Below are 57,671 nucleotides of genomic sequence, written 5' to 3'. Positions count from 1 at the left end.
CGGTATCTGGTCCCGTCGCGGCACCGTGCTCGCTGTTCACCCCGCCGGTCGCCGCGCGCCAAGCGACCAGACCGGTTCCGTGCGGGTGGAGGTGTCTCCCGCGGCGGCACCACTGATCTGCGCCCGCGCGACGGTCCTGTGGGACGACGGCAGCGCCGAGGTCCTCGACGAGGCCCAGCTCTGCCTCGTCTACGACCAGGAGGCACCCGTCGGCGTCCGGGTCGTCACGGTGCCGATGGCCGAGCCGGTGGACGTCGTCCAGCACGGCGGTCACGTCGTCCTCGTCCTGCGCGACGGCCTGCTGCCCCCCGTCGCCCTGGATTCGCTGCGCGACAAGCTGCGCCGGGTCCGCGCCGCCCTCACCCCCGCGCCCGCGGTCGGCTCCGGACGGCCGGCCGACGAGGCCACCGCGGCCGCGGCCGCCGCCGAGCGTCGCCGCCGCGACCTCGATCTCCTACGCGCCCTGATCGCCCAGCTCACCGGCGGCCCCGCCGACCGCGGCTGAGCGGGACGCGGCCGGGGACGCCGCGGCGTCAGCGGGACACCGTCAGCGGGACACGGCGTCAGGAGGTCGCGGTGTCTGTCAGGAGGTGGAGTACGGGCCGGGACGCACGCCGGGGCCGTAGGCGTTGCCGTTCATGCCGGCCCGCGGCTGCTCGGTCATCGCCTGGCTGACCTTGGACGCGATCGCCTCGGTGAGCCGGATCGCCTGTGTCAGCGACAGGTTCAGGACGATCTCGCTGTCGTCGGTCATCGCGAAGCGTACCGAGACATCCGCCATGGTCTGTTTCCTCCAGGTTCTTGCCCCCGGCATCCGGCTCCGGTGAGCGGAGGTCGCAGGGAGATCCACGCGCGGGTCCGACCCGCCGTGTGGACGTGGGCATGATGACCGACTCACCATCCCCGATGGTGCCCATGCCGTGTGCGACGGCCCCTCCATCCAGGGCGGCGGTCATGGCCTCGAAACCCGGGGAATATCACGTTCCGAGCTCGAATGATCATCGAGAGTGCGAGGGCGGCGTCGATCTGGCCACCATATCGCCACGCGTGACTGGATAAATGCGTTCGGTGTGCACATTGCGTGCGAGTCGCGACATGTGAGACAAGACACATCCACGATGGATGTGGATGTGCTGTGCGGCGGTCAGATCCAGCCGGGAAACCACATACGCGCTCGCCAGGAGGAGTACGGGATCACCTGGGCCGCGAGGATCGGATAGAAGTACGCGAAAAGCAGCACCACCACGATCGTGTAGAGCCCGACCGACAGCGCGCCGACGAGGCGTCGCGTGTCGGAGGCGCCGCGTGGGCCCAGTGCCAGGCCAGCGAGGCCGGTGAGGCCGAGAACCAGGAACGGCAGGCACGGCAGGGCGTAGAAGAAGAACATCGTCCGGGCGGGGAACAGCAGCCAGGGCAGGAACGCCGAGCCGAACCCGACCAGCACCAGCGCGGCCCGCCAGTCGCGCCGGGTGATCCACCAGGCCAGCACCGCGAGCAGCCCCGCGACCCCGACCCACCAGATGGCCGGGTTGCCCAGCGCCAGCACCTCGCGGGAACAGCCCGACGGGTCGTGGCAGCCGGACTTCCCGTAGGCGGGAGCCGACCAGTAGTACGCCACCGGCCTGCCCATCACCAGCCAGCTCATGGGGTGCGACGCGGAGGCGTGGCCCTGGTGCAGGCCCTCGTGGAAGTGCAGCACCGCCATCTGGTACTTCCACCAGCCACGCCAGGCATCGACGAAACCGTTGCCGTAGAAGTGGCGGTAGTACCCGCCGTCGGTGACGAACCAGCCGGTCCAGGTGGCGAGGAAGACCACGATCGGGACGGCGACGAAGCCGGCGAGCCAGCCGGGCAGGTCCCGCCGCAGCGCCCCGAGGACGGGCCGGCGCGCACCGCCCGTGCGCCGGGCACCGATGTCCCAGGCCAGCGCCAGCGCGGACAGCCCCACGATCGAGTACAGCGCGCTCCACTTGACGCCCATCGACAGGCCCAGCGCCGCCCCGGCCGCCAGCCGCCACGGCCGGAGGCCCAGCCGCGGGCCGTACAGCTCGCCCAGCCGCGCCCGCCGGTCGTCCACCGGCGGCCCGGCCCCGGCGACAGCCACCGGCGCCCCGGCGTCAAGCCCCTGGGACGTGGCCGCCTCGGGCACCGCCGATATCGCGGCCGCATCGGAGCTGGCCGAGGTGGCGGAGGTGGCGGAGGCGGCCGAGGTGGCGGACGCGGGTGCGGTGGCGGTGGCCAGCGCGGCGGCGGTGAGCCGGTCGGCGAGTCTGCCCCGTCCGTGGTCCCGGTCGGCCAGCAGGCAGGCCAGCGCCACCACGATGCCGGTCATCAGGAAGATGTCGAGGATGCCGATGCGGCTCTGCACGAACTCCAGACCGTCCATCGCCAGCAGCAGACCGGCGAAACAGCCCAGCAGGGTGGAGCGGAACATCCGACGGGCCGCGCGGGCCAGCACCAGCACCGCCAGGGTGCCGAACAACGCCGCCGAGAACCGCCAGCCGAGCTCGGGGCTGCCGTGCGGCGTCCCGTCGCAACTGGTGTAGCCGAACAGCCCCTCGGACGCCGCCATCAGCCACTTGCCGAACGGTGGATGGACGACGAACGCCGGGCCGACACACGAGTTCGAGTCGATCTCGTAGCCGGCCTTGAGCAGACCGGCGGCGTCCTTGGTGTAGTAGACCTCGTCGAAGTAGACGCCGCGGGGCTGGGTGAGGTTCCAGAACCGCAGGATGCCGGCGAGCACCGCGACCGAGAGGGTGGCCAGCCAGCCGCCCAGCGGGTTACCCGGCATCGGCGGGCACAGCCGGTCACGCAGGCTTGGTGCGGGTGGCCGGCCGTGGGCACTCGAACCGCCCACGGCGGACGAGGACGTGCCCTTCGCGCGTCCGCTCACACTCCGGGGCACGGGGGCCGTTGTCACCGTCACACCGATCAGGGTAGGTCCTACCGCCTGCGACACTGGTCGGGTGTCCGGGACCCTGGTGCTCTGTGGTGCACCCATCGGTGATGTGCGGGACGCGAGCCCCCGTCTGGGCGAGATCCTGGCCACAGCGGATGTGATCGCAGCCGAGGACACCCGCCGGGTGCTGCGTCTGGCGGCCGGGCTCGGCGTGACCATCACAGGACGCATCGTGTCCTGCTACGACGCGGTGGAAGGCGCCCGTGCGGCCCAGCTGACCGAGCATCTGCGCCGGGGTGACACCGTCGCGCTGGTCACCGACGCCGGGATGCCGGCGGTGTCCGATCCGGGCTTCCGGGTGGTCGCCGCGGCCGCGGCCGCCGGGATGACGGTGACCGTCGTGCCCGGCCCGTCCGCGGTGACGGCGGCGCTCGCGGTCAGCGGCCTGCCATCCGACCGCTGGACGTTCGAGGGCTTCCTGCCGCGCCGCGGCGCCGACCGGCGGACCCGGCTGCGGGAACTGCGGACCGAATCCCGCACGATGGTGTTCCTGGACAGCCCGCACCGGCTCGAGGCCGGGCTGCGCGACCTCGCGGCCGCCTTCGGGCCGCAGCGGGCCGCCGTGCTGTGCCGGGAACTGACCAAGACCCATCAGGAGATCGTCCGCGGCGATCTGGCCCACCTGCTCACCTGGGCCACCGATGGTCGGGTCATCCGCGGCGAGTTCACCCTCGTCCTCGCCGGCGCCCCCCGCCGACCACCCCCCACGATCCTCACCGGTCCCCCCGCCGATGTGACTCTGCCCGCCGATGTGACTCTGCCCGCCGATGTGACTCTGCCCGCCCCCGCCGGCACCGCTGGGACGGACACAGCCACTCCGACGGCGGACTCCGCTGCCAGGACGTACATCGCTGCCGGGGCTGCCATCGCTGCCATGGCTGGCGTCGAGGCGGACCTCGAGGCTGGCGACCTCGAGGGCGAGACGCCGCCGGGGCAGGTGGAGACGGTGCGGGCCGAGGTGCTGGCGGCGGACGTGGAGCGGCGGGCGGCGACCGGGATGTCGCGCAAGGAGGCCCGACGGGCCGTCGCGGCCGACTACGGGCTGTCCCGCAACGACGTCTACGCCGCCGAGATCGCCGCCCGCCCGGCCCGCCCCGCCCGGCCGGGCCGCTGATCGGGACGGGCCGTCCGGTCAGCAGCCGCGCTGCAGCACAAGCGCCTTGCCCATCGCGGCCCACTCGTAGGCGATCATGTAGGGCCACATGCCGCGGGGCGGCGGGACGCTGATCATTCGGGCCTCGCCGTGGTAGCAGCGATCGAGGCGCAGCCGCGCCCGGGTGGTCTGCGTGGTCGCGGTGATCACCAGGACGGAACGCCAGCCCCGCTGGGCCGCGGCGGCGGCCAGCCAGCGTGACTCGCCCCTGGTGGTGAGCGGTACGGGCGCGAAGCAGATCACCTCGACCTCGGTCAGCCCGCGGGGGCACGGGTCGTCCGCCGTCGGCGTGGAGACGACGAGCACCGGTGCGTAGCCCGCCCGGGCCAGGGCGACGGCGCGTTCGAGCCGGCCGGTGCTGCCGGCGAACATGACGATCGCGTCCGCCTTCGCGGGTGCGTCCCGGTGCGGCAGGACGAACAGACGCACCGTCGCCAGCGTGAACCCGATCGCCAGCACACCCGCCACACCCGCCAGCACGAGCCGTCGCCGCCGTCCCCGCACCGCCGGGGGAGCGGCGGGCGGCGCGTCGTCGGATGGTGGGGACACCATGACGCCTCCCGTCCTCGCGTCGGTTGGGCCGAGCCAACCACCATTCACACCCGCCAGGTGCGTCACCCGCCGTAACGCCGCGCCGGACCAGCACCGCGGCGCGCGGTGCCGCCGGTCAGCGGGTCAACGCGGGTCAGCGGGTCAGCGGGCGACGGGACGCGGGGCGATGGCGGGGGAGCGGGTGATCAGGCGGGGGTGGGCGAAGGTCGCCCGGGCGGCGTCGCGCGGCCACACCGTGTGGGAGATGCCGTCCTGCCACTGCACGATCGGGATCTGATGGCCCACCTGAAGGCCGGTCGCCTCGTCCAGGCGGAACCGTCCGAGCAGGGTGGTCGTGTCGATGCCGCGGGCCGCGGCCAGCACGGACGTGTCCTGGATGCCACCGCAGAAGCGGATCGCCCGGCCGAGGATCAGACCGCTGACGTACGCCCAGGCGGCGGTCTCGGTCGGGGCGACGCCGTGGAGTTCGGTGTAGTCGGCGGTGAACTCGCGGGCGGTCGGGCCGGTCGAGGTCGCCCGGGTGCTCTCCGGTAGCCAACTGCCCGGCGCGAGCAGGCGTTCGCGCAGGTCGCCGAGGCTGGCGGTGGCCTGCGCGCTGACCGCGGTGGAGAACGCCGCCGCCCGCCACGGCCGGCGCAGCAGGATGTTCGCCGCGGCCAGTTCGTCGTCGGGGGCCGCGTGCACGATCAGGATGTCGCCGGGGGGCAGCCGGCTGGCCGCCAGTGTGGCGCGTCCGGGTGGGAAGACGTGCGAGGTGACCTCGAAGGCCTGGGCCGCGGCCGCCGCCCGGGTCAACGAGGTGATCTCGACAGCGTTGTCACCCGAGGCGAGCAGCACCACCTTGCGTGCCCGCCGGTCGTTCGCGCGCACCAGCGACAGGACGCCGCGCGGCCAGGTCGAGGTGGCCGCGGCGATGTTGACCACGTTGGGGAACGCCTGCCGGACGAACCGGGTGGACGGCGCGCCCGTGTTGAACACCACCCGGTCGGTCGCCCCGTAGGCGGCCAGGGCCGCACGGTTGCCGTACGGCCCGAGCAGGGCATCGGGATGGGCCGCGGCGGCCGCCCGCATCGCCGCCGCCGGCTCAGGATGGGCGTCGTAGGCGGTGAGACTCACCTCGTCCCAGGGGGCGGGCAGGCGTTCGTCCCGAGCCCAGAGGGTGACACCGCGCAGCCCCGCGAGACCCTGGGCGGCATTCGGGCCGGTCAGGGGAGTCACGAGCGCAACGGTCAGCGGCGTCGTCATCGAAGGGAATCCTTGCAGTGGTTCACCCGATAAGCGTCCCATGCCCGATTGGGCCGGGCCGCGGGACGCCGCAAGCTCCCCGTAGAATTTCCTGACATCGCGTGGACGGCCCGGCGATCGCACGGCCCCGCGTCGTCCGCCAGCACGGCCATGGGCATCAGGGTGCCAGGTCACGACACGTCAGGTGGAAGGTGGTGGGTGAGCTGACCCGAAGCTCCGGTCGTACCGGTGATCCGCCGCCGTCGCCCGACCCGCTGCCCGTCGCGGTGGTCGATAGTCACTGCCATCTCGACCTTATGGACGGCGAGGTCGAGGCCGCGCTCGCCGCCGCCACCGCCGTCGGCGTGACCCGCGCGGTCACCGTCGGGGTGGATCTGGCGACGAGCCGCTGGCAGGTTGAGGTCGCCGAGGCCCACCCGCAGGTCTACGCCGCGGTGGCGATCCATCCCAACGAGGCGTCCCGGGGCGTGAGCGAACAGACGTATCTCGCTGTCACCGAACTAGCCCGCAAGGACAAGGTTCGGGCGGTGGGGGAGACCGGCCTGGACTACTTCCGTACCCCGCCGGAAGGTCACGCCCGCCAGCAGGAGAGCTTTCGCCGGCACATCGCGATCGCCAAGGAGACCGGCCGCGCGCTGATGATCCACGACCGCGAGGCCCATGAGGACACGCTGCGTATCCTCACCGAGGAGGGTGCGCCGGAGACGGTCGTCTTCCACGCCTTCTCCGGCGACGCGGCCATGGCGAAGGTCTGCGCCGACGCCGGCTACGTGATGTCGTTCGCCGGGAACGTGACGTTCAAGAACGCGGCGAACCTGCGGGAGGCCGCTCTGGTCGCCCCGGCCGACCTGCTGCTCGTCGAGACGGACGCCCCCTACCTGACGCCCGTGCCGTGGCGGGGCCGTCCCGGCGGGCCGTACCTCATCCCGCTGACGCTGCGCGTGCTGGCCGCGACCCGCGGAGTCGGCGTCGCCGAACTGGGAGCCGCGATCGCGGCCAACGCCGAGCGGGTGTTCGGGCCCTGGTAGGCAACGTCGCGCCGGGCACCGGTTCGCCACCGCGGTCCGCGTCTTCGGCGTCTTCGGCGGCCTCGTCCTCGGCCGCGCCGCCGCTGCAGGGGTTGCTCGCCCCGGCGGATCTGCGGGCGCTGGCGCAGGCGCTGGACGTGCATCCGACCAAGCGCCGCGGGCAGAACTTCCTGGTCGATCCGAACACCGTGCGTCGGCTGGTCCGGTTGGCCGGGGTCCGCCCCGGCGACTGCGTCCTGGAGATCGGCCCCGGCCTCGGTTCGCTCACGTTGGGCCTGGTCAGCGCCGTCGCCGCCGAGCGTTCCGGTGCCACGCGACCGGCCGGTCCGGCGCTGCTGTCCGGTTCCGCGGAACCGTCCGACGCGGCGGGACGGCCCGACGCGGCCGGACGGGCAGAGCCGGCGGGGCCGCGGGGGGCGGTGGTCGCCATCGAGGTGGATCCGGTGCTGGCGGGTGCGTTGCCGGCGACGGCGGCCGCTCGGCTGCCGGCGGAGGTCTGCGCACAGCTGCGGGTGGTGCTGGCGGACGGGCTGCGGGTCGTCCCGGCGGACCTGCCCGCCGATCTGGCGGCGGGGCCGCCCACGGTGCTGGCGGCCAACCTGCCCTACAACATCGCGGTTCCGCTGCTGCTCGGGCTGCTCGAGCGGTTTCCGTCGCTGCGGCGGGGGCTGGTGATGGTGCAGGCGGAGGTCGCCGACCGGCTCACCGCCACCCCGGGCGGCCGGGTGTACGGCGCGCCGAGTGTGAAACTCGCCTGGTACGCGCACAGCCGCGGGGCGGGTGGGGTGCCGCGGCCGGTGTTCTGGCCGCAGCCGAACGTCGACTCCGGCCTGGTCGCCTTCACCCGCCGGGATGTGCCGCCGGGCCCGCCGGACCTGCGCGCGGAGGTGTTCGCCGCCGTCGACGCGGCCTTCGCCCAGCGTCGCAAGACCCTGCGCACCGCCCTCGCCGGCTGGGCGGGCTCACCGGCGAGGGCCACCGCGCTGGCCGAGGCCGCCGGCGTCGATCCAGGTGCCCGCGGTGAGACCCTCGACGTCCACGCCTACTGCCGGCTGGCCCTGGCCCGCCGCGAGGTCGCCGCGGCGACCTGAGCCGGCCGGGGCCGGCCGCAGGTCAGCCGGTGGTGATGCCGACCGCGTGGCGGACACCGGCGAGCACGGGACGGGCCCGCTCCCGGGCGCGTTCGGCGCCGTCGGCGAGGATGGCGTCGAGTTCGCTGCCGGGGGCCACCAGCGCGTCGTAGCGTTCGCGCAACGGCGACAGCCAGTCGTTGAGCGTTTCGAACAGGGTGTTCTTCAGTTCGCCCCAGCCGGTGCCGCCGGCCTCCAGCCGGGCGCGCATGTCCTTGACCGCCTCGGCGGCGGCGAAGTTCTCGTACAGGGCGAAGGCGGCGGAGGTGTCCGGATCCTTGGGCTCGTCGACGGGGGTGCTGTCACTGACGATCCCGCGCACCAGCTTCCGGAGCTGCTTCTCGGGGGCGAACAGCGCAATGGTGTTCCGGTAGGACTTGCTCATCTTGCGACCATCCGTGCCAGGCAGTGACTTCGCCGACACGCCCGCCGGGTAGATGCCCGTGGGCACCGTCAGGGTGAAGTCCCCGCCGTACAGATGGTTGAAGGTGCCGGCGATGTCGGCGGTGTACTCGACGTGCTGCGACTGGTCCAGGCCGACCGGCACGACATCGGTGTTCATGATGAGAATGTCGACCGCCATCAGCACGGGATAGTTGAACAGCCCCATGTTGATGCCGGCGTCGAGGTCCTTCACGCCGTTCTCGACATTGCGGTCGCGGGCGGCCTTGTAGGCGTGGGCCCGGTTCATCAGGCCCTTCGCGGTGACACAGGACAGCACCCAGGACAGCTCGAAGATCTCCGGGACGTCGGACTGCCGGTAGAAGATCGTCTTCGCCGGGTCCAGGCCGAGTGTGATCCAGGTCGCCGCCACCGAGCGGGTGTACCGAGCCAGCTCCGCGCCATCACGAATCGAGGTCAGGGCGTGGTAGTCGGCGATGAAGTAGATCGACTCGTAGGTCTCGGTGAGTTCCAGCGACGGCCGGATCGCGCCGATGTAGTTCCCGAGATGGGGCTCACCGGTCGGTTTGATACCGGTGAGCGACACCTTCGGCTGTTCCGCTGCCATGGCAGGGAAGTCTACGGAGGGGGCGGCGGAACCTGGCTCAGGCGTCCCCGCCGAACAGGCCGGTGACCGAGCCGTCCTCGAAGACCGCCTTGATCGCCGCGGCGAGCAGCGGTGCGATCGACAGCTCGGTGATCTTGTCGATGCGGGCCTCGCTGCTCAGGGGCAGCGTGTTGGTGAGGACGACCTCGCTGATCTCGGAGTTCTTCAGTCGGTCGGCGGCCGGGCCGGACAGCACCCCGTGCGTGGCGGCGGCGATGACGTTCGACGCGCCGTGCGCCCGCAGCGACTCGGCGGCCTTGGTGATCGTGCCGGCGGTGTCGATCATGTCGTCGACGATGACGCAGGTACGGCCGCGGACCTCACCGACCACGTCGAACATCTTGACCTGGTTCGGGACGTCCGGGTCGCGACGCTTGTGGATGATAGCCAGTGGGCAGCCGAGCCGGTCGGTCCAGCGCTCGGCGACCCGCACCCGCCCCGAGTCGGGCGCGACCACCGTGACCTCGGAGGTGTCGAGCTTGTTCTCGATGTAGTCGGCCAGCAGCGGCAACGCGAAGAGATGGTCGACGGGGCCGTCGAAGAAGCCCTGGATCTGCGCGGTGTGCAGGTCGACGGACATCAGCCGGTGGGCGCCGGCGGTCTTGAACAGGTCGGCCACCAGCCGGGCGGAGATCGGCTCCCGGCCGCGGTGCTTCTTGTCCTGGCGGGCGTACGGGTAGAACGGCGCGACCACGGTGATCCGTTTCGCGCTCGCGCGCTTGAGGGCGTCCACCATGATCAGCTGTTCCATCAGCCAGGTGTTCACCGGTGCCGTGTGGCACTGCAGGACGAACGCGTCGCAGCCGCGGACCGATTCGGAGAACCGGACGAAGATCTCGCCACTGGCGAACTCGTAGGCGTTCGTCGGCACCGGCGTCACATCAAGTTCGGCCGCCACCTCCGCCGCCAGATCCGGGTGCGATCGTCCCGCGAAGAGCATCAGGTTGCGCCGGTTCTCGGTCTGGTAGGCCACCACGTTCTCCTCGGGCGTGCCGGACGACTGGGACGTGCGCAGGCCCCGAACATCCTGGGGACGAATCGGGCGTCAGAACTCCCTCCGCTGGTCGTAGCGTTGGGACGATCGCTTCTACGTTCTGCTTTCAGCCCCCGGAACGCCAGTGATGCCGGCCGTCTCCGACTGGTTGTGCGTCACGTCACCCTGGCCGCCGACGACCGCGCCGCCGTCGCCACCGCCGGTGCCGGTGCTGGCACGGGCCGCGGTGGCGGCCTGGTCGGCGGGTGTGCCGGGGCGGCGGCGGGCCACCCAGTTCTCGATGTTGCGCTGCTGGCCCTCGCGGATGGCCAGGGCGCCGGGGGGGACGTCCTCGCGGATCACCGAACCCGCACCCGTGTAGGCGCCGTCACCAATGGTGACCGGTGCGACGAGCATCGTGTCGCTGCCGATCCGCACGTCCGAGCCGATGACCGTGCGGTGCTTGGTGACGCCGTCGTAGTTGACGAACACGGTGGTGCAGCCGATGTTGCTGCGGTCACCGACGACCGCGTCGCCGACGTAGGCCAGGTGGGGGACCTTCGTGGCGTCCCCGAGGTGGGCGGACTTGGTCTCGACGAACGAGCCGATCTTGCCCTCGCGGCCGAGTCGGGTGCCGCCGCGCAGATGGCTGTAGGGGCCGACGGTGGCGCCGGCGCCGATCTCGGAGCGCTCCGCCGTCGTGCGTACGACCGTGGCACCGGCGCCCACGACCGTGTCGATGAGCGTGCACTCCGGGCCGACGACGGCGCCGCTGGCGATCCGGGTGTGACCGTGCAGGAAGGTGTGCGGGGCGATGGTGGTGTCGGGTTCGAGGGTGACGTCCGCGTCGATCCAGGTGGTCTGCGGGTCGATGACGGTGGTGCCGCCGCGCATCGCCGCGTCGACCAGACGATCGCGCAGCGCCCGTCCGGCGGCCGCCAGCTGCACCCGGTCGTTGACCCCGGCCGCCTCCGCCGGGTCGGCCACCGCCAGCGCCGTGACCACCGCGCCGTCGCCGACGAGCAGGCCGATGACGTCGGTCAGGTACTCCTCGCCCTGGGCGTTCTGCGTGGTCAGGCGGCTGAGCGCGGAACGCAGCGGGCCAGCCTGGAAGACGTAGACCCCGGTGTTGATCTCCCGGATGGCCGCGGTGGCGGCGTCGGCGTCACGCTGCTCGACGATCGCCCGCACGTCGCCGCCGCTGGCACGCACGACCCGGCCGTAACCGGTGGCGTCCTCGAGCACCGCGGTCAGCACGCTCGCCGCGGCCTGGCCGCGGTGGTGCTGGTCGACCAGCGCGCTCAGCGTGGCCGAGGTGAGCAGCGGGGTGTCGCCCGGCAGCACCACGATGGTGTCGTCACCGGTGAGCCCCACCGCCGCCGCGAGCCCCGCCGACGGGCCCTGCGCGGGGGTGCTCAGCGCGTCCAGCGCGACCCGGACGGCGTGCCCGGTGCCGAGCTGGCGCTCCTGTACGGCGGTGACGGCCTTCGGCGCCCGCTCGGCGAGCATCGCCGTGACCTGCTCGCGGCCATGCCCGACCACGATCGCGGTGTGCGTCGGGTCCAGCGCGACCGTGGCGTGCAGGACGTGTTCGAGCAGGGTGCGACCGGCCAGGGGGTGCAGGACCTTGGGCAGCGACGAACGCATCCGCCGACCCTCACCTGCCGCCAGAACGACTACGGCTGCCGGTCGTGGTGGTGTCACACGATCCCCCCGAATCCTCGGTCGACACAACGATGGGGCGACGCCGACACAGTACCGTGCCCACCCCGTGTCTCCTGGCAGGGCGGGCACACCGCCGACGCGATCAGCCGGCTGCCACCGGGGCGGCACCGACGCCACCACGGCCCCGGAAACGGCGGCCCGGGGTGACCGGCCAGCCACGGTGCTTTCGATGAATTCTTGTGGATGGTATTACTGGTAGTGCTCCGCCGCCACGACTCGAACGTGGACTAAGAGAACCAAAATCTCCTGTGCTGCCTATTACACTACGGCGGACTGCGGGAAAACACGTCAACTCTACCATCGAGGGTCCCCTGGAAGAGAAAGTCTGCTCGGGGTCAGCCCCGTGAGCAGGGCGGTAGCGTTCCTGGCCGCAGGCGGTGATCGCTCCCGCGCGAGCAGGGTCGTCAGCGATGGTGGGTGACTGTGGGCACCGGGTCGGCTTCGGGCCGGCTTCCGTGCTTCCATCGGTCCACGGGTCCGCCGGTTTGCGTGCTGGACGTCGACAGTGGGGACTGTTGTCATATCGGCGGGCTACCGTGACCGTGTTGCGCCGGTCATGGGACCCGCCGGTGCACTGACCTGCCGCGACGGACGGAACGAGGCCATGACCGCTACCGACACGGTAAGCCCCGGGGACGGCCGGGTGCCGGGCGATGCCGCCCGGGCCGCCGGCGCCCAGCCACTCGAGGACGCCCAGGCGCTCGAGCAGGCCCTGGGCCTCGACGACGGTCGGGGCCCAGACGACGAACCCGGCCCGCGGGACGGCTCGACGTCCCGGCGGCGGGCCGATCCGGCCAACGCCCAGGGCCACGCGACCGTGCCACGGTCCATGGCCAAGGCCCGCGCCGAGCAGATCACGCTGCTGCTTGTGATCCTGGTTCCGCTGGTCGCGCTGATCGCGGCGATTCCCGCCCTGTGGGGCCACTGGATCACCTGGCGGGACGTCATCCTCGCCGTCGTGTTCTACGGCATCAGCGGCCACGGCGTAACGGTTGGTTTCCACCGTTATCTCACCCATCGAGGCTTCCGGACGTCCCGTCCGGTGCGGATCGCGCTGGCCGTCGCCGGCAACATGGCGATCGAGGGGCCGGTCATCCGCTGGGTCGCCGACCATCGGCGGCACCACGCCTACAGCGACGCCGAGGGTGATCCGCACTCGCCGTGGCGCTACGGCCCCGGCACGCTGCCGATGCTCAAGGGTCTGTACCACGCGCACGTCGGCTGGCTGTTCGACGTCGAGCAGACCGACCAGCAGCGGTTCGCCCCCGATCTGCTCGACGATCCCGACCTGGTCCGGGTCAGCCGCGCGTTCGGCCTGTGCGCCTTCGTCAGCCTGGCCGCGCCGGCGCTGATCGGCGGGCTGTGGGGCGGCTCGTTCGAGGCGGCCGCGCAGGCGTTCTTCTGGGCGAGTCTGGTGCGGGTCGCGTTGCTGCACCACGTCACCTGGTCGGTGAACAGCATCTGCCACGTGCTGGGTACCCGCCCGTTCCGCAGCCGTGACCGTTCGACGAACGTGTGGCCGCTGGCCCTGCTGTCGATGGGCGAGTCCTGGCACAACCTGCACCACGCCGAGCCCACCTCGGCCCGCCACGGCGTGCGGCCCTGGCAGATCGACACCAGCTTCTACCTGATCAAACTGATGGAGATCACCCACGTGGCCTGGGACGTCCGCTGGCCGGACCCGGCCCGCCTGGCCGCCAAGCGCGTCACCGCGCGGCCCGCCACCCCGGAGGGAGCCGCGTCGTGACCTGACCGGCGACCATCCGAACGTCGATGCCGGCCCGGTGGCCCGGCCGGCATCGACGTTCGCTCGCCCAGCGTCAGACGGTTCCTCTTGTGCGCCTTGTGCGCCCGGTACATGTCTTCTATGCCAGCGATGAGCCACGATAATCAATATGTGACGCTTCGGTGGCTGCGGTTTGCCATGGTGATTGCCGAAGAAGCGCGCGGCCTGCCCGCACGACCGGAAAGCGCAGAAAGGCGCCGGCCGGCATCAGCCGATCAGGTCGGACAGTTCCAGCCAGCGTTCCTCGAGTTCGACGGTCTCCCGCTCGGCGGCGCGCACCTGACCGGTGAGCTTCTGCAGGCCCGCGTAGTCACTCTGGTCGTGGTCGGCCATCCGGGCGTGCAGTTTCGTCATCTCGGCCTGGAGTTTGTCGAGGCGACGTTCGATCGCCGAGACCTCCTTCTGCGCGGTCCGACGTTCGGAGCCGGAAAGCCCGGAGGACCCCGACCCCGGCTGGGACGCCTTCGACGCGCCCTCGCCCGGCGCGCGCGAGGATGCCTGCTCACGGCGCAGCCGCAGGTACTCGTCCACGCCGCCGGGCAGATGCCGCAGCTGCCCATCGAGGATCGCGTACTGCTGGTCGGTGACCCGTTCCAGCAGATAACGGTCGTGGGACACCACGAGCAGGGTCGCCGGCCACGAGTCCAGCAGGTCCTCGGTCGCGGCCAGCATGTCCGCGTCCACATCGTTGGTGGGCTCGTCCAGGGCGATCAGGTTGGGCTCGTCGAGCAGCAACAACAGCAGCTGCAGACGTCGCTTCTGCCCACCCGAAAGCTCGCCGACGCGGGCCTGGAGATGTTCGCGGGCGAAACCGAGCCGTTCCAGCAGCTGCGCCGGGGTCGTGTCGCGGCCGTCGATGGTGAACGTGGTCTGGGTGCGGGCCAGCACCTCGCGCACCCGGTCGCCGCCGATCTCCGCGAGCTGGGAGAACTGCTGGTCAAGCAGGCCGAGCCGGACGGTCTTGCCCCGCTTGATCTGCCCGGAGGTCGGCGCCACCGTGCCGGCGATCAGGCCCAGCAGCGTGGACTTGCCGCTGCCGTTGGCCCCCAGAATCCCCGTGCGCTCACCGGGCGCGATCCGCCAGGTGACGTCCCGCAGGACCTCCCGGTCGCCGTAGCGAACCCCGGCGCCCTCCAGGTCGATCACCTGCTTGCCCAGGCGGGTGACCGCCAGCCGTTGCAGCTCGACCGGGTTACGGGCCGGCGGCACGTCCTGGATCAGCTGGTTGGCCGCGTCGATGCGGAACTTCGGCTTGGACGTGCGGGCCGGCGCGCCCCGGCGCAACCACGCCAGCTCCTTGCGCATGAGGTTCTGCCGCTTGCTCTCGGTGGCCGCGGCCATCCGGTCGCGTTCGACCCGTTGGAGCACGTAGGCGGCGTAACCACCTTCGAACGGCTCGACGATCTCGTCGTGGACCTCCCAGGTCTGCGTGCAGACCTCATCGAGGAACCAGCGGTCGTGGGTGACCACCAGCAGCCCGCCGGAGTTGCGCGCCCACCGGTTCTTCACGTGCTCGGCCAGCCACGAGATGCCCTCGACATCGAGATGGTTCGTCGGCTCATCCAGCACGATCACGTCCCACTCGCCGATCAGCAGGGTGGCCAGGGCCACCCTGCGTCGCTGACCGCCGCTGAGCTCACCGATCCGCGCCTCCCAGGGCAGGTCGGTGACGAGTCCGCCGATCACGTCGCGGATGCGGGCGTCGCCGGCCCACTCGTGCTCCGGCTGATCCCCGACGATCGACTGGCCCACGGTGAGCGCCGAGTCCAGGTCATCGCTCTGCGACAACGCCCCGACGCGCACCCCGCCCCGGCGGGTCACCCGGCCGCCGTGCGGCTCGATCAGGCCGCTGAGCATCCCGAGCAGGCTGGACTTGCCGTCCCCGTTACGCCCGACGATCCCGATCCGGTCGCCCTCGACCACTCCGACGGTGACCGAACCGAACACCACTCGGGTCGGGTACTCCAGGTGCAGCGCCTCGGCGCCCACCAACGGCACAGCCACTAGCGCATCCCAGCCCTTCGGGTGATTCGATCATCGGAGTGGACGTTCGTCGAGCTCAGCCGCCAGACGCTCACGGCCCGTCGCCCGTGGGACCCACCGGAGCGGTGCCCGCACCGGCGACGACCCGGGCACCGGCGGCCGGGCCCGCGGCGCGACGGACCGCACGGGCCACGCCCATCCCGGCCAGGCTCGCAGCCAACTCGATGCTCTCGGTGGCGCCCGCGGCGAGGAAAGCGCAGGTAGGACCGGAGCCGCTCACGATCGCGCCGACCGCGCCAAGCTCGGTGCCGGTCGACAGGACCCGCCGCAGCGCCGGACGCAGTCGCAGCGCCGCCGGCTGCAGATCGTTGACGAGCGCCGCGCCGAGCTGACGCGGATCCCCGGTGCGCAGCGCCGCCAGCACGTCGTCCGCCGGTGTCGGCCCGCTGCGCAGTCTGCCCTCGGACAACCGGTCGAACTCGGCGTACACCGCGGGCGTGGACAGCCCACCGTCGGCCAGCGCGAAGACCCAGTAGTACTCGCCGGTGGCCAGCACATCGGTGAGCTGCTCACCTCGTCCGGTCCCCAGGGCCGTGCCACCGGCCAGCGGAAACGGGACGTCGCTGCCGAGGCGAGCGGCCAGCTCCGCGAGGGTGGCCCGGTCGAGACCGGTCTGCCACAGCGCGTCGCAGGCGACGAGGGCGGCGGCGGCGTCCGCGCTGCCCCCGGCCATCCCGGCGGCGACCGGAATCCCCTTGGTCAGGGCGAGGTGGAGCCGCGCGGAGGTGATCCCGGCGGCCTCGGCCACGAGGTGCGCGGCCCGCACGGCGATGTTGTCCAGCCCGGTCGGGACGATCGACACGTCCGGCGTGGACGTGGCCGGCCTGTTCCCGGCGGCACCCTCGCCGGTCACCGCCACGGTGATCTCGAGGCCGGTGGACGTGTCAGAACCCGGCTGGTCGACGGCCGTGGGGGTGCTGGCGGTCGTCGACGTGCCCGGGGCGGTCGCTGGCACGGTGGCCGTCAGGTCGTCGAACAGGGAGACGGCCTGAAGGACGGTGATCACGTCGTGATAGCCGTCCGGACGCAGCGGTCCGACACCGAGATGCAGGTTGACCTTGGCTGGAGCCCGGACGGTGACGGTGGAACCGGCGTGCGCGCCGTGGCGCGGCGCCGGGTGGGATCGAGTCAGCGGAGGCTCCTTCACTCGGACTCGTCGGCTCGGCCTCGAGGGCGCGGGCTCACGCTCACTGGCGGCTCACGGTGCGGCGTGGCCTGCGATCCAACCTATCCGCCGGCTCCGCGGCGCATCGCGCTCCACCCACGGCGTACGTCCGCCGGCCACGGGGTACGCCCACAGTCGGGCTGGTGCAGCGGCGGATACGAACGAGTCGCTGGCGTGGGTGCCCCCGAACGGAAGGCTCCCTCCCCGCTGCGCGTGCGCCGCGGTCCACCGTCTCACCAGGCGCGGCGGGGGAGGAATCATCATGACCATCACCACCAGAACATCCCGGCCCGACACCACGCGTGCCGGCTCCAGCAGCACCACCACCTCCACCAGCACCACCTCCCGCTCCGGCGGAGCCGCGGCAGGCAGGTCCGGAGCCCGCGGGTCCGCGGCTGGCAGGTCCGCGGCTGGTGGGGTCGGGCGTGCGTCGCGGCCGCCGGCGGATCGCATCGAGGGAGTCGAGGCGGCACGCCGCCGGGCCCAGCTGCGCGCCTTCGTCCGTGCCACCCATCACGACCCCGACCTCAGCCCACAGACGCGGGTCGAGCAGTTGCGTGCGCTGCATGCGGACATGACCGGAGCCCCCGAGCCCAAGACCGAGCCCGAGGCCACGGCGGCGAGGTCCCGCGCGACCGCGTCGCGGACCTCGGCGCAGCCGTCGACAGGTGCCGGTGCCGCGTCGGCCACGGCTCGGCGCTCGCGGTCGGCGTCGCACCGCGGTCGCCGTTCCGCGGCTCGTCGGATCGCCGGTGGCCGACGCGTGCGGGACCGGGCCGCGGCGAACGCGCGCAGAGAACTCGAAGCCGCGGACGACCGGACTTCGGGAGACCCTGCGGCCGGCGATTGGACGGCCGCAGACCGGATGACCGGCGAGTGGACGCCCGGCGAGTGGGCGGCCGGCGAGTGGGCGGCCGGCGAGTGGGCGGCGGGGAAACGGTCCCGGTGGTCGGTGTACCGGCGCCGGTGGTCGGCGCGTCGTCACCTACGCGGGGATCACCGGCAGTGGTGACGCCGGCCCGAGGGTGGCAGGGATGATCGGCCGGCCAGGCATGAGCCAGCCGGCGGATCGGCCCGGACAGCCCGGTCGGCCCGGTCGGGACGGGGCGCCTGACCCCGTCCGCGCCGGGCGGGTGGAAGGCCGCGGGCGGGCCGCTCGGGTGCACCGTCAGGCTGCGTACGGGGCACTGACGTGCCGGTCGGACGCGCCGGGTCCCGGCCGCGCCGATCGCGGGGCCAGGCGGCTCGTAGGCCGTCTGACCTGCGCGTAATCCGCCGCCCGGTCGCCTCTGACCTGCGAAGGTGCCCGGGCTCGCGGTCCGGGGCGGGCGGACCGCGAGCAGTACGGCGTATCCGGGGCGGGTCGGTGGGGTGCAGGGCGCCATAGTGGGGGCGGTCTCCGGCGGCGCGGAACTTGACAACTCCGGGCGGTGGCCCCTGCGCGCGTGGAGTCCGGTACTGTGAAGGACCGCGCCGCGGTGGCTCGTCCGCCCTCCGGCGAAGAATCCCACGTCTGGAAGGACTGTGCGTCGCCATGTCCGAGGTCCGCATCGCCGCGGAGCCGCGCACCGAGTTCGGTAAAGGCGGTGCACGTCGCACCCGCCGCGCCGGCAAGGTACCGGCCGTTCTCTACGGGCACGGCAAGCCGCCGCGCCACATCGCGCTTCCCGCGCACGACCTGCTTCACGCGTTCAAGACCGACGCCGGTACCAACGTCCTGCTCACCCTTGAGCTCGGCGACGGCATCGAGCTCGCGCTCGCCAAGGACGTCCAACGCCACCCGATCAAGGGCAGCTTCGAGCACATCGACCTGGTGCTGGTCAGCCGGGGCGAGAAGATCGTCGCTGAGATCCCGGTCCAGGTCATCGGGGATGCACACCCCGACACCCTGATCGACCAGCAGGTCATGACGATCGCGGTCAAGGCTGACGCGGCCCGTCTGCCTGGCCCGATCGAAATCGACATCACCGGTCTCGAGCCCGGCACCAGCGTGCTGGCCCGTCAGCTCGCGCTGCCCGCGGGCTCGGTGCTCGACGCCGATCCGGATCTCGTTGTCGTGCAGTGCCTGGCCAAGCGGACCACCGCTCAGGTCGAGGCAGCGCTCGGCGAGACCCCGGCGGCCGAGGAAGCCGGCGCGGCGACCGCGTCCGCGTAACCACGCGGGCGGGATCCCTCCGTCGACACCCGGCGCCACCGCACACGCACCACCTGCACCTGCACCTGAACCTGCACCACCCGCACACGCACACGCACTACTGGACCTGCGATGCCACCCGATGACGACATGCGGATGGACGGGCCATGACGAACATCCCGACCGACGACGGGCCCTGGCTCGTCGTCGGACTGGGCAACCCCGGCCCGGACTACGCCGGAAACCGACACAACGCCGGTTTCATGGTCGTCGATCTGCTGGCGCAGCGGGCCGGGGCGCGGCTGAAGTCGCACCGCTCGCGGGCGGATGTGGCCGAGGTTCGCCTCGCCGGCGCCCGGGCGGTTCTCGCCCGGCCGCTGTCGTTCATGAACCTCTCCGGTGGCCCCGTCACCGCCGTTCGAGGCTTCTACAAGATCGAGCCGGCTCGGATCATCGTCGTGCATGACGAACTGGACATCCCCTTCGGGACGGTTCGCCTGAAGCAGGGCGGCGGAGACAACGGTCACAACGGCCTGCGCTCGATCACCTCGTCGCTGGGCACCCGCGACTACCTGCGCGTTCGGGTCGGCGTCGGACGGCCCCCGGGTCGGATGGACGCCGCCGCCTTCGTCCTGCGCGACTTCGGCACCGCGGAGCGCCGCGACCTGCCGCTGCTGCTCGAGCATGCCGCCGACTCGGTGGAAATGCTGATCACCCACGGCCTCGAGCCCACCCAGAACCGTTACCACGCCCTGCTCTAGACGGCGGGGTTCAGATGCTCCTCGATCGTGCGGATCAGCGTGCCGTGGTCGAGTTCCCGTAGGACATAGGCACGCCCGGCCGCGCCGATCTCGGCGGCCCGCGCCGGCTGCGCCAGCAGGTCGCTGACGGCGGCGGCGAACGCGGCCGGCTCCTCGGCCACCAGCAGGTCGGTGCCTGGTGTCCAGCCCAGCCCGCGGCTGCCGGTCGGGGTGCTCACCACCGGAGTTCCCGTCGCCATCGCCTCGATGGCCTTGATGTTGACGCCGGAACCGGACTGCATCGGGTTCACCGACAGGGTCGCCGCCGTCAGGTAACCGACGACGCTGGGGACGTCGGTGTGCAGTTCGACGCCGTCGAAGCCCGCGAGCCAGGCGGCCAGGCCGTCCTCCGGTCGCCGTCCGACGACCTGGAACGTCGCCTCGGGATGGCGCACCCGCACCGACGGCCAGCATCCGCCGAGGAACCAGCGCAACGCCTCGATGTTGGTCGGGGTGTCCAGCGAGCCGACGAACACCAGCCGCTGCCCGTCGCGGGGCGCGGCGCTCGCCGGATCGGTGGCCGCATCCGCGCCGACGCCGGCCCGCAGGGCGCCGACCGGCAGGAACGGCGGCAGGTGGAAGGTCGGCACACTCGCCCGGGCCCGCCGCCACTGGTGATCTTCCAGGGAGATGTCCGCGATGCAGGTGACCAGCGGCGAATGGTGCAGGGAAAGCTCGGCCAGACGCAGCTTGTGGTACTCGACCTCATAGGCGAGGGCGCGCGGCCCCGAACCGCTGCGGGCCAGCACCCGGAAGAACTCCGAGTCGACGTTGTGCGCCCGGACCAGATGGGGAAGCTTCCAGATCCGGGCGATCTCCTCACCCAGATGCGACGATCGGCAGCTGTAGCTGATCACGGCGTCGGCGCGGGGTGGGGTCGCCTCCAACGCCCGGCGCAGCGGACCCACCGGCCGGGAGGCGTGCATGAACGGTTTCGGCGTCAGGTGGGCGCGCGGGCTGTCGTCCCGGCGCAGCCGGGTGACCGCGGAACCGGGAATCGCCTCCTCGTACGCCGCGATGTCGATGTCGTCGCGCGCGGGGACGAGGACCTGCATCCGGATACCGGCGGCGGCGGCCGCGGTCAGGAAACTCAGGGTCTCCACCCGACCGCCGGCATCGGCCGGGAGAAACGGTTCCTCGACCACGACGATCCAACGTGTGGAGTCACTCACCCGACCCACTGTAACGGGCGTGCGGACGGTGGCCCCTGCGGGAGGTAGCGCGCCGAGCGGCATGAGGAGCCCATGGCCGGATGCCCACGGTGCAACGCTACGGTTGACGACATGACAGGTGTCCGGACCATCAGTCGAGGTGCCGCCGTCGCGGCGCTCGGAGCCGCCACCGTGTACGGTCACGTTCTGTACCCGGTTTATATCGGGCTACGTAGTCGGGGCCTGGAGACACCGGTGCCGGCGGACCCCGATCCCCTTGGCTGGCCGGGCCTGAGTGTCGTCGTTTCCGCCTATCGGGAAGCCGCGGTCATCGGCACGAAGCTCGACGAGCTCGCGGGTACCGACTACCCCGGGACCATGGAGATCATCGTCGTCGCCGACGATGCCGAGACCGCCGAGGCATCGCGCCGTCCAGGCGTGCGGGTGCTCTCCTCCGGTGAGCGGCTCGGCAAGGCCCGCGCGGTCAACCGTGGGGTCGCCGCGGCCTCCCACGAGGTCGTCGTGCTGACCGACGCGAACGCCGTGCTCGCTCCCGGCGCGCTGCGCGCCGCCGCCCGCCACTTCACCGACGACACGGTCGGGGCGGTCGCCGGCGAGAAGCGGGTCGACGACCCCGACGGCGCCCAGGGCTTCTACTGGAAGTTCGAGTCGTGGCTCAAGCGTTGCGAGTCCGCGACCGGGGCCACGATCGGCGTCGTCGGCGAGATGCTCGCGTTTCGCCGCCAGGCCTTCCGCCCGCTGCCCGCGGACACCGCCGTCGACGACGCCTGGCTCGCCCTGGACGTCCTCGAAGGTGGCCTGCGCGTCGTCTACGAGCCCGAGGCGTACTCCCTCGAGCCCGCCGCGCCGGACTACAACGGCGAGTGGGAACGTCGGACCAGGATCGTCGCCGGCAACCTGGACATGCTCTGGCGGCGTCGCGCCGCGCTGGTGCCCGGCGCGCTGCCGGTCACCCCGCAGCTGTGGGGGCACCGGCTGGTCCGTTCGTCGTTCGGGCCCGTCGCCCAGGTCGTGCTGATCGGGATCGCCGTTCCCGCCGCCCGCCACAGCTGGGTCGCCCGGGTGTTCCTGGCCGGCAACGCCGTCGGCGCCGCGAGCACCGCCGCCCTGCTCACCGGTCGCACCCCACCGGGCCCGACCAGGCTCGTCGCGCAGGTCTTCTTCCTGCAGGCCGTCGCCCTCGGCGGCGTACGCCGCTTCCTGGCCCGTGACCGTCCCGCCGTGTGGCCCAAGCCCGAGCGGGTCGCGCCCACCGCGACCGCGTCCGGTGCGGTGCCGGCTGGGGCGTCCGCGCCGGCCGGCCTGCCGCCCGCGTCCGGATCGTCCCCGGTGACGCCGCCGGGTTCGACGTCGGATGCGTTGAGCCCCACCCGTCCGTGAGCAGCAGCCGGAACATCAGGTAGTTCCGCACATCAGGTAGTGAGGAGCGTGTCGCCGTGGCCGTCGAGCGACCGAAGCGGTCCACCTGGCAGTACGAACTCGTGCTGGTCAGCTACCACAGCCGCGAGCAGCTCGAGGGTCTGTTCGCGACGCTGCCGACCGACATGCCGGTGGTGGTGGTCGACAACGCCGCCGGTGCCGACGGGGTCGAGCAGCTGATCGCCGACCGGCCGAACAGCCGCTATCTCGACTCCGGCGGTGGCAAGGGCTTTTCCAAGGCCGCGAACATGGGCATCCGGTCGTCCCGGTACGAGTTCGTCGTGCTCGGCAACCCGGACAGCCGCCCCACCGTCGACGTCATCGACGTCCTCGTCGACGATCTGCTCGCCGACCCGGAGCTGGTGACCAGCGCGGCGACGATGAAGGGGCACGACGGAAAGCCCGAACTCGGCAACGGCGGCTGGGAGCCGACGCCACGACGGGTGCTGCTGCACGTCCTGGGCGCGCACAAGGTGGCCCCGACGTCGGCGCTGTTCGCCCGCCCGACGCCGGGCCGGCCGATGAACCCCGAATGGCTGACCGGGGCCTGCATGGCCGTGCGTCGCACGATGTTCCTCGAGCTCGGCGCCTTCGACGAGACGTTCTACGTCTACAACGAGGACATGGCGCTGGGCCGGGCTATCCGGGAGGCGGGCCTGCGCCAGAAGCTGCGCACCGACCTGCTGGTGCCGCACGGCGCCGGCGGCAGCGGCGCCGGCAAGACCTGGATGCTGCAGATGCGGGGCGCCTCGATGGTCCGCTACCTGCGCAAGCACAACGCCCCGGGACGGGTGAACGTGATGCGCTCGATGCTGGTCGCCGGCTACGCGGGCCGAACCGTGCTGTCCCGGGCCCGCGGTCAGAAGGCCACCGCCGACGAGCATGCCGCGTACATCAAGGGCCTGCTCGTCGGCCCGCCCGCACCCTGAGCGACTGAACCCGGCCGCACCCCGCCGCACCTGGGCTCGACCGACCGGCTGGCCGGCTGGCCGGCCGGCCGCGTGCGGTGGGGACCCTCGGGTGCCCGTCCGGGGCCGTCCGTCCTGGGGAGCCATGGGATGCCCTGGGGGTGCGGGGCGGCGGGGGTGCGGCTCAGGCGAACCTGGCCACTCGCCATTCGCGGCGGCCGCGGCGGATCAGGATCACCGAGCCGTGCAGAAGGTCCTTCTCGGTGACGGTGCTGTCCGCGGCCATCCGGTCCCCGTTGACCAGCACCGCGCCGTTGCCGAGATGCTCGCGGGCGTCGCGGCGACTACTGGCCAGGCCGGTGGCGATCAGCAGGTCGACCACCGACCAGCCGCCGTCCGCGGACAGCCGGTCCAGCGGTTCGCTGACCGTGGGCACATCGGCGAACACGTCCGAGATCAGGTCCGCCCCGATCGCCTTCACGTCCCCGCTGAACAGCGCCGCCGAGGCCGCCTCGGCCGCCTCCAGCGCACCGGGACCGTGCAGCAGCGTGGTGAGCTCGCGGGCGAGATGGCGTTGCAGCGCCCGCTTGCCCGGTGCCTCGGCGTGCTCGGCGAACAGCCGCTCCAGCGGCTCCCGTTCGGTGAGGGAGAAGAACAGCGCGAACGTGTGCGCATCGACGTCGGAGAGGTTCAGCAGGAACTGGTAGAAGGTGTACGGCGACGTGCGGTCGGCGGTCAGCCAGACGGCGCCCTTCTCCGACTTGCCGAACTTCGTACCGTCCGCGCGTAGCAGCAACGGGCAGGTCAGGCCATGCACCTGGGTGCGCAGCACCCGGCGGACATAGTCGATCCCCGCGACGATGTTGCCCCACTGGTCGGACGCGCCCAGCTGCAGCGTCACGCCGTGGTCCTCGCACAGCCGCCGGTAGTCGTAGGCCTGCAGCAGCGAGTAGCTGAACTCGGTGTAGGTCAGGCCGACCTCGGGATCGTTCAGACGGCGGCGCACCGAGTCCCGCCGGACCATCTCCGTGACCGGGAAGTGCTTGCCGACGTCCCGCAGGAACTCGATCATGCCGAGTCGGCCCAGCCAGTCGCCGTTGTCGACGAAGCTGGGCTGCTGGTCCGCGCCGAGCGCCCGGCCGAAGATCGTCTCCATGATCTCCCGGTGTCGGGCGACGTTGCCAGCCACGTCCTCGGCGGACAGCAGAGCGCGTTCCACCGACTTGCCGGACGGGTCGCCGATCAGCCCGGTGCCGCCGCCGAACAGCGCCACCGCGCCGACCCCGGCCCGTGCGGCCCGGATCAACAGCGTGATCGGGAGCAGATTGCCGATGGTCAGCGAGGGTGCCGTGGGGTCGAAACCGATGTAGCAGCGCCGCCCACCGCCCGCCAGGTGGTCCCGAAGCTCGGCGGGATCGGTGCTGTCGTGGATGAGTCCACGCCAGGACAGCTCGTCCAGGAGCGCGTTTGTCATAGGGCCATGTTAGAAGTGACGCGACTGTGCCCCCGGAGACGCGGGCACCCAGCTGGTGCCGGCGGGGGGCGCCTGCACCGGATTCGGCTCCGGATACGGCGCCGGTCCGTATGGCGCCGGTCGGTATGGCGTGGGTTGGTATGGCGCCGGTCGGTATGGCGTCGGTCCGTACGGTTCGGTGAGCGGGACGGGTGGCTGGTCGGTCCGGGGCCGCCGGCGCGCCTGGTGTGCCTGGTGTGCGAGGTGCGCGCCGAGGCCGAGCACCCCGCCGAGCCAGCCGGCGAAGGCCGTCCCGAGGGTCCAGACGAGCAGGGATGGGATGGCGTCGAGCCCGCCGCCGCTGGTCGCCGCGGTGGGGCCGGCCGTGCCCGTGTTGGTGCCGGCCGGGTCGAGGGCGGGCGGATCGGCGGTGGCCGGCTGGCTCCCGGGCCGGGCGGGGGAGGCGTCCGCCGCGGGGGGTTCGCTCGGGACACCCCAGCGGGTCGGTGGGGCCAGCAGCGCACTGGTGTGCACGGGTGGGACGGCGGCGGTCAGCGCGGCCAGCGGGTCGATGATCCCGAACCCGAACTCGACGTCGCGTCCGGGTGGACCGGCGTCACGTGCGGTGCGGATCAGCCGTTCGATCACGTTCGCCGCGGTCAGCTCCGGGAAGGCGGACCGCAGCAGGGCCAGGACGCCCGACACGATCGCCGCCGAGTTGGACGTGCCGGAGCCGGTGTCCAGGCCGTCCGCGGAGATGGAGGTCGGTACGGGGGCGCGGATGCCCGGGGCCGGCGCGGCCACGACGGCCTGCGGGCCGTGCGCCGAGCCGTCCCAGAAGCCGCCGTGCGCGGTGGACCCGGTGACGGCGACCACGCCGGGGATGCTCGCCGGCGAGTTGATGATCGCCGCGTCGCCCGGCGGATCGTCGGGTTCGACGTTGCCGGCCGAGGCGACCACGATCACGTCGTGGGCCAGGGCGTAGCGCACGGCCTCCCGCTCGTCGGAGGTCGGATCGTCCGCGGAACCCAGGGACAGGTTGATGATGGTGGCACCGAGATCGACCGCCAGGTGCACGGCGATGGCGACCTCCGCCGAGTCCGCCTCGGCACCTGTCGAGATCGGCAGGACGTGGGCGGCCGGTGCGATGCCCCGTACCTGAGCCGGACCGCCGTCGACCCGGCCGACGACGAGGCCCGCCATCGCGGTGCCATGACCGTCCGGGTCGTCGTCGCGCCAACCGTCCACCGCGGCGTCGGGGCCGACGCCCGCGCCGCGGACCAGTTGCCCGCGCAGCTTCGGGCTGGTCGCGTCGACCCCACCGTCGATGACGGCCACGAGGATCCCGGCGCCCTGGCTGATCCGCTGCACCCGGTCGAGATCCAGCGCGGACTGGTACCACTGCGGGCCACCGGCTGTGCTGCCAGTTGGGCCGCCGGCCGGGCGGTGCGGCGTTGTGGTGGGGGTGGGGGTGGCCGCCTGGGCCGACGGCGCCGCCGCCCAGGTCAGCGATCCCCAGAGCAGCGCCGTGAGCAGGATGCTGGCGAGCAGCGGGCCCTGGTGCTTCCCAGCTGTGCCCGAGGGCGAGCGGGGAAGGCGGGTGACCTGCTGCATGCGGACCTGCCTGCGGACGGGGCCACGCGGTGGTCCGGCGGCGACGGCCGGCGGTCCGGGCTGATGCGCACTGCCGCCGTCCCGTCAGCTTGACACAGCGTTCGAGCGCTTCCGGCCGAATGTCAGGGAACGGATAGAGCCGCGCGTACTCGCCTGGTCCGCGGGCGCGGTGCAAACCAACTCTAACGTGAGGGTAGAGTCTGAGCGGCTGTCCGCGGCCGCGGGCGGTGACCATGATCGGTGGACCCGACAGCGGGTCGGCCGGATGCGGAGAGGGGTCGACGTGATGGCGCGACCAGGAGCGGGCACGGACACCCCGACCGGTCCGCTCACCGCACTGGTCGCGCGGGCCGCCGCGACCGAACTGCCGTCCGCCCAGCTGTGCCGCGAGCTCGCGGTCGCGCACGAGCGGGCCGACGACCCGAACGGCGCCGTGCGCTGGGCGCTGGCGCTCACCGACGCCGACGCCTCCGCGGACGCCGGTGCTGGTCTCGCGGCCTGGAGTGCGGCCGCGGGTGTGCTGCGCCGCTGCCTGCCGCGAACCCGGCCGCTGGCCCGCACGGCGCGGGTGGCCGTCCTCGGCAGTTCCACGACGTCCCAGCTCACGGCACTGCTCCCGCTGGCCGCGGCGCGGGCGGGGGTGGCCATCGAGATCTACGAGGGCGGCTACGGGCAGTACCGCCAGGAGATCCTCGACCCGGCCAGCGGGCTGTACCAGTTCAGGCCGGACGTGGTGGTGCTCGCCGTGCACGCCGGGGACGTCGCGCTGCCCGCGATCGCTGACGATCCCGAGGGTGCCGTCGCCGCCGAGGTGTCCCGCTGGACGTCGCTGTGGGACACGGTGCGTGCCCGTAGCGGCGCCCGGATCGTCCAGCATGGCTTCGCGCTGCCGGCCGAGGTCGCGCTCGGGCACCTGGCCCTGCGCACCGCGGGGGCGCGCCACCAGCTGCTGGCTCGGGTCAACGCCGAGCTTGGCCGGGCCGCCTCGGCGGTCGGGGCCGGCGGTGGGGACGCGGTCTGCCTGGTCGACTGTGACCGGCTCGCCGCCGGCGTCGGGCGGCGCACCTGGTTCGACCCGCGGTACTGGCACCGGGCCAGGCAGGCCGTCGCGCTGGACTGCGTCCCCCTGCTGGCCCGGCACACCGCCGCGGTGATCGGCGCCCAGCTCGGCGCGAGCCGCAAGTGCCTGGTCCTCGACCTGGACAACACGCTGTGGGGCGGGGTGCTCGGCGAGGACGGCCTGGCCGGTCTGGCCCTCGGGGAGGGTCCACTCGGCGAGGCGTTCGCCGCCGTGCAGGACTACGCCCTGGAACTGTCCCGGCGGGGAGTCGTGCTCGCCATCTGCTCGAAGAACAACGAGGCCGACGCGCGCGAGGCGTTCGAGCGGCATCCGGGCATGCGGCTGCGCCTCAGCGACATCGCGATGTTCAGCGCCAGCTGGGACGACAAGCCGACCCAGCTGCGCCGCATCGCCGCGACCCTCGGACTCGGCCTGGACGCACTGGTGTTCGTCGATGACAACCCGGCCGAACGCGAGGCGGTCCGCCAGCTCGCCGGCGAGGTCGACGTCATCGCCCTGCCCACCGATCCGCACGGCTACCTGCGGGCCCTGGCCGACTATCCGTTCTTCGAGACCACCGCCCTGACCGCCGAGGACGCCACCCGCACCGCCACCTACCGGGCCCGTGCCGACCTCGCCGCCGGTCTCGCCGCGGTACGGGAGTCCGCGGGCTCCCTCGAGGACTTCCACCGCGGCCTCGCGATGACCGCGACCGTCGTCGCCCTCGACGAGCTCACCCTGCCCCGGGTCGCCCAACTGGTCGCCAGGACGAACCAGTTCAACCTCACCGGCCGCCGCCGCGACGCCGACGACCTGGCCGCGCTCGCCGCCCGACCCACCACCGCCGCGATCTGCCTGCGCCTCGCGGACCGCTTCGCCGACCACGGCCTGGTGGCCGTCCTGATCGCCGTCGTCGACGGGGACGCGCTGGCGGTGGACACCTGGCTGATGAGCTGCCGGGTGATCGGCCGGACCCTCGAGGACGAACTGGCCGGGCTGTTGCTCGCCGAGGCCCGTCGCCGGGGCCTTGCCCGCGTCGCCGGCCACTACCGGGCCTCGGCGAAGAACGCCCTGGTGGCCGGCCTCTACGAGCGTCTCGGCTTCACCCGCGTCCTCCCGGCCGACGTCCCGCCCGACGCCGAGGTGACCTGGTGGAGCCGTCGCGTCGACGAACCGTACGCGTCCCGGAACCTGATCCGGGTCGTCACCGCCGACCACAGGATGGAAGAGGTGCTTGGCTAGATGGTGCAGGATCAGCTTCAGCGGATCTTCCGCGAGATCTTCTCCGACGACGACCTCGTCCTGACCGACACGATGACCGCCGCCGACGTCGCGGGCTGGGACTCCCTCGCGCACATCAACCTGATCTACGCGGTGGAGCGACAGTTCTCGATCCAGATCGCCGATGACCGCCTCGCGAGCTTCGCGTCCGTGGGTGATCTGCGCCAGCACATCGAGGAGCTGCGCCATGCCGCCTGACGTGCGGACGGCCGCGGAGCTCGGACTGCGCGAGATCCTGCGGGAGGACTACCACCGCCACTACCGCTCGCTGACCCATCCCGGTCTGCACGTGCTCGCCGTCTACCGGTTCGGGCAGTGGCGGCGCTCGCGCGGCGGGGCGGTGGGCGCGGCTGCGACGGTGCTGTACAAGGCGCTGAACAACCTGGTCATCCGCAATGTGTACGGCGTGGAGCTGCCCGACTCCGCGCGGCTCGGACGCCGGGTGCTGATCGGCCACCATCAGGCGATCCTGATCCCGCCGCACTGCGTGATCGGTGACGACTGCACGGTCCGGCACAACCTGACCATCGGCTACGCCGGGGGTTCGGCCGCACCCGACGAGGTGCCGCACGTCGGCTCCCGGGTCGAGCTCGGCCCCGCGGTACACCTCATCGGTGCGATCACGATCGGCGACGACGCGAGGATCGGTCCCGGCTCGATCGTGATGACCGACATCCCACCCGGCGCGACCGTGTTCGCCGCGCCCGCCCGGGTGATGCGCCCCGCCTCCACCTGACATCCACGCTGACCGGTGCCGGTCACAGCGCCGCGGTCGACCTGTCGCGGGCAGTGTCCGCGGGACGTCGGCGCCTCGGGCCCGCGAGCCAGTCGGTACGGTTTGAGCCCGGAAACGGGTGGCCCGAACGGGTGGCCCGGCGCCTCGGCCGAAATGGGGATACTCGCGGATGAAGGTGCTCGTGACCGGCACGGAGGGGTACCTGGGGTGCCTGCTCGCGCCCGAACTGATGCGCGATGGCCATGAGGTCATCGGTGTCGACACCGGTTACTACAAGTACGGCTGGCTCTACCGGGGTACCGACCGGGCCCCGCTGACCCTCGACAAGGACCTGCGCCACCTCACCGTCGACGACCTCGAGGGCGTCGACGCCGTCGTGCACATGGCCGAACTGTCCAACGACCCCCTCGGGGCGCTCGCCCCGGACGTCACCTACAAGGTCAACCACGTCGGGTCGGTGCGGCTGGCGAACCTGGCCAGGCAGGCCGGTGTCTCGCGGTTCGTCTACATGTCCTCGTGCAGCGTCTACGGCGTGGCCACCGGCACGGACGTCACCGAGACCTCCCCGGTCAACCCGCAGACCCCCTACGCCGAGTGCAAGGTCTACGTCGAACGCGACGTCACCCCGCTGGCCGACGACACGTTCTCGCCGACCTTCCTGCGCAACGCCACCGCCTACGGGGCGTCACCGCGGCAGCGGTTCGACATCGTGCTCAACAACCTGGCCGGGGTCGCCTGGACCACCGGCGAGATCGCGATGACCTCGGACGGCACCCCCTGGCGCCCCCTGGTGCACGGCCTCGACATCGCGAAGGCCATCCGCCTGGTGCTCGCCGCGCCGCGCGACGTCATCCACAACCAGATCTTCAACGTCGGCGACAGCGAGCAGAACTACCAGGTCAAGGAGATCGCCGACGCGGTCGCCTCGGTCTTCACCGGTTGCCGGCTGAGCTTCGGCGACAACGGTGGCGACAACCGCAGCTACCGGGTGTCCTTCGACAAGATCGCGACGACACTGCCCGGGTTCTCCTGCGACTGGAACGCGCTGCGCGGCGCCCAGCAGCTGCACGAGGTGTTCACCCGCATCCAGCTCGACACGGAGACCTTCACCGGCCGCGGACACACCCGGCTCAAGCAGCTGCAGTACCTGATCGGCTCCGGCCAGCTCGACGCCGACCTGTTCTGGGCGGCACCCGCCACGGCGACCCCGTGATCGTCACCCCGACCGCGATCGACGGTGTGTGGATCGTCGACGTCGAGCCGTTCACCGACGCCCGCGGCATGTTCGCCCGCACGTTCTGCGCGCGGGAGTTCGCCGCCGCGGGGCTCACCGTCGAGGTCGCCCAGGCCAGCGTGGCGTACAACGCCACGGCCGGAACCATCCGCGGCCTGCACTGGGCGCACGAGCCGGTCCGCGAGACCAAGCTCGTGCGGGTCACCCGCGGGGCGCTGCTGGACGTCGTGGTCGACGTCCGGCCGGACTCGCCGACCCACCTGCGCCATGTCGCGGTCGAACTGTCCGCCGACAACCACCGGGCGCTGTTCATCGCCGCAGGCCTCGCCCACGGCTACCAGACCCTGGTCGACGCCACCGAGGCGACCTACCAGATGAACGTCCCCTTCACCCCGGGACACGACCGCGGCCTGCGCTTCGACGACCCGCGGCTGGCCATCGCCTGGCCGCTGCCCGTGTCGGTCATCTCCGACAAGGATCGTGCCTGGTCACTGCTGCCGGACGGTCCCATCGGCGGTCTCGCCGCCGCGCCCGCCGAGCCGGTCGGCGCCCGCACCGCCCCCTGATCCCGCCGACGTTGTCGGCGCCGTCGCCCCCCGTTGTCCCGTCCTCCGACGGACCTGCGAAAATCAACGCGGACGGGGACGATGGCGCCGACACCCCGCCGCGCGCTCTCGCGGTCCCGCCCGACCGCGCGCTGGCATCATGTTCGGCCCGCCCAGCCGTCCGTCCTCATCTGTGCAAGGGGAGCGCATGTCATCCGGAACTCCGGCCGCCACACCCGTCACCGCCTGCCGGTCCTGCGGTGGGCCCGCCCCACGGCTGTTCCTCTCGCTGGGGTCCACACCGATCGCGAACCGTCTGGTGCGCGCCGACGGCCTTGACGCCACCGACCCGTCCTTCCCGCTCGAGGTCGGCTTCTGCGAGGCGTGCACCCTGGTGCAGCTCACCCACGAGCTGCCGGCGCTGGAGATCTTCGACGCGGACTACCCGTACTTCTCGTCGTTCTCCGACATGCTGGTGCGCCACTCGGAGAAGCACGTCATCGACCTGATCGCCAGCCGCAACCTCGGGCCGGACAGCCTGGTCGTCGAGGTGGCCAGCAACGACGGCTACCTGCTGAAGGCGTTCGTCGAGCGGGGCATCCCGGTGCTCGGCATCGAGCCGACCCCCGGCCCCGCCGCCGCGGCCCGTGCGGCCGGCGTGCCGACCCGGGAGGAGTTCTTCGGTGCGGAGCTCGCCCAGCGGCTCGTCGCCGAGGGCCTGAAGGCCGATGTGATCATCGCGAACAACGTGATGGCGCACGTGCCCGACCTGAACAGCTTCGTCGAGGGCTTCCGGATCCTGCTCGCCGACGACGGACTGGTCGACGTGGAGAACCCCGGGGTCGGTGCGCTGCTCGCGCACACGGAGTTCGACACCGTCTACCACGAGCACTTCTGCTACTTCTCGACCATCGCGGTGCAGTCCCTGATGCGCCGGCACGGCCTTGAGCTCGTCGGCGTCGAGGAGTTCGCCGAACTGCACGGCGGAACCCTGCGCTGGAGCATGCAGCACGCCGCCGCCGCGAAGCCCACCGCCTCGGTGGACTCGGTGCTCGGCGCCGAGCACGACGCGGGCCTGGCCACCTTCGACCGGTATGCCACCTTCGGTGACGACGTCCGCGCCGTCCAGCAGGACCTCGTCGCCCTGCTGCGCGGCCTGCGGGCCGAGGGCCGGACGATCGCCGCCTACGGCGCGGCCGCCAAGGGCGCGACCCTGCTGAACTCCAGCGGGATCACCACCGATCTGATCGACTTCGTGGTGGACCGCAACACCCACAAGCAGGGCCGCTACATTCCCGGCGCCCGGCTGCCGATCCTCGACCCGGCGGCCCTGCTCGAGCGCCAGCCCGACTACCTGTTGCTGCTCGCCTGGAACGTGAAGAAGGAGATCATGGCCCAGCAGGAGGAGTACGCCGCCCACGGTGGCCGGTTCATCGTCCCGGTACCCCGTCCGGTCGTGTTGTAGGCGGTACCCACATCGTGGAGTCGGGTCGCCGTCAGCTGTTCCTGTCGTCAGCCGGCTTCCGGCCAGCGGATCTCCGCCGGCTGGAAGGGTGAGCATGGCGGACATCGACGTGGGCAGCTGGAATCCGGACGAACCGGGCGATCTGCCGCCCAGGCCTGACCCTGGCCCTCGCGACCCGGGGTCCCACGACCCCGGGTACGTGGGCTTCGAGGTCTCCACGGTGCTCCCGCCCCGCGCCGAACCGCCACCCCCAGCACCCCCAGCACCTGGTCCCGAGGGATCGTCCTGGCCCGCCCAGCCCCGGCAGACCCGGCCCCGGCCCACACCCGGCGATGGTCATCGGATGGGTCGGATTCCTGCCATTGGCCGGGATCCGACCGGCCCCCGCCGTCCCAGCTGGTCCGTCACCGGCCCGAGCACATCCGGTGGCCAGGGCCCGCCCAGCGGTCCTGGCGGACAGTCGCCCGTGGCCGGCGCCCGTCCGATGCCGGCCCCCGTGGCCTGGCGGACGGGGCCGTCCAACCCGGATCCGCGCCGGTCCGCGCCGGCCAACCCACCGGCCGCGTGGGCGCTGCCAGGTTCCTCCCCGCCCGCGGCCCCGTCGCCGGCCGTCGCGCCGGTGCCCTCACCCCCGGCCACCGGACCACCACCGAGGCTGGCGGGCACACCCGCGCCCAGACCCGCACCGGCGGCTGGACGGCCCCCCTCACGGGTACAGCCCCCCTCGCCGGTGCCGTCCCCGCCGCCGGTGCAGTCCCCGCCGACGACCGCGTTGGGCCAGCGTGGGCCGGTGCGGGACGCGTCCCGCGGGACGCCCCCGCCGGGGGCGGCGCCCTCGTGGTCGGCGCCGCTGCCGGCCACGATCACCTCGACGATGGATCTCAGCGCACTACAGGCGCGGCTGCGGGCCGAACACGTCGCGCGCGAGCGGGAGGCCGTTCGGGAACGAACCGTTCGGGAACAGGCCGAGCACACCACGGCCCTCGCCCGCGCCCCTGAGCCCGCGCCGACGACCACGCGGCTGCGGATCGGCCCGGCCGACGTCGAGGCCACCCAGGTGGTGTCCCGCGGGACGCCCCCGCCCGCACGCCGAGGGCGGCGTCCCATCGGAAACCGGCCCAGCGGTCGTACCCCGAGCTGGCCGGACGCCCCGCGGGGCGCGGGCCCGTCCAGCTCCGGTCGCACACGCGAGGCAGACACCGGTACCGCCGACGCTGACCCCGGGCGCCGTCGTGGACTGGCGACCGCGGCCGGCGTCGAGCCGGCGGCGGAGCACGAGGACGGCGCGGCCGGCGGCAGCACCCGGTCGAAGGCGCTGTGGACGCTGGCCGACCAGGCCGTCTCCAGCGCGACGAACGCCGCCATCTCGTTTCTCATCGCCCACCAGGTGGACCGGATCGAGTACGGCGCCTTCGGCGTCGCGTACACGCTGTTCGCCCTGATCATCGGCATCTCGCGGGGCGCGACCTGCATGCCGCTGAGCATGTTCTACACGGCCGGATCGCGTGCCTCGCTACGCTCGGCGTCCTCCGCGATGACGGGGGCGTCGCTGACGTTCGGTATCGGCGTCGGAGCGGTGCTCGCCGTGATCGGCCTGGGTGTGGGTGGGGCGGTGGGGTCGTCCCTGGCGGCGATGGGGCTCGTGCTGCCCGGGCTGCTGCTGCAGGACGCCTGGCGGTATGTCTTCTTCGCGACAGGTCGGGCGTCCGCGGCGTTCGTCAACGACGTCGCGTGGGCGTTCGTGCAGCTGCTGGGGATCTGGCTGCTCATGCACCGCGGGGTCACCGAGGCCTCGCCGCTGCTGCTGGCCTGGGGGGTGTCCGCGCTGGTCGCGGCGCTGCTCGGGGTGGTCCAGGCGGGTTTCTGGCCCTCCCCGGGCGCCACCGGCAGCTGGTTCGCCGAGAACCGGACCGACGCGACCTACCTGGCGGGGGAGTTCCTGACCGTGCAGGGCGCGCTGCAGACGTCGATGCTGCTGATCGGCGCGTTCGGGTCGCTGGCCACGATCGGTGCGCTGCAGGGAGCCCGGACGCTGCTGGGGCCGATCACGGTGGTCGGTGTCGGCGTGGTGAGCTTCGCGCTGCCGGAGTTCTCCCGGCGGACGTCGATGGACGTCCGGGCCCGTGAGCGGGCCGCGTATGCCCTGACCGCGGTGGTGCTCGGGGTCGGATCGGTGTGGAGCCTGATCTTCCTGTTCCTGCCGGATCGTTATGGGCAGTCGTTGTTGGGGGACAGCTGGCCCGGGGTGAAGAGCATCCTGGGCCTGTCGATCCTGCACTATCTTGCGGCGGCGGTGCCGGTAGGACCATCGTGCATGGTGTACGCGCTGGGCAAAACCAAGATCACATTTCGGCTCAACCTCGCCTTCGCGCCGATCCTGCTGGGTCTTCCGGTCGTGGGGGCGCTTGTTGGCGAAGCGCGCGGCGCCGTTGTCGGATTCAACCTCGCCTTCTGGGGACTTGCCCCGGTGTGGTTCGTTCTGCTGCGCCGGCTCGGCCGCGAGCATGATGTGGAGCAGGCCGCGCTGCGGGCGGCGAATGCCCGGCGGCACGGCGAGGGAAGTACCCGGACGAAAGTTCGTAAGTCCGACGTTCCGGAAGAGTTGCGTCGGGGTGGCGCGCGGTCGCCGGCCGAATCACCGGGCGGCAGGTCACGTGTGGATGATGGGAACGGCCCCCGGCCCGGCCGGTCCGGTCAGCGGGCGGGAAGGCCCGGGCGTGGCCACCCCGGGTCCTGAACGGCAGCATTGCGTCAGTTGTAGCTATGACCGTTTACTATCCGCTATCGGCTAAGCTCGCAAATCGGTTCGTCAGATCTCGACCGTGGGTCCGGCAGTCAGCCGGATGCTCCTCTGGGGGGCTACATTGAGTCCGCTTCACGTCCTGCCGGAGCTGCCGGTGGGTTCCGCCGCCGCTTCGATCCGCGTGCGGGCGGCTGCCCCTCGTCCCCAGATCGGGGTGAGCGGGTCATGAGCCGCAACGCACCGGCCAGTGGCGAGACCAGCCGGGCCCCGTCAGCTCCGTCGCTGTTCAAAATCATTCAGCCGCGACTGCTGATCATCGCCATCGTGGTGGTCATCTTCGCGGCGCTCGCGGCGATCTACTCCAAGGCGCAGACGGCCTCGTACACCGCCAGCGCCCGCGTCTTCCTGTCGACGGACCAGAACTCGCTCGGCGTGAGCTCCGTCGACGTGACCCGCTACGTCCAGACCCAGGCGCAGTTCGCCCAGTCCTCCGCGGCCGTCACCGAGATCGCCAAGGCGCTGAAGCTCAGCGAGAGCGACGTCTCCGGCCGGCTGAGCACCACGCCGTCGGACTCCGGCTACTTCTTCGTCATCAAGGGTGAGGGTGCCTCCGAGGCGGCGGCGGTCGACCTGGTCTCCGCGGCCGAGACGGCCTACGGCAAGCTGCTGATCAGCAGCACCCAGACGACCCTCACCGAAATGCTCAAGCTGCGCACGCAGCTGACCACCCAGCTGCAGGGGCTGCAGACGTCGCAGGCCACCCCCGGCACCGAATCCGGGGACCTCACCGCCCAGCTGCAGGGGCTCAGCGGTGACATCACCAAGGCCCAGACCACCGTGGCGCTCGGCAGCGCGGCGATCAAGCTGGCGGAACCGCCGGTGTCCGCCGGGCAGGGCGCGTCCGGTCTGCTGCGCAACACGCTGGTCGCGGCGATCGTGGGTCTGCTGCTCTCGGTGCTGGCCGTGTGGATCATGTACCAGCGGCGGCCGACGATCCTCGACCCGCACAACCCCTCCGACGCGCTCGGCGTGCCGCTGATCGCGGCGCTGGAGCCGGGGCGTACCACGGCGAGCGCGGCCGAGACACTGGTCTCGGCGATGTCGGCGGTGATGTCGCCGACCAGCAAGGTGGTGGCGTTCACACCGGCGTCCCGTGGGGACCTCACCGCCGATCTGGTGTCATCGGTCGCCGCGGCCTGGTCCGACGACCAGGGCGTGGTGCTGATCCTGGACACGTCCCCGTCCTCGGAGGTGCGGGCGTCGCTGGAAGGGCTGCCGCGGGCGACCTCCGCCGAGCTACCCCGCTGGGCGCACGAACCGACCTGCCTGGCCCGCTCGTCAGGCACCGGGCGCGGCCACATCCTGTACAACCGGGTCTCGCCGGCCCGGGCGGCCCGCCCCGGCGGTCTCGCGCCGATCCTGGCCGACCGGGCCCCGGTCGTCGACCTGGTCATCCTGGTCACCTCGGCGCTGGCCGAACTGCCGATGACGGCGGCGTCCGCGATCCAGGCCGACGCGGTTGTGGTGATCACCTCGCCGGAGACGCACCTCAAGGAACTCGAGCAGGTCCCGCGGGACTGGCCGGCGCTCGCCGAGCGGGTCGTCGGGGTCGTCCACGACGGCCGCACCGGCATCCGCCGCGTCACCAGCAACACGCCGGACCGGCGCTCCTCGGTCGAGTCGATCACGTCGAGCTCACCGGTCAGCGACGGCGCGTCGAGCAGCCGTAACAGCAACCCGATGGACGCCGAGCCCACCGACCGTTACGCCCGTCCCGCCCGGTAGCAACCCCCTAAGCCGGGCGGGCGTTTCCCAGCCAGCGACGAACGGCCCCGTTGCGCGTCTCATATGCGCCGCGGGGCCGTTCGCGTGGAGGGGCTAGCTGACGTGGGCGAGCAGGAAGCCGTCCCAGCCCTTGCCGCCGACGGTCTGCACGGCTGTGGCCGTCAGTCGGGGCTCGTCGCGCACGAGGGCGAGCAGTTCCTGGGCGCCGTCAGCGGCCGGTCCCCCGGTGCCCTCCGCGGCGGCCAGCGCACCTCCGCCGCGCACCAGGTTGTCGACGACGATGACGCTGCCCGGCCGGGTCAGGCGCAGGGCGGCCGCCAGGTAGCGGGCGTTGTTCTGCTTGTCGGCATCCAGGAAGACCAGGTCGAACGGCTCACCGCCGGCGGCGATCAGGGCGTCCAGCGAGTCGGCGGCCGCGCCGAGCACGATCTCGACGGACTTGCCGACGCCCGCCTGATCGACGTTCTCCCGGGCGACCTGGGCATGCTTCGGCTCGATCTCGAGGGTGACGACCTGGCCGTCCGGGCCGACGCCACGGGCCAGCCAGATCGCCGAGTAGCCACCGAGAGTGCCGATCTCCAGCACCCGGCGCCCGCCGAGGATGCGAACGAACAGGGACAACAGCGCACCCTGGCTGGCGGTCACCTCGATCGCGGGCAGGCCGGCGGCATGACTCGCGGCGCGGGCGGCCCGCAGGGCATCGTCCTCGATGGCGAGGGCACGCACGAGATAGTCGTCGACGACGGTCGCGCGCTCCACGACTTCGGTCACGGGAGGTCCGCCTTTCGCGGCTGTGCGCCCGAGCCCGCGGCCGGACGCCTCAGACGCCCGCGTGAGCCCTGCGCTGGGTGGATGGAGGCGAGTTCGGTGGTGCGGGACCAGCGCCGTCGAGTCGGGCCTGGGCCTCGTCCTGCGGGCTCACCGTGAACCAGGCGACCAGCAGCAGGCCGAGTCCGGTGACGACCGGTGCCAGCAGACCACCGGACAGCACAGTATAGAAGATCAGTACTGACCCGGAGAGCACAAACGACTGCGAGCCGCGCACGAACATGGCCACGATGAAGCTGAGGAACACGACCGTGCCAAGCACGCCGTACTCCAGGATCAGCTTGGGCACCAGGGCGTAGTTCAACGGCAGGCCGGTGCGGGTGAAGAAGGCGCTCGCGTCGCGGTCGGCGAATCCCGGGCCGGTGCCGAACACGACGGTCAGCGGATCCTTGCCGAGGGAGTCCCAGGTCCGCTGGTAGGGCTGCACGAAACGCAGGCTGCCGCTGGAGGTCGACGAGGACGTCTCCGTCGCCCGGGCCGCGAAGATGCTCGACGCCGGGGTGAAACTGACGATCAGAACGATGAGGCTGACCCCGGCCAGCGCGCTCAGCGCGAACTTCGCGCCCTTGTGCACGGCCAGCAGCACCCCGGCGCAGGCCAGCAGCAGCAGACCCGTTCCGGACACGGTGCTCAGGATCGCCAGGATGAACATCGGCAGCCGCCACCAGTGGCCACCACGCAGCACGCAGACGACAATGCCGAACCCGAGGAACTGCGAGCAGAACGACGCTTCCAGGCAGATGAAGGCGTTCGACTTGTACAGCGACGACCCGTACTGGACCGGGTAGGACGTGTTGAAGCCGTGCATCAGAAAGTCCGGGGGCACGATGTCGTGCACGACATCGGTGTACGGCACGCCGACGAGCTGGATCGCGAACTGGAACAGGGCGAGCCCCGCCAGTGCCGTGATCATGATGAGGAAGCGGTCGAGGACCCGGGGGAGCAGCGCGCGGGCATCCGCCGGGCGCAGGCCGTAGATGAACGGCACATACGTCGCCAGCAGCAGCAACAACGAGGTGAAGGACGTGTCCTGCTTCTGTCGCAGGAAGCAGACCAGAGCCGACAGCGAACAACCCGCCATCGCCACCAGGTAGCCCGTCATCCGCCCGGAGTTACGCGCGAGCCCACCGCGGCGCAGCATGATGGCCAGACACACATAGGTGATCGGCAGAATGACCTGGACCTGCGAGGCACCGACCGGCAGCGCGATCCGCTGCAGGAAGATCTCGCAGAACATCAGGAAGGTCAGTACCCGCAGTGTCGCCTCGTTGACCGCGCGACTACTACCCGCCGTCTGGGACGGGATCACCCACGACCGGGGGATTCTGGTCGTGAGAGTGGTGGTGACCACGAGTCTCCCGTCTCCCGTTTCCGACATCTGTGACCGGAAGCCGTCCGGTCAGCAAGTCTAACCAGCCCCTGTTTCGCCACCGTCGGACGGTCTCGGCTACCCCCGGGCCCGCCGTTCATGGCCAAACTGCCGCAGATCCATGACCGTCCGTCGTCATCCGATGGGCATCATCGAACGTGGTTGCGCACCGGCTGTCGTGGTACGCACCGGTCGGGCTCGGGTCCCGTGAGCTCTGGCGCGCTCATGGGACCCGAGCGGCCCGTCGGCCGCCTGCTCGGGCGAGGCTCAGTAGCTTTTCTTCGCCGGCCGCAGGTGCAGCTCGGTGATCTCCGCGGTGGGTGGCAGAGCGATCAGGTAGGCGACCAGGTCGGCCACGTCGTCGGCCTGCACGAGCAGGTCCGGCGTGTAGGCGCGGCCCTCACGCGCGTAGATCGTCTCCTGCCGCGGGGTGGCCGTGCGGCCCAGATGGATCGTGGCGACCCGGATACCGTCGGCGTTGATCTCCTGGCGCAGGCTGTCGGCGAAGGCGCGCATGGCGTGCTGGGTCGCGGCGAACTGGCTGGTTCCGGCGCCGGCGCGGACACCCTGGGTCGAGTTGACGACGATCACATCGGCGCCGCTGTCGGCTCCCGCGACCCGAAGCGCCGGGAGCAGCCGCTGGGTGAGGGCGAAGGGCGCCCGCACGTTCGCGGCGAACTGCGCGTCCAGCTCCGCCAGGGTGGCCGTCTCCACCCGGGCGCTGCTGTAGGCACCGGCGCTGTGCACCAGATGATCGACCCGGCCGTGCCGTTCGACGATCAGCTCGACGGCGCCCGCGACGGCGCCGTCGTCGGTGAGGTCGAGCCGGACCGGCAGCAGCGTGCCCGGGCCGGTGGCCTGCTTGCCGAGGCTGTCGAGGCGGCCCTGATCCCGGCCGAGGGCGTACACGGTGGCACCGTCGGCGGCCAGCCGCAGGGCGGTGGCCCGTCCGATCCCGCTGGTCGCCCCGGTCACCACCGCCACCCGCCCGGCGGACGGCATGCTCGTCACGCCTGACCCGGATGGGTGAAGACCAGCACGGCGTCCGCGCGGGGCGGCGCGGTGTCATAGGACAGGCAGACCTGCTCGTCGATGCGGCTCAGGTCGGTACCGCGCAGGTAGTCGCGCATCGTGGTGCCGGTGCACTCCGAGTCGACGTTCGGCGCGCCGACGTGCTTCAGGACGTCGTCCAGGTGCACCGTGCGGAAGTCCATGCTGAACCGGGTGCGTCCGGTGTTGTTCGGCACGGAGGAGTGCAGCTGGGCGCCGGAGAAGACCAGCATGCCGCCGGGCGGGGCGACGACCCGGGTCTGCGGGAAGATCTCCACCTCCTCCTCGGGCCTGGGCTGCTTACGGGTGTCCGACCTGATGTGCTTGGCGGCGCTCGCGCGGTTCTTCGCGTTCCACTCGTAGTAGTCGTAGTCCCGCGAACCGTTCGCGACGGCCTGCGAGAAGTACCGCGGATGGAAGGCCAGCCCGTTCTCCGCCACGATGTCGAAAATCGGCATCCACCAGTTGAGCTGGCAGAACGGCGCCGAATACCAGGTGTCGCGGTGCGGGTGGAACGCGTACGCGATACCGGAGGTCAGATAGTCGTCGGACGTCGAGGTGCGCAGCCGCGGCACGTCGAAGTAGGTCTTCGTGAGGTCGCAGCCGTGCTCGGCGAGAATCGCCGGCAGCAGTTCCTTGCAGGTCGGATGGTGGATGAACCGTGGCTTGAGCTCGGCGAGCAGCGCGGCGAAGTCCTCCACCGGCATGTGATGCTGCGCGGTCTCCGGGTCGAGCTCGCCGAAGGCATCCCGGATCAGCGCCCGGCTGAACTCGACGAACTCTCGTGTCGCCGGCTTCGACGCGTAGACGAACAGGTCGCCCTGATAGAGCTGGGCCCGCCGCTCGTCATCGGACAGCGCGGACTCGACCAGTACCGTACTCATCGGGTTCCCCTTCGGAACGCATCTGACGGACGTGGGTGAGCAACAACCGGGCCATGGCGAGTTCGTCCGGCGTGGTGACATGAATGTTGGCGGGTTCCCCCGGGACGACGACGATGCGCCCGCCCGCCGCGGTGACCATCGCCGAATCCTCGACCGCCTCGGGCGCGCCGGCATGGACGGCGCGCAACAGGTCGGCCCGGAAGGCGTGCGGTGTCTGCACCAGCCGATGGGTCTCGCGGACCAGCGACGCCCCCGCCACCAGCCGCTCGGTGCCACCTGGCCCGGGTTCGGGCCGGACCGCCTTGACGACCTCGGTCAGCGGCAGGCCGGGTACGGCCGCGTCGGCACCGGCCCGGACCTCGGCGATCACCCGCCGGTACAGATCGGCGCTGGCCAGCGGATGCGCCGCGTCCGTCACCACGATGATCGCCGCGTCCCGCGGGACGGTCGCGAGCCCCGCCCGCACGGACTCGGCTCGGGAGGCCCCACCGGGCACCGTCAGCACCCCCGGTGTGGCCAGCCCGTCCGGATCGCTGTCGCCGTCGCCGGGCAGCACCACGACGATGCCGTCGCTGGCCGCCCAGGCCGCCCTGACGGGATGGGCGACCAGCGGCTCGCCGCCCAGGTCGAAGAACTGCTTGCGCCCACCGAAGCGGGTCCCGCCACCGGCGGCCAGCACGATCGTCCAGACCGGCCCACCCCGATCAGACACCGCCCACCTCGACCTCGGCGAGCAGGTCGACGCCGGCGAGGGCGTCCGCGGCCTCGACGATGGTGTCGAACGGCAGGCCCGCCCGCTCGGCGATGTCGAGCAGGCTGCGGCTGCCGTCCGCGAGGTTGAGCACCCACAGCAGGGCCATCTCGACGGCCTGCCGGTTCATCGTCGCGCCGATCGCCCGGTACAGGCCGCGCCGGCCGAGCTGCGGTTCACCGTAGGGCGCGGTGTTGCGCCAGGTCCGGTTCTGATCGCAGATCGTGATGATGCGGCGTAGCAGGGCGTGCGAGTCGGTGAGCGACCCGGGCGTGACGAAGTCCAGATCGTCCGCGCTGGTGTGGTACTGCGGGTACTCGCCGTGCTGGCCGCGGCCGAACCGGCCGACGGGCAGATCGAAGCCCGGCGAGCAGAACTGCCGCTCGTCGTAGCCGTAGGGCGAGAAGTCGACGATCCGGTGTGGCTGACCGCTTTCCGCCAGAGCCATGGCGGCGGCCCGGTCGACGGCGGCGTCACCGCGCCGGCTGCGCTTGTACGTCGGGTCGGAGCGGTCGCCGAGGCCGGTCAGCACCAGGCCGTGCCGAATCCGGCCGACGATGTCCCGGTTGCCGGCCAGCCAGGTGATCGAACCGATCGTTCCCGGAATGAACAGCAACCGGAAGGTGTGCCGCCGCGGGGCCGCGGCGAGTTCCCGAGCCAGCAGGGTCGCCGTGGCGATGCCCGAACAGTTGTCGTTGGCCATCGCCGGGTGGCAGGTGTGCGTGGTGATCAGAAACTCGTCCGTGGTCTCGCCCGGCAGCACGATCTCACCGTAGGTGAGTGAACCTTCGGTGAGAGTGGTGTCGATCTCGACCTCGTACTCGCCGTCGGGCAGCGAGGTCAGCTGCCGGTCGGTCAGGCAGAAGCCCCAGTTCTCGTTGTAGTACGACGTCCGGTAGGGCACCCAGTCCGGCCGGTCGGGCATCGAGAACAGATGTGGCCGAAGCTCGTCGAGCCCCATCCGGGCCCGCATCGGCGTGCTGTACCCGAGCAGGTGCAACGGATTGTCGGCCACGTCGACGACGGTCCTGCCATCCGGCCCGATCAGCCGAGCGGAGCCGACGTTCCACTCCCGCGGCACCGACCAGTCGAGCACCTGCGTCCCGCTGGACACCTCGTGCACGGTCAGGGGGATCTCCGGTCCGAGTGCCCGCGCGACGGTGCGCAGCGTCGCGCGCACCCCCGCACCGGTGATGCTGCGCATCGGGGGGAGCAGCTCGGCGACCAGAGCGTGCAGCCAGGCACCGGTGTCGGCCGCTGTCACCGGATCCACTGCTGTCACCGGATCCACTGTCAGTCGGCCCACACGCGCCACGGCGCGGTGCCGGAGTCCCACAGCTGGTTGAGCTCGGTCCAGTCCCGGAAGGTGTCCATACCCATCCAGAACGACTCGTGGGTGTGCAGGGTGAGCTCGCCGTCGCGGGCCAGCTGCTGCAGCGGGTGCCGCTCCAGCAGCAGGGAGGGATCATCGTCGAGGTACTTGTCGATGAACTCGCGCTCGAAGACGAAGTACCCGCCGCTGACCCAGCCGGACTGCGGCGGCTTCTCCGCGAACAGGCTGACCTTGTTGCCGTCGGTCTCCAGCTCGCCGTAGCGGCTCGAGGGACGCACGCCGGTGACCGTGCCGATCCGACCGCTGGCCACATGGTCGGCCAGTACGGTGCCGACGTCGATGGCGCCGACGCCATCACCGTAGGTGAGCATGAAGCGCGGTCCGGTCAGGTACTGCGCGACCCGGCGCAGGCGTGCGCCCGTCCCGGTGAGCAGACCGGTCTCGGCGAAGGTGACTTCCCACTTCTCGTCGCCCACCGTGTTGTGGAAACGCGGAGTGTGGTCATCCGAGAGGGTGAGCGTGAAGTCGGCGACCTGCTCACGGTAGGCGAGGAAGTAGTTCTTGATCAGGTCGCTCTTGTATCCGAGGCAGAGGACGAACTTGCGGAACCCGTAGTGTTCATAGGTCTTCATGATGTGCCACAGCACCGGCTTGCCGCCGATGTCCACGAGTGGCTTGGGCAGCTTCTCGCTCGCCTCCCGCAGGCGCGTCCCCATGCCTCCGCAGAGGATGACGACGGGGATGTCGGCGGGATCTACGGATTCGGTGCGCTGTGCGCTGTCGGTGCTCACGACTGTTGCGTCTCCCGTGCTCGTGCCCCGGTCGGGCCGCGGCGGGCGGATGGGCGCAGGCGGCACGTTGCCCGCGACAGAGCGCCCAACGGCCCGTGGCGTCTGGTGGGCAGACCGGCGGGCGAACCACCTGCTCTCGGGCCCCCGGTACTTTCGCCGCAACGGTACCGTACGACCCTCCACCCGCTGGCCGGCTCCTCCCGGCGGCAACGTCAGCTGCTGCGGCCGGCCCCTGGCGGACCCGGTTCCCGGAGCCGAGGGCCGTATTAGTCCGTGTACTGATCAGTGTGCTGAGTGGCGTGGGGTCGGACGCGGCGCCAGGCCGGCTCGGGCGTGGTGGCGGGGTACCGTCGCAGACCGCTCCGGCACGACCGCGGCCCGAACCCTGTCGCGATCAGAGGTCCAGGTGATGTCGCGATCCTGGCGGTGGCGGCAACGTACCTGTCCGATCCGACGTCATCTCTGGTGAGACAACACGGAGGAGGTCGAATGCCTGTTGCGGTACGTGACAGCTTCGGCCTGGCATCATCGCGCTTCGTACGCTCTTGTTACGGTTCGTCCGTCGCGACGGGACGGACGAGAGCCGGTAGGCCGTTCAGGCAGATCCGTGCCGTCGGGCCGTGGATCACGATCAGGGGTGATGCGCATGCATGAGCGCCCCTGGTCGGATGAGCCTGCGCCGCGCGGCCGCTCGGGCGAGTCCCGTCCGGCGCCGGACGGGACGGACGAGGGCACCGCGCTGTTCGACGTCCGCCGCCTCCCAGCCCGCCGTGACACCCGGGGCGGTGACATTCGCAGCGGTGACGCGCGGGGTCGTGACATCCGGGGCCGTGATGTGGCGAGCCGCGACGCCCGGGGTCACGCCGGCTGGGATGGGGCACCTGAGCCCAGCGCCGAGGACACGGGGGTGCTGCGCTGGCCCGGCGTCCCACCCGCGTACCCGAACGGCGACCGAGCCAGCCATCCCGACCGAGCCAGCCATCCCGATCGCGTCCGCCGGCCCGGCCGCGCTGACTACCGCGACCGCGCTGACTACCGCGACCGTGACGACTACCGCGACCGTGACGACTACCGCGACAGCGTCGATCGCCGTGACCGTTCCGATGACCGTGACCGGGCTGGCAGCGGGTGGGACGCTGCCGCGGATCGTCGTCGTGATCCGCGCGGTGCTCCTGCCCCGCGGACCGGTCCGCGCGATCCGGGGGCCCACCGTCGCCGCCCGGACGCGCCGCCGAGCCGGTGGCCGGAGCCGTACCCGCGGGAGGACCGGCCGTACCCGCGCGAGGACGGCCGCGGCGCGGCCCGGCCGGAAACGAACCGCTACCCGACGCCGAACCGTCATCCGGAGCCGGACCCCTATCCGGAGCCGAACCGGCGCCCGGCGCAGCGGCGTTCCGCCGCTGGTGCCGCTGGTGCCCGGGGAGCCACCGGCGGCGGTCGATCCGGCGGTGCCAGGGCGGCCGATGTTCGCACGGGTGTCCCGCGGGACGTGCCGCTGTCGCGGCGATCCAGGGTGGCGGCGTGGATCACCGCGCACTGGGGTGGGGCAAGCCGTATCCCGAACCTGCCGATCATCGCGGTCGCGGTGGCGGTGGTGCTGGCGTTGGCCGCCGGTATCGCGTTGGTGCTCGTGCCGTCCGGGCGCGAGAACGTGGCGGCGCCAGCGCCGGGCGCGGGCACGGGGGTGGCGCGGACCGAGCAGCCGCGTCCCGCGGAACCGTCCGTGGCGCCGACGGCCGTGGCCGCCGGGGTGCAGCGGGTGGCCCGGGCGACGACCGGCGGGCTGTTCGCGACGGGTGTGGCCGCGCATTCACTCGAGCAGGCGAACGCGTGGGCGGCCTTCCGCGGCCGACCCAACGACGTGGTCGTCATGTACACCGAACGCAGCAGCTGGGGTGCGATCACCTCACCGTGGGTGGGGCGCGGCACGTCGACGTTCGCGGGGTACGCGGGCACCTGGGTGCTCACGCAACCACTGTTCCCGGATTCCGGGCCGCAGAAGGGCAACCTCGCCAGCTGCGCCGCCGGCAACTACGACAGCTACTGGCGGCAGTTCGGTCGCTGGCTGGTGGCCCAGGGACGCGGTGACTCGTTCGTCCGCCTCGGTTGGGAGTTCAACGGACTCTGGTTCGCCTGGGCCGCGACGGACCCGCAGAACTGGATCCGGTGTTTCCGGCACGCCTCATCGGCGATCAGGTCGACCAGCCCCACGGTCCGGATCGACTGGAATCTCAACGCGCACGGGTCGACCACCCCGGTCGGGGCCTTCGATCTCTACCCGGGCGACCAGTATGTCGACGTCATCGGGGTCGACAGCTACGACCAGTATCCACCGAGTCCCACCGCCGCCGCCTTCGACGATCAGTGCAACGGCGACGCCGGCCTCTGCCAGGTGATCACTTTTGCCCGCACCCACAACAAGCTGTTCTCCGTGCCGGAGTGGGGCGTGGTCAGTCAGCAGGGCAGCAAGGCCGGTCGGTCGGGCGCCGCCGGTGGCGACAATCCCGTCTACGTGCAGAAAATGTACGATACATTTCGCCACAATGCAGACATTCTTGCCTACGAGGCGTATTTCTCCGACGCCGAATCTGACAATGTCCGCTCGTCCCTGGTGAACCCGAACCTCAACCCGGCGTCCGCCGTCGCCTACCAGCGGCTGTGGGGCGGGGGCTGATCAGAAGGTGCCGGTGCGGTCCGCGTCGAGATGGAGACCGTCGACGAACGCCTCGGCGACGTCGACCTGGTCGCGTAGCGAGGCCAGCTTCTGCTCCGCGAGCGTGACCCAGGTGGCCAGCCGTTCGCGCAGGCGGCCCCGGACCTCAGGGGACAGGCCCGGCGCGCCCAGTTCGTCCCGCAGTAACAGGAGCGCGCGCATCTCCTCGAGGCTGAACCCGAGCGGCTTCATCTTGCGGATGAGCAGCAGCCGTTCGATCGCGTCGCGATCGTAAAGTCGGAACCCGCCCACCGTCCGGTCCACCGGCGTGAGCAGGCCCGCCTCCTCGTAGTACCGCACGGTGCGCAGGGAAAGGCCGACCTGCTCGGCGACCTCGCCGATCTGATGGACGTCACCGCGGCCCGCGCCCGATCCCGAAACGTTGCGGCGCGTGGTGGACAACTCGCCCCCAGCCTCGGTATGGGTGCCGGGCGGCCGGCTGGTCGCCAGGGGAGTCGACTGTACGTCGATCTGTCCCCGGACGCGCTCCCTGGTGTGGCGGTGCCGCGACGGTGGAGGAGGCTCGTACCGACCCTGGCGGCCGTCGGTGTCGTAGGCTGAGGACGGCGTCCCGGCCGACTTTCCGCGTCGCGCGTGGGTGTACGTCACTCCGCTTGTTCTCGAGGCGCCACCTCCCCTGGGACGTACGGCCCCGGGGATGCGCCGTTCCGGAGAGGCCCAGGGACAGGTTTATGACCCTCGCGCCGCTACTTGACGCACTGATCGCCCGGCCGGGCGGCGATCCGGCCCTGGCTCGGGCCATCAGCACCGCCGGCCAGTCGACTCTCGACCTCGCGGGGCCCGCGGCGTTGCGGCCCTTCGCCGCGGCCGCGCTGGCCGCGTCCACCAGTGGCGGCGGGGCTGGTGGGGCCGGTCGGCCGGTGCTCGCGGTGGTCGCGACCGGGCGGGAGGCCGAGGACCTGGCCGCAGCCCTCGGCGATCTGCTCGGTCAGGACGCGGTGGCGGTCTATCCGAGCTGGGAGACCCTGCCACACGAGCGGCTGTCGCCGCGCGCGGACACGGTCGGTCAGCGCCTGGCGGTGCTGCGCCGGCTGGCCCATCCGGATGAGGCCAGTGGTCCCGCGCCGAAGGTGGTGGTCGCTCCGGTACGCGCCGTCCTGCAGCCTCAGGTGGCCCGGCTTGGTGATCTCGCCCCGGTGCAGCTCACCACCGGTGACACCGCCGACCTCGAAGATGTGGTCGCCCGGCTGGTGGGCATCGCCTACCACCGGGTGGACCTGGTCGAGCGGCGCGGCGAGATCGCGGTGCGTGGCGGAATCCTCGACGTGTTCCCGCCCACGGAGGAGCATCCGCTGCGGGTGGAGTTCTTCGGTGACGAGGTGGAGGACATCCGCCGCTTCTCCGTCGCCGACCAGCGGGCCCTCGTCGACGACGAGCCGTCGTCGACGGACACCCGGCCAGGCGGGGGCGTGCCGCGTGGGCTGTTCGCTCCGCCCTGCCGCGAGCTGCTGCTCACCGAGGACGTCCGGGCGCGTGCCGCGGCCCTGGCCGGGGAGCATCCCGAACTGATCGACCTGCTGGACAAGATCGCCAACGGCATTCCCGCGGACGGTATGGAGGCGCTCGCTCCCGTCCTGGTCGAGCACATGTCGCTGCTGCTCGACGAGCTGCCCGCCGGCACCCACGTACTGGTCTGCGACCCGGAGCGGGTCCGGGCCCGGGCCGGTGAGCTGGTGCGGACCAGCCAGGAGTTCCTCGAGGCGTCCTGGAGCGTCGCCGCGCTCGGTGGCGGTGCGCCGATAGACCTGGGCGCGGCCGCCTACCGGTCCATCGCGCAGGTGCGGGAGCGGGCCGCCGGGCGCGGCCTGCCCTGGTGGTCGGTCAGCCCGTTCGCCGCGGCGGCCGCTGATGGTGTCCCCCTCGCCGAGGACGGCGGGCGGGACGCCCTCGAGGGCGACAACACGGTTGTCGCGAGCCTGCGTCCGGCGCCGCTCTACCACGGTGACACCGCCGCGGTCATCGCGGACGTCAAGGGCTGGCTGGCCGAGTCGCGACGGGTGCTGATCGTCACCGAGGGGCACGGGCCGGCGCAACGGCTGGTCGAGATGCTGCGGGAGGCCGACCTCGGCGCCCGGTACGCCCAGGACGCCGAACTCGTGCCCGGCGTCGCCGTCGTCACCCGAGGCCAGCTCGGCACCGGATTCACCAGCAGCACACTGCGCCTGGCGGTCATAACCGAAAGTGATATCGCCGGTGCTCGTGGTGTCACCACCCGGGACATGCGCCGGATGCCGAGTCGGCGCCGCAAGGGTATCGACCCCCTGGCGCTCGCCCCCGGCGACCTGGTGGTCCACGACGCCCATGGTGTCGGTCGCTACGTCGAGATGGTCACCCGCACGGTCGCCGGGGCGAAGCGGGAGTACCTGCTGCTCGAGTACGCCCGCGGCGACCGCCTCTACGTCCCCACCGACCAGCTCGAACAGATCAGCCGGTACACCGGCGGCGAGGGTCCGAGCCTCGACCGCATCGGCGGCGCCGACTGGGCCAAGCGCAAGAGCCGCGCCCGCAAGGCGGTCAAGGAGATCGCCGGCGAACTGATCCGTCTCTACAGCGCGCGGATGGCCGCCCCCGGGCACGCCTTCGCCCCGGACAATCCCTGGCAGCGCGAACTCGAGGACGCCTTCCCGTTCCGCGAGACCCCGGACCAGCTCGCCGCCATCGACGAGGTGAAGGCGGACATGGAGAAGCCGGTCCCGATGGACCGGGTGATCTGCGGCGACGTCGGCTACGGCAAGACCGAGATCGCGGTGCGCGCCGCGTTCAAGGCCGTCCAGGACGGCAAGCAGGTCGCCGTCCTGGTGCCGACGACCCTGCTGGTCCAGCAGCACTTCCAGACCTTCAGCGAGCGTTACGCCGCGTTCCCCGTCATCGTGCGGGCGATGAGCCGGTTCAACTCGGCCAGCGAACAACGCGTCACCCTGGACGGCCTCGCCGAGGGCAGCGTCGACATCGTCATCGGCACCCACCGGCTGCTGTCCAACGAGACCCGGTTCAAGGACCTGGGCCTGGTGATCGTGGACGAGGAGCAGCGTTTCGGGGTCGAGCACAAGGAACAGCTCAAGAAGATGCGCACCGCCGTGGACGTGCTCACGATGAGCGCCACGCCGATCCCGCGCACCCTGGAGATGTCGATCACCGGCATCCGCGAGCTGTCCACGATCGACACCCCGCCGGAGGAACGCCATCCGGTGCTCACCTCGGTGGCCGCCTACGACACCCGGCAGGTCGCCGCGGCGATCCGCCGGGAACTTCTGCGCGAGGGCCAGGTCTTCTTCATCCACAACCGGGTCGAGTCGATCGACCGGGCCGCCGCGCAGCTGCGTGAACTGGTTCCCGAGGCCCGCATCGCCACCGCGCACGGCCAGATGCACGAGGACGCCCTCGAACAGGTCATGGTCTCCTTCTGGGAGAAGAAGTTCGACGTGCTGGTCTGCACCACGATCGTCGAATCGGGCCTGGACATCTCCAACGCGAACACGCTCATCGTCGAGCGGGCCGACGTCTTCGGCCTGTCCCAGCTGCACCAGCTGCGCGGACGGGTCGGGCGGGGCCGCGACCGCGCCTACGCGTACTTCCTGTTCCCCGCGGACAAACCACTGACCGAGACCGCGCACGACCGTCTCGCCACGATCGCCCAGCACAACGACCTCGGCGCCGGCATGGCGGTGGCGATGAAGGACCTGGAGATCCGCGGCGCGGGCAACCTGCTCGGCGGTGAGCAGTCCGGCCACATCGCCTCGGTCGGGTTCGACCTGTACGTCCGGATGGTCGGTGAGGCCGTCGCCGAATACCGCAAGGACTCCGTCGAGGCGCCGCCGGAGGTCAAGGTCGAACTTCCGGTGGACGCGAGCCTGCCGCACGACTACGTGCCCAGCGAACGTCTGCGCCTGGACGCCTACCGGCGCCTCGCCGGTGCGGTCACCGACACCGAGATCGACGAGGTGCGCGGCGAACTGGTGGACCGGTTCGGCCCGGTACCGGAGCCGGTGGAGAACCTGCTCGCCGTCGCCGGCCTGCGGGTGCTCGCCCGCCGCCACGGGGTCACGGAGATCACGGCGGCCGGTCGTCAGATCCGCTTCGCGCCGTTGGAGCTGCGGGAGAGCCAGGGTCTTCGCCTGGCCCGGCTGTACAAGGGCGCGGTGGTCAAGGCCGCGGCGCGCACCGTACTCGTTCCCGCACCCACCGAGACCGGACGGATCGGCTCTCGTCCCCTGCGTGACCGGGCGCTGCTGGCCTGGGCCGGGAATCTGCTCGCCGCCGTCGTCGGAGACTCGATCGCCGCCGCGGCCGGCTGAATCGCGGGCTTCGAGGACCGGAGGTGTGCTTGACCACACCTGAGCGGATAGCGTCTGGGTTCGTGAAGCTTCCTCGCCTTCTCGCTGGCGTCGGACTGAGCATGACCGTCGTGCTCGCCGCTTCGGCCTGCACGACGCATGCCGGCGCCGCCGCCCAGGTCGGATCGCACGCGATCGAGACCTCCCAGCTGCGCAGCATCGTCGAACGCGGTCTCTCCGCCGCGCAGGCCGTGCCCCTGTCGCCGTCCGGCCAGTCCGCCGCCAGCCCGCTCGACCAGCCCTCCCTGCAGCGACGCACACTCACCACCCTCGTCCAGCTACAACTCATGTCGGACGAGGCCCACCGCCGCGGTATCACCGTGAGCGACGCCGACGTGTCGGCCTACTACCAGGCCTACGCGATCCTGCAGTTCGGGAGCGTCAGGGCCTTCGAGCAGCGCGCCGCCGCGGTCGGCTTCGCCCAGCGGGACGTCGCGGTGATCGTGAGATCCGGTGCGATCCAGTCGGCGCTCAGCGACCGGATCTCGCCCACGCTGGTCGCCACCGACGCCCAGACCAGAAGCCAGTACGACAGCATCGTCAGCCAGGTCGGCCGGATTCCGCTCACCTATGCCCAGGCCAAGCCCTACCTGGCCCGGTTCATCGCCGCCGACGTGCGCGCCGCCGCGCTCAAGCCGATCCTCGACCAGGCTGAGAAGAAGAACCCGATCTCGGTCAACCCGCGCTTCGGTCGCTGGGACACCGCCCAGTTCGGGATCGTCGCCGCCGACGGCACCATCGCGTCCAGCGTCGTGCCGCCCCCCACCCTGGACACGACCCTCCAGTCCTGACCCCCGGCGCTGCCCTGACGCCTGCGAAATCCTGACGCCTGCGAGAGAGAAGACATGCCGCTGCGGGTCACAATGATCGTTACCAGTCCGCGGGTCGCTCCGGGCATCCTCACCGCGCCCGCCTGGGACCTGCTTCGCCAGCTGCCGGTACTCACGGCGTCACCCGCCCATCCGCAGTTGGACGCCCTGCGCGCGGCCGGCGCCGCCGTCACCGTCATCACCGGCGAGGACTCCCACCGGGAGACCGCGGACGAGAAGCTCGCCGCCTGGCTGTCCCCGCACGTACCGCCGGACGCGGCGCGGATCGCCTGGCTCGCCGATCCGGTCGCACCCAGCGATCTCGATCGCCAGCTGGACCGCCTGGCCCAGACCACCCCGCCGGACGGTGACGAGGCCGCGCGTGACCTCATCGTCGACACGCTCCTCGCCACCGCCGAGCTTCCCGGCTCGGCGCTGCTGGACGCGGTGTCCGTCATGGATCGGCTGCGCTCACCTGGTGGCTGCCCGTGGGATGCCGAGCAGACCCACGAATCCCTCGCCCCCTATCTGATCGAGGAGACCTACGAGGCCTACCAGGCGATCGAGGACGGCGACCTCGACGAGTTGCGCGAGGAACTCGGCGACGTCCTGATGCAGGTCCTCTTCCACGCCCGGGTGGCCGCCGAACGCCCCGAGGACCCCTGGGATGTCGACGACGTGGCGACCGGGCTCGCCGCCAAGCTGATCCGCCGCCATCCGCACGTGTTCGCCGATGTGATCGTCGACGGGTCGGCGGACGTCGTCACCAACTGGAACGCCATCAAGGCCGAGGAGAAGGGGCGGGTCTCGGTGACCGAGGGGGTCGCGCTGTCGCAGCCGGCGCTCTCACTCGCCGCCAAGCTCCTCAGACGTGCCAGCGGTATCGGCGTCCCGCTGGACGTCGCCGTCCCCGTCCCCGTCGCGGCTACGGATCAGGCCGTGTCCGGTGTCGAAGGAGCCCTCCTGTCCATCGTCGCCGACGTGGCGACAACCCCGCTCTCCTCGAGCGATGACGCCGAACGTGCCGTCGGCGACCTGCTCTTCGCCGCCGTCGCGTGGGCCCGCGCCGGGCGGGTCGACCCCGAGCAGGCGCTGCGCGCACGTGCGCGCCGATTCCGCGATCAACTCGCAGCGGCCGAGGGTGCCGCCCGCGCGGACAGCGCCGCACCGCCCGACCCGCTGCCCGCCGAACGGTGGCGCACGCTGTGGCCATCTCCCTCCCCGCCGGCAGGCTGACCTCCCCGCCGGCAGGCTGACCTCCCCGCCGGCAGGCTGACCTCCCCGCCGGCAGGCTGGCTTCGAGGTAGCCCGGGCAGGCCGCCCGTGGCGCCGCCTCCGCGCCAACTCTGCTCGGTGCTGGCCTTCCTGCATGGCCGGACCGGCGATTAGCCTCTGAGCATGGCTGCCATCCCACGTAAGGCGCTGGCCGACGTCCGGCAGATCGCGGCGCGGCGGACGGCGCCAGTCGTCCTCGAGCTTGATCTCACGGTGGAACTGCTCGAAGGTGTTCCGGCCGACCCGGTGACGTTCGCCCTTTCTCGACGGCGCAACACGCTGCGCGACATCGTGGAGGCGCTGCGCCACGCCACGGATGATGCCCGGGTTCCGGTCGTGGTCGCGCACATCGCCGCGTGCGGGATGCCACTGGCCCACATCCAGGAGATTCGAGCGGCGATCAGCGCCTTCCGCGCCGCGGGGGGCACCGCCATCGCGTACGCCGACACGTTCGGCGAGTTCGGAGGTGGGACGGGGCCGTACTACCTGGCGACCGCCTTCGACGAGATCTGGCTTGCGCCCTGTGGTGACTGCGGCCTGACCGGGCTCGGTATGGAGACTCCCTTTCTGCGCGGTGCGCTGGACCGTCTGGGCGTGACCGTCGAGATCGGACAGCGCTACGAGTACAAGAACGCGGTGAACACACTCGTCGAACGGGACTTCACGCCAGCCCACCTGGAGGCCGTGAGCCGGATCATCGAGTCGTCCGCGGAGCAGGTCGTCGCGGGTATCGCGCAGGGCCGCGGTATTCCCGCCGACCGGGTTCGGCGGCTGATCGACCTTGGCCCGCTGACCGGCACGGTCGCACTGGACACCGGGCTGGTCGACCGGCTCGGCTATCGCGACGAGGTGTACGCCGCCGCCCGGGCGAGGATCGGCGTGAGCGACGACGGCGATGCTGCTGTCGGCGACGCTGCTGTCGGCGACGCTGCCGGAGAGGGTGGGGGCGGCGCCTCCGAGCCGGTGCTGATGTATGCCTCCGCCTACCGGCGTTCCGCGGAACGCAGGGAGAAGTCGCCGGTGCGGCGCGTGACCGCGTTTGCCGCGCGTGGGCCCGGAGCGCTTTTCCTGCGGGAGGAGCCGTCGGCGCCGTCCCGTGGGAGCGAGTCCGAGGCAGGGTCCGAGGTGGCGCGGCAGAGTTCGCCGCTGGCGCCGACCGTCACGCCCGCGCACGGAGACCCGCGTCGCTCGGTCGTCGCGCTGATCTACGGAACCGGGCCGGTGGTGCTCGGTTCCCCCGCGGCGGGCCCGTTTTCCGGGCAGGCTCTGGCTTCCGACTCCATCACGGCGGCGTTGCGGGCCGCGGCACGCGATGAGGATGTCGCCGCCGCGGTGCTGCGGGTCAGCAGCCCCGGCGGCTCCTACGTCGCCTCGGACCTGATCCGTCGGGAGGCCGAACGGTTTCGGGCGACTGGTCGACCGTTGATCGTCTCCATGGGTGATGTGGCAGCCTCAGGTGGGTACTTCGTCGCCCTGGCGGCGGACCTGATCGTGGCCAACCCCGGCACGCTGACCGGGTCGATCGGGGTGTTCGCCGGCAAGCAGGTCGTGCGGGACCTGCTGGACAAGGTCGGCGTCGGCTTCGGTGCGGTCGCGGAGGGTGAGCATGCGCTGATGATGTCCCCGCGGCGGCCGTTCACCGAGGGCGAGCGGGAGAAGCTCGAGGAGTTTCTGGACCGGGTCTACGCCGACTTCGTCGACAAGGTCTCCCTCTCCCGAGGGCTGGGTCGGGACCGGGTCCACGAGCTGGCTCGTGGTCGGGTGTGGACGGGCGCGGACGCCCACCGGCACGGTCTGGTCGACGAACTCGGCGGGCTTTCCGACGCCCTGCGGCTGGCCTGGTCGCGGGCTGGCCTGCCGGCGGACGAGACTCCCCGGGTGCGACTGACCTCCAGGCCGTCGGTGCTGGACCGGGTGCGTACACCCAGATCCAGTGAGGATCGGGGCGCCGCGGCCGTCGGTCCGTCGCTGGGCTCGACGGTGGGGTCAGCATTCGGGTCGTTCGGATGGGGCTCCTTCGCGCCACTGGCCGCTCGTCTCGGACTGCCCGTGGCCGGCCCGCTGACCATGCCGCCGATGGGACGGATCCACTGAGTACCTTCGGCACCGGCGGGCGGCGCGCCGCAGCCCGTTCGGCGTCTCGTCAGCCGAGGCACGACGGTAGTCTCGGTCCGTGACGATCCGTCCCCCGTCGCATTCGGAGGTCTAACCGTGCCGTCCATCGAGGCCGTAGGAGCCCGCGAGATCCTTGACTCGCGCGGTAACCCCACCGTCGAGGTCGAGGTTGTGCTGGAGGACGGCACGCTCGCTCGTGCCGCCGTGCCCAGCGGTGCGAGCACCGGCGCCTTCGAGGCTGTCGAGCTGCGTGACGGTGAGGACCGATACGGCGGCAAGGGTGTGCGCAAGGCCGTGGCCGCTGTCATCGAACGTATCCAGCCCGAGATCATCGGGTTGGACGCGGCGGAGCAGCGGCTGCTCGACCAGCGCCTCATCGATCTCGATGGCACTCCTGACAAGTCCGCGTTCGGTGCGAACGCCCTGCTCGGGGTGAGCCTGGCCGTCGCCAAGGCCGCCGCCGCCGCCAGCGACCTGCCGTTGTTCCGCTACCTGGGCGGTCCCAGCGCGCACCTGCTGCCGGTGCCGATGATGAACATTCTCAACGGTGGCGCGCACGCCGACAGCAACGTGGACATCCAGGAGTTCATGATCGCTCCCATCGGGGCGCCGACCTTCTCGGAGTCGGTGCGCTGGGGTGCCGAGGTCTATCACGCGCTCAAGAGCGTGCTCAAGGCCCGGGGCCTGGCCACCGGCGTCGGTGACGAGGGTGGCTTCGCGCCCAGCCTGCCCACCAACCGGGACGCACTCGACCTCATCGCCGAGGCGGTCGACAAGGTCGGCCTGCGTCTGGGTTCGGATGTGGTCCTGGCACTGGACGTCGCGTCGACCGAGTTCTTCGCCGACGGGGCCTACACGTTCGAGAACCAGACCCGGACCGCGGCTCAGCTCAGCGACTACTACGCCGAGCTGGTCGATGCCTACCCGATCGTGTCGATCGAGGACCCGCTCGCCGAGGACGACTGGACCGGCTGGGTGGAGCTGACGGCGCGCCTTGGCGACAAGGTCCAGCTGGTCGGGGACGACCTGTTCGTCACCAACCCCGAGCGGCTCGCTCGCGGCATCGCGTCGAAGGCCGCGAACGCCCTGCTGGTCAAGGTCAACCAGATCGGCACGCTCACCGAAACCCTGGACGCGGTCACTCTCGCCCATCGCAGCGGCTACCGGGCGATGATGTCGCACCGGTCCGGGGAGACCGAGGACACCACGATCGCCGACCTCGCCGTCGCGGTCGACTGCGGTCAGATCAAGACCGGAGCCCCGGCACGTACCGAACGGGTCGCGAAGTACAACCAGTTGCTGCGGATCGAGGAGGAGCTGGACGACGCGGCCCGGTACGCGGGTGCGGCGGCCTTCCCCCGGCACGGTCAGTCCGCCTGAGTCCGGTGCCGGCGCCGCGTGTCGCACTGACGACGAGGGCGACCCTGCTCGCCGTCGTGATCTGCGTGCTGGTCCTCACCCTGGCCTACCCGTTGCGGTTGTACCTGCGTCAGCAGAGCAAGCTTTCCCAGCTTGTCCGAGCGAACGCGCAGGCCCAGACACAGGTGGACCAGTTGCGCACCACGGTCGGTCGCTACGGCGACCAGGCCTGGGTCGAGGATGAGGCGCGGCGCCGGTTGCACTACCTCAAGCCCGGTGAGCAGGCCTATCTGATGCCGGCACCAGCGACGCCGCCGTCGACGGACGAGGCCCACGGCGGCGCGTCCGCCGGCGACTCGGCCTGGTACGGCAGACTGTGGTCGCAGATCTCCGCGCCGTAGCGCGGTGTGGCTGCCGCGTCATGATGGAGCCGGCGACATCGTCGTGGACACGACGCCACGGCCAGGAAACGGGGGAAACGTGGTGCGGACGGCCGTGACGACCCAGGATGCGCAGGTTGTCCGCCAGCAGCTGGGCCGTGAGCCCCGCGGTCTGGTGGCGGTCGCGCACCGGTGTTCCTGCGGACGTCCGGATGTGGTGGAGACCGCACCCCGGCTGCCCGACGGGTCCCCGTTCCCGACGTTGTTCTACCTGACCTGCCCGCGGGCGGCGAGCGCGGTGTCCCGGCTGGAAGGTGCCGGGGTGATGCGCCAGATGACCGAGCGGCTGGCGACCGATCCGGAGCTGGCCGCCGCGTACGCGGCGGCGCACCAGGATTACCTCGACCGTCGGGACACCCGTGAGCCGCTCACCGGAGCCCCCAGCGCGGGGGGGATGCCGACCCGGGTGAAGTGTCTGCACGTGCTGGTCGCCCACAGCC

46 protein-coding genes (2 of these 46 cut by a window edge) are annotated in these 57,671 nt (G+C 71.7%); 26 read left to right on the top strand and 20 right to left on the bottom strand.

The genetic code is table 11. The features are described from left to right. Positions 1-505 carry the 3' portion of a hypothetical protein gene (locus MXD59_RS15965; RefSeq protein ID WP_248825509.1) on the top strand. It extends 95 nt beyond the left edge of the window, so the window shows 505 of its 600 coding nt (coding positions 96-600); its start codon lies beyond the left edge, outside the window; it ends in the stop codon at positions 503-505. Between the two features lie 78 nt (positions 506-583). On the opposite strand, the gene MXD59_RS15960 is transcribed toward MXD59_RS15965, so the two are convergent. Together MXD59_RS15960 and MXD59_RS15955 are read right to left on the bottom strand one after the other, a co-directional pair. Continuing rightward, complete coding sequence (locus MXD59_RS15960) at positions 584-781, bottom strand: hypothetical protein (RefSeq protein ID WP_006541195.1); 198 nt, start codon at positions 779-781, stop codon at positions 584-586. 363 nt (positions 782-1,144) lie between these two features. Further along, positions 1,145-2,794 carry a dolichyl-phosphate-mannose--protein mannosyltransferase gene (locus tag MXD59_RS15955; RefSeq protein WP_283096992.1) on the bottom strand — a complete coding sequence of 550 codons (1,650 nt, stop codon included), beginning with the start codon at positions 2,792-2,794 and terminating at the stop codon, positions 1,145-1,147. Between the two features lie 175 nt (positions 2,795-2,969). On the opposite strand from MXD59_RS15955, the gene rsmI reads away from it, so the two are divergent. After that, positions 2,970-4,076 carry a 16S rRNA (cytidine(1402)-2'-O)-methyltransferase gene (gene rsmI, locus MXD59_RS15950; RefSeq protein ID WP_248825507.1) on the top strand — a complete coding sequence of 369 codons (1,107 nt, stop codon included), beginning with the start codon at positions 2,970-2,972 and terminating at the stop codon, positions 4,074-4,076. A gap of 18 nt (positions 4,077-4,094) precedes the next feature. On the opposite strand, the gene MXD59_RS15945 is transcribed toward rsmI, so the two are convergent. Both MXD59_RS15945 and MXD59_RS15940 read right to left on the bottom strand, forming a co-directional pair. Then, complete coding sequence (locus tag MXD59_RS15945) at positions 4,095-4,667, bottom strand: YdcF family protein (protein WP_248825506.1); 573 nt, start codon at positions 4,665-4,667, stop codon at positions 4,095-4,097. A gap of 141 nt (positions 4,668-4,808) precedes the next feature. Continuing rightward, a complete protein-coding gene (locus MXD59_RS15940; RefSeq protein WP_248825505.1) occupies positions 4,809-5,912 on the bottom strand; it encodes a type 1 periplasmic-binding domain-containing protein in 1,104 nt (367 codons plus the stop codon). 203 nt (positions 5,913-6,115) lie between these two features. Between MXD59_RS15940 and MXD59_RS15935 the strand changes: the two genes are divergently transcribed. Together MXD59_RS15935 and MXD59_RS15930 are read left to right on the top strand one after the other, a co-directional pair. Continuing rightward, the gene (locus MXD59_RS15935) at positions 6,116-6,940 is read left to right on the top strand and encodes a TatD family hydrolase (RefSeq protein WP_248825538.1); all 825 of its coding nucleotides are present in this window, start codon (positions 6,116-6,118) and stop codon (positions 6,938-6,940) included. Positions 6,941-7,032: 92 nt separating this feature from the next. Beyond that, on the top strand, positions 7,033-8,031 hold the full coding sequence (locus MXD59_RS15930; RefSeq protein WP_248825504.1) for a ribosomal RNA small subunit methyltransferase A: 999 nt from the start codon (positions 7,033-7,035) through the stop codon (positions 8,029-8,031). Between the two features lie 22 nt (positions 8,032-8,053). Here MXD59_RS15930 and MXD59_RS15925 read toward each other — a convergent pair whose 3' ends face one another. From MXD59_RS15925 to glmU, 3 genes are all read right to left on the bottom strand, one after another. Further along, positions 8,054-9,079, bottom strand: coding sequence for a tryptophan--tRNA ligase (locus MXD59_RS15925; RefSeq protein WP_248814327.1), 1,026 nt, complete (start codon positions 9,077-9,079; stop codon positions 8,054-8,056). Between the two features lie 37 nt (positions 9,080-9,116). Continuing rightward, positions 9,117-10,091 (bottom strand): ribose-phosphate diphosphokinase, encoded by a 975-nt coding sequence (locus MXD59_RS15920; RefSeq protein ID WP_308222775.1) that lies wholly within the window; start codon positions 10,089-10,091, stop codon positions 9,117-9,119. A 114-nt stretch (positions 10,092-10,205) separates the two neighbouring features. Next, the gene (gene glmU / locus MXD59_RS15915) at positions 10,206-11,738 is read right to left on the bottom strand and encodes a bifunctional UDP-N-acetylglucosamine diphosphorylase/glucosamine-1-phosphate N-acetyltransferase GlmU (protein ID WP_248825503.1); all 1,533 of its coding nucleotides are present in this window, start codon (positions 11,736-11,738) and stop codon (positions 10,206-10,208) included. A 682-nt stretch (positions 11,739-12,420) separates the two neighbouring features. On the opposite strand from glmU, the gene MXD59_RS15910 reads away from it, so the two are divergent. Continuing rightward, on the top strand, positions 12,421-13,563 hold the full coding sequence (locus tag MXD59_RS15910) for an acyl-CoA desaturase (RefSeq protein ID WP_248825502.1): 1,143 nt from the start codon (positions 12,421-12,423) through the stop codon (positions 13,561-13,563). Positions 13,564-13,809: 246 nt separating this feature from the next. Here the strand turns inward: MXD59_RS15910 and MXD59_RS15905 are convergent, their stop codons facing one another. Further along, entirely contained in the window at positions 13,810-15,606 is a 1,797-nt protein-coding gene (locus MXD59_RS15905; RefSeq protein WP_248825501.1) for an ABC-F family ATP-binding cassette domain-containing protein, read from the bottom strand. 70 nt (positions 15,607-15,676) lie between these two features. After that, positions 15,677-16,777, bottom strand: coding sequence for a 4-(cytidine 5'-diphospho)-2-C-methyl-D-erythritol kinase (locus MXD59_RS15900; RefSeq protein WP_248825537.1), 1,101 nt, complete (start codon positions 16,775-16,777; stop codon positions 15,677-15,679). A 295-nt stretch (positions 16,778-17,072) separates the two neighbouring features. Here MXD59_RS15900 and MXD59_RS15895 point away from each other — a divergent pair, with 295 nt between their 5' ends. The 3 genes from MXD59_RS15895 (at position 17,073) to pth (ending at position 19,705) form a co-directional block, all read left to right on the top strand. After that, the gene (locus MXD59_RS15895) at positions 17,073-17,822 is read left to right on the top strand and encodes a hypothetical protein (RefSeq protein WP_248825500.1); all 750 of its coding nucleotides are present in this window, start codon (positions 17,073-17,075) and stop codon (positions 17,820-17,822) included. 522 nt (positions 17,823-18,344) lie between these two features. Then, a complete protein-coding gene (locus tag MXD59_RS15890; RefSeq protein ID WP_248825499.1) occupies positions 18,345-18,965 on the top strand; it encodes a 50S ribosomal protein L25/general stress protein Ctc in 621 nt (206 codons plus the stop codon). Between the two features lie 146 nt (positions 18,966-19,111). Further along, positions 19,112-19,705 (top strand): aminoacyl-tRNA hydrolase, encoded by a 594-nt coding sequence (pth, locus tag MXD59_RS15885; RefSeq protein ID WP_163547447.1) that lies wholly within the window; start codon positions 19,112-19,114, stop codon positions 19,703-19,705. Here pth and MXD59_RS15880 read toward each other — a convergent pair. Then, positions 19,702-20,916, bottom strand: coding sequence for a glycosyltransferase (locus MXD59_RS15880; RefSeq protein WP_248825498.1), 1,215 nt, complete (start codon positions 20,914-20,916; stop codon positions 19,702-19,704). The genes pth and MXD59_RS15880 overlap by 4 nt on opposite strands. Before the next feature lie 111 nt (positions 20,917-21,027). On the opposite strand from MXD59_RS15880, the gene MXD59_RS15875 reads away from it, so the two are divergent. Together MXD59_RS15875 and MXD59_RS15870 are read left to right on the top strand one after the other, a co-directional pair. Further along, complete coding sequence (locus tag MXD59_RS15875; RefSeq protein WP_225438017.1) at positions 21,028-22,296, top strand: glycosyltransferase family 2 protein; 1,269 nt, start codon at positions 21,028-21,030, stop codon at positions 22,294-22,296. Positions 22,297-22,352: 56 nt separating this feature from the next. Continuing rightward, positions 22,353-23,264 carry a glycosyltransferase family 2 protein gene (locus MXD59_RS15870; RefSeq protein WP_163547445.1) on the top strand — a complete coding sequence of 304 codons (912 nt, stop codon included), beginning with the start codon at positions 22,353-22,355 and terminating at the stop codon, positions 23,262-23,264. 163 nt (positions 23,265-23,427) lie between these two features. Here MXD59_RS15870 and tyrS read toward each other — a convergent pair whose 3' ends face one another. Then, positions 23,428-24,717, bottom strand: coding sequence for a tyrosine--tRNA ligase (gene tyrS, locus MXD59_RS15865; RefSeq protein WP_248825497.1), 1,290 nt, complete (start codon positions 24,715-24,717; stop codon positions 23,428-23,430). Between the two features lie 9 nt (positions 24,718-24,726). Then, positions 24,727-26,310 (bottom strand): S8 family serine peptidase, encoded by a 1,584-nt coding sequence (locus tag MXD59_RS15860; protein WP_248825496.1) that lies wholly within the window; start codon positions 26,308-26,310, stop codon positions 24,727-24,729. 286 nt (positions 26,311-26,596) lie between these two features. Here MXD59_RS15860 and MXD59_RS15855 point away from each other — a divergent pair, with 286 nt between their 5' ends. The 8 genes from MXD59_RS15855 to MXD59_RS15820 all read left to right on the top strand — a co-directional run bounded on the left by MXD59_RS15855 (position 26,597) and on the right by MXD59_RS15820 (position 37,159). Beyond that, positions 26,597-28,612 carry an HAD-IIIC family phosphatase gene (locus MXD59_RS15855; protein WP_248825495.1) on the top strand — a complete coding sequence of 672 codons (2,016 nt, stop codon included), beginning with the start codon at positions 26,597-26,599 and terminating at the stop codon, positions 28,610-28,612. Then, entirely contained in the window at positions 28,613-28,849 is a 237-nt protein-coding gene (locus MXD59_RS15850) for an acyl carrier protein (RefSeq protein WP_248814341.1), read from the top strand. Then, positions 28,839-29,387, top strand: coding sequence for a serine O-acetyltransferase (locus MXD59_RS15845; RefSeq protein ID WP_248814342.1), 549 nt, complete (start codon positions 28,839-28,841; stop codon positions 29,385-29,387). Before MXD59_RS15850 ends, MXD59_RS15845 begins: the two co-directional genes overlap by 11 nt. Before the next feature lie 169 nt (positions 29,388-29,556). Beyond that, a complete protein-coding gene (locus tag MXD59_RS15840; protein ID WP_248825494.1) occupies positions 29,557-30,600 on the top strand; it encodes an NAD-dependent epimerase/dehydratase family protein in 1,044 nt (347 codons plus the stop codon). After that, entirely contained in the window at positions 30,597-31,187 is a 591-nt protein-coding gene (locus MXD59_RS15835) for a dTDP-4-dehydrorhamnose 3,5-epimerase family protein (RefSeq protein WP_248814344.1), read from the top strand. Before MXD59_RS15840 ends, MXD59_RS15835 begins: the two co-directional genes overlap by 4 nt. A 187-nt stretch (positions 31,188-31,374) precedes the next feature. Beyond that, positions 31,375-32,631: a class I SAM-dependent methyltransferase gene (locus MXD59_RS15830; protein WP_248825493.1), complete on the top strand. Its 1,257-nt coding sequence runs from the start codon at positions 31,375-31,377 to the stop codon at positions 32,629-32,631. Positions 32,632-33,421: 790 nt separating this feature from the next. After that, the gene (locus MXD59_RS15825) at positions 33,422-35,368 is read left to right on the top strand and encodes an MATE family efflux transporter (protein WP_248825492.1); all 1,947 of its coding nucleotides are present in this window, start codon (positions 33,422-33,424) and stop codon (positions 35,366-35,368) included. Positions 35,369-35,599: 231 nt separating this feature from the next. Beyond that, entirely contained in the window at positions 35,600-37,159 is a 1,560-nt protein-coding gene (locus tag MXD59_RS15820) for a Wzz/FepE/Etk N-terminal domain-containing protein (RefSeq protein ID WP_248825491.1), read from the top strand. 93 nt (positions 37,160-37,252) lie between these two features. Here the strand turns inward: MXD59_RS15820 and MXD59_RS15815 are convergent, their stop codons facing one another. From MXD59_RS15815 to MXD59_RS15785, 7 genes are all read right to left on the bottom strand, one after another. After that, positions 37,253-37,930, bottom strand: coding sequence for an O-methyltransferase (locus MXD59_RS15815; protein WP_248825490.1), 678 nt, complete (start codon positions 37,928-37,930; stop codon positions 37,253-37,255). A gap of 49 nt (positions 37,931-37,979) precedes the next feature. Next, on the bottom strand, positions 37,980-39,338 hold the full coding sequence (locus MXD59_RS15810) for a hypothetical protein (RefSeq protein ID WP_248825489.1): 1,359 nt from the start codon (positions 39,336-39,338) through the stop codon (positions 37,980-37,982). 285 nt (positions 39,339-39,623) lie between these two features. After that, on the bottom strand, positions 39,624-40,358 hold the full coding sequence (locus tag MXD59_RS15805; protein WP_248825536.1) for an SDR family oxidoreductase: 735 nt from the start codon (positions 40,356-40,358) through the stop codon (positions 39,624-39,626). Positions 40,359-40,363: 5 nt separating this feature from the next. After that, positions 40,364-41,290: a phytanoyl-CoA dioxygenase family protein gene (locus tag MXD59_RS15800; RefSeq protein ID WP_248825488.1), complete on the bottom strand. Its 927-nt coding sequence runs from the start codon at positions 41,288-41,290 to the stop codon at positions 40,364-40,366. After that, on the bottom strand, positions 41,253-42,002 hold the full coding sequence (locus MXD59_RS15795; protein ID WP_248825487.1) for an IspD/TarI family cytidylyltransferase: 750 nt from the start codon (positions 42,000-42,002) through the stop codon (positions 41,253-41,255). The genes MXD59_RS15800 and MXD59_RS15795 overlap by 38 nt, the downstream gene beginning before the upstream one ends. Continuing rightward, entirely contained in the window at positions 41,995-43,323 is a 1,329-nt protein-coding gene (locus MXD59_RS15790) for a DUF4910 domain-containing protein (RefSeq protein WP_308301720.1), read from the bottom strand. Before MXD59_RS15790 ends, MXD59_RS15795 begins: the two co-directional genes overlap by 8 nt. A gap of 11 nt (positions 43,324-43,334) precedes the next feature. Beyond that, complete coding sequence (locus tag MXD59_RS15785) at positions 43,335-44,165, bottom strand: sugar phosphate nucleotidyltransferase (protein ID WP_163547545.1); 831 nt, start codon at positions 44,163-44,165, stop codon at positions 43,335-43,337. A gap of 640 nt (positions 44,166-44,805) precedes the next feature. Here MXD59_RS15785 and MXD59_RS15780 point away from each other — a divergent pair. Beyond that, the gene (locus MXD59_RS15780; protein ID WP_248825486.1) at positions 44,806-46,839 is read left to right on the top strand and encodes a glycosyl hydrolase; all 2,034 of its coding nucleotides are present in this window, start codon (positions 44,806-44,808) and stop codon (positions 46,837-46,839) included. On the opposite strand, the gene MXD59_RS15775 is transcribed toward MXD59_RS15780, so the two are convergent. Beyond that, the gene (locus MXD59_RS15775; protein ID WP_248825485.1) at positions 46,840-47,280 is read right to left on the bottom strand and encodes a MerR family transcriptional regulator; all 441 of its coding nucleotides are present in this window, start codon (positions 47,278-47,280) and stop codon (positions 46,840-46,842) included. A gap of 290 nt (positions 47,281-47,570) precedes the next feature. Here MXD59_RS15775 and mfd point away from each other — a divergent pair, with 290 nt between their 5' ends. The 7 genes from mfd to MXD59_RS15740 form a co-directional block, all read left to right on the top strand. Further along, complete coding sequence (mfd, locus tag MXD59_RS15770) at positions 47,571-51,194, top strand: transcription-repair coupling factor (RefSeq protein ID WP_248825484.1); 3,624 nt, start codon at positions 47,571-47,573, stop codon at positions 51,192-51,194. A gap of 62 nt (positions 51,195-51,256) precedes the next feature. Continuing rightward, the gene (locus MXD59_RS15765; protein ID WP_248825483.1) at positions 51,257-52,024 is read left to right on the top strand and encodes a SurA N-terminal domain-containing protein; all 768 of its coding nucleotides are present in this window, start codon (positions 51,257-51,259) and stop codon (positions 52,022-52,024) included. 54 nt (positions 52,025-52,078) lie between these two features. Continuing rightward, complete coding sequence (locus tag MXD59_RS15760) at positions 52,079-53,278, top strand: nucleoside triphosphate pyrophosphohydrolase (RefSeq protein ID WP_248825482.1); 1,200 nt, start codon at positions 52,079-52,081, stop codon at positions 53,276-53,278. A 162-nt stretch (positions 53,279-53,440) separates the two neighbouring features. Further along, entirely contained in the window at positions 53,441-55,411 is a 1,971-nt protein-coding gene (sppA, locus tag MXD59_RS15755) for a signal peptide peptidase SppA (protein WP_248825481.1), read from the top strand. Between the two features lie 117 nt (positions 55,412-55,528). Beyond that, positions 55,529-56,812: a phosphopyruvate hydratase gene (gene eno, locus MXD59_RS15750; protein WP_248814373.1), complete on the top strand. Its 1,284-nt coding sequence runs from the start codon at positions 55,529-55,531 to the stop codon at positions 56,810-56,812. Positions 56,813-56,817: 5 nt separating this feature from the next. After that, the gene (locus tag MXD59_RS15745) at positions 56,818-57,192 is read left to right on the top strand and encodes an FtsB family cell division protein (protein ID WP_163547553.1); all 375 of its coding nucleotides are present in this window, start codon (positions 56,818-56,820) and stop codon (positions 57,190-57,192) included. 94 nt (positions 57,193-57,286) lie between these two features. Then, positions 57,287-57,671, top strand: partial view of a DUF501 domain-containing protein gene (locus MXD59_RS15740; RefSeq protein WP_248825480.1) — the 5' portion only. 155 nt of this gene lie beyond the right edge of the window; only the first 385 of its 540 coding nucleotides appear in the window; its start codon is at positions 57,287-57,289; the stop codon falls past the right edge of the window.

This window comes from Frankia umida, from assembly GCF_023242945.1.
Lineage (GTDB): Bacteria > Actinomycetota > Actinomycetes > Frankiales > Frankiaceae > Frankia > Frankia umida.
Note: the sequence above shows the minus strand (reverse complement) of the source record. Positions and strands in the feature narration are given on the sequence as shown.

What these genes read in the sequence shown, in the direction of transcription:
- MXD59_RS15940 (WP_248825505.1), bottom strand. Translation starts at nt 5,912, where the DNA reads ATGACGACGCCGCTGACCGTTGCGCTCGTGACTCCCCTGACCGGCCCG.
- MXD59_RS15860 (WP_248825496.1), bottom strand. Translation starts at nt 26,310, where the DNA reads ATGCAGCAGGTCACCCGCCTTCCCCGCTCGCCCTCGGGCACAGCTGGG.
- MXD59_RS15955 (WP_283096992.1), bottom strand. Translation starts at nt 2,794, where the DNA reads ATGCCGGGTAACCCGCTGGGCGGCTGGCTGGCCACCCTCTCGGTCGCG.
- MXD59_RS15760 (WP_248825482.1), top strand. Translation starts at nt 52,079, where the DNA reads ATGCCGCTGCGGGTCACAATGATCGTTACCAGTCCGCGGGTCGCTCCG.
- pth (WP_163547447.1), top strand. Translation starts at nt 19,112, where the DNA reads ATGACGAACATCCCGACCGACGACGGGCCCTGGCTCGTCGTCGGACTG.
- MXD59_RS15895 (WP_248825500.1), top strand. Translation starts at nt 17,073, where the DNA reads ATGACCATCACCACCAGAACATCCCGGCCCGACACCACGCGTGCCGGC.
- MXD59_RS15850 (WP_248814341.1), top strand. Translation starts at nt 28,613, where the DNA reads ATGGTGCAGGATCAGCTTCAGCGGATCTTCCGCGAGATCTTCTCCGAC.
- MXD59_RS15945 (WP_248825506.1), bottom strand. Translation starts at nt 4,667, where the DNA reads ATGGTGTCCCCACCATCCGACGACGCGCCGCCCGCCGCTCCCCCGGCG.
- glmU (WP_248825503.1), bottom strand. Translation starts at nt 11,738, where the DNA reads ATGCGTTCGTCGCTGCCCAAGGTCCTGCACCCCCTGGCCGGTCGCACC.
- MXD59_RS15855 (WP_248825495.1), top strand. Translation starts at nt 26,597, where the DNA reads ATGGCGCGACCAGGAGCGGGCACGGACACCCCGACCGGTCCGCTCACC.
- MXD59_RS15780 (WP_248825486.1), top strand. Translation starts at nt 44,806, where the DNA reads ATGCGCATGCATGAGCGCCCCTGGTCGGATGAGCCTGCGCCGCGCGGC.
- MXD59_RS15925 (WP_248814327.1), bottom strand. Translation starts at nt 9,079, where the DNA reads ATGGCAGCGGAACAGCCGAAGGTGTCGCTCACCGGTATCAAACCGACC.
- MXD59_RS15800 (WP_248825488.1), bottom strand. Translation starts at nt 41,290, where the DNA reads ATGAGTACGGTACTGGTCGAGTCCGCGCTGTCCGATGACGAGCGGCGG.
- MXD59_RS15875 (WP_225438017.1), top strand. Translation starts at nt 21,028, where the DNA reads ATGACAGGTGTCCGGACCATCAGTCGAGGTGCCGCCGTCGCGGCGCTC.
- MXD59_RS15840 (WP_248825494.1), top strand. Translation starts at nt 29,557, where the DNA reads ATGAAGGTGCTCGTGACCGGCACGGAGGGGTACCTGGGGTGCCTGCTC.
- MXD59_RS15845 (WP_248814342.1), top strand. Translation starts at nt 28,839, where the DNA reads ATGCCGCCTGACGTGCGGACGGCCGCGGAGCTCGGACTGCGCGAGATC.
- MXD59_RS15890 (WP_248825499.1), top strand. Translation starts at nt 18,345, where the DNA reads ATGTCCGAGGTCCGCATCGCCGCGGAGCCGCGCACCGAGTTCGGTAAA.
- tyrS (WP_248825497.1), bottom strand. Translation starts at nt 24,717, where the DNA reads ATGACAAACGCGCTCCTGGACGAGCTGTCCTGGCGTGGACTCATCCAC.
- MXD59_RS15820 (WP_248825491.1), top strand. Translation starts at nt 35,600, where the DNA reads ATGAGCCGCAACGCACCGGCCAGTGGCGAGACCAGCCGGGCCCCGTCA.
- MXD59_RS15960 (WP_006541195.1), bottom strand. Translation starts at nt 781, where the DNA reads ATGGCGGATGTCTCGGTACGCTTCGCGATGACCGACGACAGCGAGATC.
- MXD59_RS15830 (WP_248825493.1), top strand. Translation starts at nt 31,375, where the DNA reads ATGTCATCCGGAACTCCGGCCGCCACACCCGTCACCGCCTGCCGGTCC.
- sppA (WP_248825481.1), top strand. Translation starts at nt 53,441, where the DNA reads ATGGCTGCCATCCCACGTAAGGCGCTGGCCGACGTCCGGCAGATCGCG.
- MXD59_RS15805 (WP_248825536.1), bottom strand. Translation starts at nt 40,358, where the DNA reads ATGCCGTCCGCCGGGCGGGTGGCGGTGGTGACCGGGGCGACCAGCGGG.
- mfd (WP_248825484.1), top strand. Translation starts at nt 47,571, where the DNA reads ATGACCCTCGCGCCGCTACTTGACGCACTGATCGCCCGGCCGGGCGGC.
- MXD59_RS15910 (WP_248825502.1), top strand. Translation starts at nt 12,421, where the DNA reads ATGACCGCTACCGACACGGTAAGCCCCGGGGACGGCCGGGTGCCGGGC.